The organism is Caballeronia sp. LZ035, assembly GCF_031451175.1.
Classification (GTDB): Bacteria; Pseudomonadota; Gammaproteobacteria; order Burkholderiales; family Burkholderiaceae; genus Caballeronia.
This window is the reverse complement of the sequence record NZ_JARUXS010000004.1, coordinates 427,520-483,359: the sequence shown is the minus strand read 5'-3', so window position 1 is coordinate 483,359 and position 55,840 is coordinate 427,520. Positions and strand designations below refer to the sequence as shown.

At 65.2% G+C, this 55,840-nt stretch carries 57 protein-coding genes and 1 pseudogene (2 of these 58 cut by a window edge); 38 read left to right on the top strand and 20 right to left on the bottom strand.

The window, feature by feature from the left end; all coding sequences use genetic code 11:
- The 9 genes from QCE88_RS32570 to QCE88_RS32530 all read left to right on the top strand — a co-directional run.
- Nucleotides 1-1,117 carry the 3' portion of a hypothetical protein gene (locus QCE88_RS32570; protein WP_309909427.1) on the top strand. The gene continues 5 nt to the left of window position 1, outside the view, so 1,117 of the gene's 1,122 nt are visible here — the last part of the coding sequence; the start codon falls outside the window, past its left edge; its stop codon occupies nt 1,115-1,117.
- A gap of 127 nt (nt 1,118-1,244) precedes the next feature.
- The gene (locus QCE88_RS32565; protein ID WP_309909425.1) at nt 1,245-2,288 is read left to right on the top strand and encodes a beta-ribofuranosylaminobenzene 5'-phosphate synthase family protein; all 1,044 of its coding nucleotides are present in this window, start codon (nt 1,245-1,247) and stop codon (nt 2,286-2,288) included.
- 75 nt (nt 2,289-2,363) lie between these two features.
- A complete protein-coding gene (locus QCE88_RS32560) occupies nt 2,364-3,293 on the top strand; it encodes a methylenetetrahydromethanopterin dehydrogenase (protein ID WP_309909424.1) in 930 nt (309 codons plus the stop codon).
- The gene (locus QCE88_RS32555) at nt 3,290-4,519 is read left to right on the top strand and encodes an ATP-grasp domain-containing protein (RefSeq protein ID WP_309909422.1); all 1,230 of its coding nucleotides are present in this window, start codon (nt 3,290-3,292) and stop codon (nt 4,517-4,519) included. Before QCE88_RS32560 ends, QCE88_RS32555 begins: the two co-directional genes overlap by 4 nt.
- Nucleotides 4,516-5,520, top strand: coding sequence for a methenyltetrahydromethanopterin cyclohydrolase (gene mch / locus QCE88_RS32550; RefSeq protein WP_309909421.1), 1,005 nt, complete (start codon nt 4,516-4,518; stop codon nt 5,518-5,520). The genes QCE88_RS32555 and mch overlap by 4 nt, the downstream gene beginning before the upstream one ends.
- Nucleotides 5,517-6,455, top strand: a complete 939-nt coding sequence (locus tag QCE88_RS32545; protein ID WP_309909419.1) for a RimK family alpha-L-glutamate ligase — start codon at nt 5,517-5,519, stop codon at nt 6,453-6,455. The genes mch and QCE88_RS32545 overlap by 4 nt, the downstream gene beginning before the upstream one ends.
- Complete coding sequence (locus tag QCE88_RS32540; protein ID WP_309909418.1) at nt 6,442-7,296, top strand: triphosphoribosyl-dephospho-CoA synthase; 855 nt, start codon at nt 6,442-6,444, stop codon at nt 7,294-7,296. The genes QCE88_RS32545 and QCE88_RS32540 overlap by 14 nt, the downstream gene beginning before the upstream one ends.
- Before the next feature lie 181 nt (nt 7,297-7,477).
- Nucleotides 7,478-7,987, top strand: a complete 510-nt coding sequence (gene fae, locus QCE88_RS32535) for a formaldehyde-activating enzyme (protein ID WP_309837449.1) — start codon at nt 7,478-7,480, stop codon at nt 7,985-7,987.
- An 80-nt stretch (nt 7,988-8,067) separates the two neighbouring features.
- On the top strand, nt 8,068-8,472 hold the full coding sequence (locus tag QCE88_RS32530; RefSeq protein WP_309909417.1) for a hypothetical protein: 405 nt from the start codon (nt 8,068-8,070) through the stop codon (nt 8,470-8,472).
- 13 nt (nt 8,473-8,485) lie between these two features.
- On the opposite strand, the gene QCE88_RS32525 is transcribed toward QCE88_RS32530, so the two are convergent.
- Nucleotides 8,486-8,977, bottom strand: a complete 492-nt coding sequence (locus QCE88_RS32525; RefSeq protein ID WP_309909416.1) for a dihydroneopterin aldolase — start codon at nt 8,975-8,977, stop codon at nt 8,486-8,488.
- 380 nt (nt 8,978-9,357) lie between these two features.
- Here QCE88_RS32525 and QCE88_RS32520 point away from each other — a divergent pair, with 380 nt between their 5' ends.
- From QCE88_RS32520 to QCE88_RS32510, 3 genes are read left to right on the top strand one after another with little or no spacing between them, the layout of a single operon-like run.
- On the top strand, nt 9,358-11,415 hold the full coding sequence (locus QCE88_RS32520; protein WP_309909415.1) for a sigma-54-dependent Fis family transcriptional regulator: 2,058 nt from the start codon (nt 9,358-9,360) through the stop codon (nt 11,413-11,415).
- Nucleotides 11,412-12,011, top strand: coding sequence for a flavoprotein (locus QCE88_RS32515; protein WP_309909413.1), 600 nt, complete (start codon nt 11,412-11,414; stop codon nt 12,009-12,011). The genes QCE88_RS32520 and QCE88_RS32515 overlap by 4 nt, the downstream gene beginning before the upstream one ends.
- Nucleotides 11,990-13,390: a DUF6513 domain-containing protein gene (locus tag QCE88_RS32510; RefSeq protein WP_309909412.1), complete on the top strand. Its 1,401-nt coding sequence runs from the start codon at nt 11,990-11,992 to the stop codon at nt 13,388-13,390. Before QCE88_RS32515 ends, QCE88_RS32510 begins: the two co-directional genes overlap by 22 nt.
- On the opposite strand, the gene QCE88_RS32505 is transcribed toward QCE88_RS32510, so the two are convergent.
- Nucleotides 13,387-13,935, bottom strand: coding sequence for a thioredoxin family protein (locus QCE88_RS32505; protein ID WP_309909411.1), 549 nt, complete (start codon nt 13,933-13,935; stop codon nt 13,387-13,389). The two genes, QCE88_RS32510 and QCE88_RS32505, sit on opposite strands and share 4 nt — an antisense overlap.
- 99 nt (nt 13,936-14,034) lie before the next feature.
- Here QCE88_RS32505 and QCE88_RS32500 point away from each other — a divergent pair, with 99 nt between their 5' ends.
- Nucleotides 14,035-14,349 (top strand): hypothetical protein, encoded by a 315-nt coding sequence (locus QCE88_RS32500; protein WP_309909409.1) that lies wholly within the window; start codon nt 14,035-14,037, stop codon nt 14,347-14,349.
- Nucleotides 14,333-14,755 carry a type II toxin-antitoxin system VapC family toxin gene (locus QCE88_RS32495; protein ID WP_309909407.1) on the top strand — a complete coding sequence of 141 codons (423 nt, stop codon included), beginning with the start codon at nt 14,333-14,335 and terminating at the stop codon, nt 14,753-14,755. Before QCE88_RS32500 ends, QCE88_RS32495 begins: the two co-directional genes overlap by 17 nt.
- On the opposite strand, the gene fba is transcribed toward QCE88_RS32495, so the two are convergent.
- The 7 genes from fba to QCE88_RS32460 are packed head-to-tail and all read right to left on the bottom strand — an operon-like array spanning nt 14,749 to nt 22,805.
- On the bottom strand, nt 14,749-15,786 hold the full coding sequence (gene fba / locus QCE88_RS32490; protein WP_309909406.1) for a class II fructose-bisphosphate aldolase: 1,038 nt from the start codon (nt 15,784-15,786) through the stop codon (nt 14,749-14,751). The genes QCE88_RS32495 and fba overlap by 7 nt on opposite strands.
- A gap of 37 nt (nt 15,787-15,823) precedes the next feature.
- Nucleotides 15,824-17,866 (bottom strand): transketolase, encoded by a 2,043-nt coding sequence (tkt, locus tag QCE88_RS32485; RefSeq protein ID WP_309909405.1) that lies wholly within the window; start codon nt 17,864-17,866, stop codon nt 15,824-15,826.
- A 36-nt stretch (nt 17,867-17,902) separates the two neighbouring features.
- Nucleotides 17,903-18,775: a phosphoribulokinase gene (locus tag QCE88_RS32480; protein WP_309909404.1), complete on the bottom strand. Its 873-nt coding sequence runs from the start codon at nt 18,773-18,775 to the stop codon at nt 17,903-17,905.
- 41 nt (nt 18,776-18,816) lie between these two features.
- Nucleotides 18,817-19,917, bottom strand: coding sequence for a class 1 fructose-bisphosphatase (locus QCE88_RS32475; RefSeq protein ID WP_309909402.1), 1,101 nt, complete (start codon nt 19,915-19,917; stop codon nt 18,817-18,819).
- Nucleotides 19,918-19,936: 19 nt separating this feature from the next.
- On the bottom strand, nt 19,937-20,851 hold the full coding sequence (gene cbbX, locus QCE88_RS32470) for a CbbX protein (protein WP_309909401.1): 915 nt from the start codon (nt 20,849-20,851) through the stop codon (nt 19,937-19,939).
- A 15-nt stretch (nt 20,852-20,866) separates the two neighbouring features.
- Entirely contained in the window at nt 20,867-21,283 is a 417-nt protein-coding gene (locus QCE88_RS32465) for a ribulose bisphosphate carboxylase small subunit (RefSeq protein ID WP_309909399.1), read from the bottom strand.
- Between the two features lie 28 nt (nt 21,284-21,311).
- Nucleotides 21,312-22,805, bottom strand: a complete 1,494-nt coding sequence (locus QCE88_RS32460) for a form I ribulose bisphosphate carboxylase large subunit (protein WP_309909397.1) — start codon at nt 22,803-22,805, stop codon at nt 21,312-21,314.
- A 363-nt stretch (nt 22,806-23,168) separates the two neighbouring features.
- Between QCE88_RS32460 and pqqA the strand changes: the two genes are divergently transcribed.
- From pqqA to QCE88_RS32445, 3 genes are all read left to right on the top strand, one after another.
- Nucleotides 23,169-23,243, top strand: coding sequence for a pyrroloquinoline quinone precursor peptide PqqA (gene pqqA / locus QCE88_RS32455; protein WP_008354335.1), 75 nt, complete (start codon nt 23,169-23,171; stop codon nt 23,241-23,243).
- Nucleotides 23,244-23,321: 78 nt separating this feature from the next.
- A complete protein-coding gene (locus QCE88_RS32450; RefSeq protein WP_309909396.1) occupies nt 23,322-23,888 on the top strand; it encodes a DUF447 domain-containing protein in 567 nt (188 codons plus the stop codon).
- A gap of 35 nt (nt 23,889-23,923) precedes the next feature.
- Nucleotides 23,924-24,622, top strand: coding sequence for a (5-formylfuran-3-yl)methyl phosphate synthase (locus tag QCE88_RS32445; RefSeq protein ID WP_309909395.1), 699 nt, complete (start codon nt 23,924-23,926; stop codon nt 24,620-24,622).
- A 20-nt stretch (nt 24,623-24,642) separates the two neighbouring features.
- On the opposite strand, the gene QCE88_RS32440 is transcribed toward QCE88_RS32445, so the two are convergent.
- The 3 genes from QCE88_RS32440 to QCE88_RS32430 form a co-directional block, all read right to left on the bottom strand.
- Nucleotides 24,643-25,230, bottom strand: a complete 588-nt coding sequence (locus QCE88_RS32440) for an aspartate kinase (protein ID WP_309909394.1) — start codon at nt 25,228-25,230, stop codon at nt 24,643-24,645.
- Nucleotides 25,231-25,315: 85 nt separating this feature from the next.
- Nucleotides 25,316-26,464 carry a hydantoinase/oxoprolinase family protein gene (locus tag QCE88_RS32435; protein ID WP_309909392.1) on the bottom strand — a complete coding sequence of 383 codons (1,149 nt, stop codon included), beginning with the start codon at nt 26,462-26,464 and terminating at the stop codon, nt 25,316-25,318.
- Entirely contained in the window at nt 26,461-27,498 is a 1,038-nt protein-coding gene (locus QCE88_RS32430; RefSeq protein WP_309909391.1) for an ATP-grasp domain-containing protein, read from the bottom strand. The genes QCE88_RS32435 and QCE88_RS32430 overlap by 4 nt, the downstream gene beginning before the upstream one ends.
- 13 nt (nt 27,499-27,511) lie before the next feature.
- Here QCE88_RS32430 and QCE88_RS32425 point away from each other — a divergent pair, with 13 nt between their 5' ends.
- The 11 genes from QCE88_RS32425 to QCE88_RS32375 all read left to right on the top strand — a co-directional run bounded on the left by QCE88_RS32425 (nt 27,512) and on the right by QCE88_RS32375 (nt 38,554).
- Nucleotides 27,512-28,225, top strand: a complete 714-nt coding sequence (locus tag QCE88_RS32425) for a HisA/HisF-related TIM barrel protein (RefSeq protein WP_309909389.1) — start codon at nt 27,512-27,514, stop codon at nt 28,223-28,225.
- Between the two features lie 1,068 nt (nt 28,226-29,293).
- Nucleotides 29,294-30,544 carry a formylmethanofuran dehydrogenase gene (locus QCE88_RS32420; RefSeq protein ID WP_309910982.1) on the top strand — a complete coding sequence of 417 codons (1,251 nt, stop codon included), beginning with the start codon at nt 29,294-29,296 and terminating at the stop codon, nt 30,542-30,544.
- Nucleotides 30,541-32,241 (top strand): formylmethanofuran dehydrogenase subunit A, encoded by a 1,701-nt coding sequence (locus QCE88_RS32415; RefSeq protein ID WP_309909388.1) that lies wholly within the window; start codon nt 30,541-30,543, stop codon nt 32,239-32,241. Before QCE88_RS32420 ends, QCE88_RS32415 begins: the two co-directional genes overlap by 4 nt.
- A gap of 3 nt (nt 32,242-32,244) precedes the next feature.
- The gene (gene fhcD, locus QCE88_RS32410) at nt 32,245-33,186 is read left to right on the top strand and encodes a formylmethanofuran--tetrahydromethanopterin N-formyltransferase (RefSeq protein ID WP_309909386.1); all 942 of its coding nucleotides are present in this window, start codon (nt 32,245-32,247) and stop codon (nt 33,184-33,186) included.
- Nucleotides 33,183-34,049, top strand: coding sequence for a formylmethanofuran dehydrogenase subunit C (locus QCE88_RS32405; protein ID WP_309909384.1), 867 nt, complete (start codon nt 33,183-33,185; stop codon nt 34,047-34,049). Before fhcD ends, QCE88_RS32405 begins: the two co-directional genes overlap by 4 nt.
- Before the next feature lie 30 nt (nt 34,050-34,079).
- Nucleotides 34,080-34,649: a cytochrome b gene (locus tag QCE88_RS32400; RefSeq protein WP_309909383.1), complete on the top strand. Its 570-nt coding sequence runs from the start codon at nt 34,080-34,082 to the stop codon at nt 34,647-34,649.
- On the top strand, nt 34,646-35,566 hold the full coding sequence (gene pqqB, locus QCE88_RS32395) for a pyrroloquinoline quinone biosynthesis protein PqqB (protein ID WP_309909381.1): 921 nt from the start codon (nt 34,646-34,648) through the stop codon (nt 35,564-35,566). Before QCE88_RS32400 ends, pqqB begins: the two co-directional genes overlap by 4 nt.
- Nucleotides 35,567-35,600: 34 nt before the next feature.
- A complete protein-coding gene (gene pqqC / locus QCE88_RS32390) occupies nt 35,601-36,335 on the top strand; it encodes a pyrroloquinoline-quinone synthase PqqC (RefSeq protein ID WP_409018294.1) in 735 nt (244 codons plus the stop codon).
- A complete protein-coding gene (gene pqqD, locus QCE88_RS32385) occupies nt 36,332-36,637 on the top strand; it encodes a pyrroloquinoline quinone biosynthesis peptide chaperone PqqD (RefSeq protein ID WP_309909378.1) in 306 nt (101 codons plus the stop codon). The genes pqqC and pqqD overlap by 4 nt, the downstream gene beginning before the upstream one ends.
- Before the next feature lie 4 nt (nt 36,638-36,641).
- Nucleotides 36,642-37,838: a pyrroloquinoline quinone biosynthesis protein PqqE gene (pqqE, locus tag QCE88_RS32380; RefSeq protein ID WP_309909376.1), complete on the top strand. Its 1,197-nt coding sequence runs from the start codon at nt 36,642-36,644 to the stop codon at nt 37,836-37,838.
- The gene (locus QCE88_RS32375; RefSeq protein ID WP_309909375.1) at nt 37,835-38,554 is read left to right on the top strand and encodes a response regulator transcription factor; all 720 of its coding nucleotides are present in this window, start codon (nt 37,835-37,837) and stop codon (nt 38,552-38,554) included. The genes pqqE and QCE88_RS32375 overlap by 4 nt, the downstream gene beginning before the upstream one ends.
- Here QCE88_RS32375 and QCE88_RS32370 read toward each other — a convergent pair.
- Nucleotides 38,464-39,519 carry a histidine kinase gene (locus QCE88_RS32370; protein ID WP_309909372.1) on the bottom strand — a complete coding sequence of 352 codons (1,056 nt, stop codon included), beginning with the start codon at nt 39,517-39,519 and terminating at the stop codon, nt 38,464-38,466. The genes QCE88_RS32375 and QCE88_RS32370 overlap by 91 nt on opposite strands.
- 181 nt (nt 39,520-39,700) lie before the next feature.
- Between QCE88_RS32370 and QCE88_RS32365 the strand changes: the two are divergent.
- A pseudogene (locus tag QCE88_RS32365) lies at nt 39,701-42,043 on the top strand (TonB-dependent receptor).
- Nucleotides 42,044-42,105: 62 nt separating this feature from the next.
- Here the strand turns inward: QCE88_RS32365 and QCE88_RS32360 are convergent.
- The 3 genes from QCE88_RS32360 to QCE88_RS32350 form a co-directional block, all read right to left on the bottom strand.
- On the bottom strand, nt 42,106-43,170 hold the full coding sequence (locus QCE88_RS32360) for a beta-propeller fold lactonase family protein (protein WP_309909371.1): 1,065 nt from the start codon (nt 43,168-43,170) through the stop codon (nt 42,106-42,108).
- Nucleotides 43,171-43,325: 155 nt separating this feature from the next.
- Entirely contained in the window at nt 43,326-43,853 is a 528-nt protein-coding gene (locus QCE88_RS32355) for a DUF3280 domain-containing protein (RefSeq protein WP_309909370.1), read from the bottom strand.
- A gap of 73 nt (nt 43,854-43,926) precedes the next feature.
- The gene (locus tag QCE88_RS32350) at nt 43,927-46,122 is read right to left on the bottom strand and encodes a SulP family inorganic anion transporter (protein WP_309910980.1); all 2,196 of its coding nucleotides are present in this window, start codon (nt 46,120-46,122) and stop codon (nt 43,927-43,929) included.
- Nucleotides 46,123-46,480: 358 nt separating this feature from the next.
- On the opposite strand from QCE88_RS32350, the gene QCE88_RS32345 reads away from it, so the two are divergent.
- From QCE88_RS32345 to QCE88_RS32330, 4 genes are all read left to right on the top strand, one after another.
- On the top strand, nt 46,481-48,049 hold the full coding sequence (locus QCE88_RS32345) for a hypothetical protein (protein ID WP_309909368.1): 1,569 nt from the start codon (nt 46,481-46,483) through the stop codon (nt 48,047-48,049).
- Nucleotides 48,050-48,137: 88 nt separating this feature from the next.
- Nucleotides 48,138-48,461: a hypothetical protein gene (locus tag QCE88_RS32340; protein WP_309909366.1), complete on the top strand. Its 324-nt coding sequence runs from the start codon at nt 48,138-48,140 to the stop codon at nt 48,459-48,461.
- A gap of 10 nt (nt 48,462-48,471) precedes the next feature.
- Nucleotides 48,472-48,867, top strand: a complete 396-nt coding sequence (locus QCE88_RS32335; protein WP_309909364.1) for a VOC family protein — start codon at nt 48,472-48,474, stop codon at nt 48,865-48,867.
- Between the two features lie 344 nt (nt 48,868-49,211).
- The gene (locus QCE88_RS32330) at nt 49,212-49,460 is read left to right on the top strand and encodes a hypothetical protein (protein WP_309909363.1); all 249 of its coding nucleotides are present in this window, start codon (nt 49,212-49,214) and stop codon (nt 49,458-49,460) included.
- A 10-nt stretch (nt 49,461-49,470) separates the two neighbouring features.
- Here the strand turns inward: QCE88_RS32330 and QCE88_RS32325 are convergent, their stop codons facing one another.
- On the bottom strand, nt 49,471-50,055 hold the full coding sequence (locus tag QCE88_RS32325) for a J domain-containing protein (RefSeq protein ID WP_309909362.1): 585 nt from the start codon (nt 50,053-50,055) through the stop codon (nt 49,471-49,473).
- 76 nt (nt 50,056-50,131) lie between these two features.
- On the bottom strand, nt 50,132-50,440 hold the full coding sequence (locus tag QCE88_RS32320) for a hypothetical protein (protein ID WP_309909360.1): 309 nt from the start codon (nt 50,438-50,440) through the stop codon (nt 50,132-50,134).
- 93 nt (nt 50,441-50,533) lie between these two features.
- On the opposite strand from QCE88_RS32320, the gene QCE88_RS32315 reads away from it, so the two are divergent.
- The 3 genes from QCE88_RS32315 to QCE88_RS32305 all read left to right on the top strand — a co-directional run bounded on the left by QCE88_RS32315 (nt 50,534) and on the right by QCE88_RS32305 (nt 53,305).
- The gene (locus tag QCE88_RS32315; RefSeq protein WP_309909359.1) at nt 50,534-51,088 is read left to right on the top strand and encodes a phosphonate degradation HD-domain oxygenase; all 555 of its coding nucleotides are present in this window, start codon (nt 50,534-50,536) and stop codon (nt 51,086-51,088) included.
- 136 nt (nt 51,089-51,224) lie between these two features.
- The gene (locus QCE88_RS32310) at nt 51,225-52,637 is read left to right on the top strand and encodes a DHA2 family efflux MFS transporter permease subunit (RefSeq protein ID WP_409018293.1); all 1,413 of its coding nucleotides are present in this window, start codon (nt 51,225-51,227) and stop codon (nt 52,635-52,637) included.
- 104 nt (nt 52,638-52,741) lie between these two features.
- Nucleotides 52,742-53,305, top strand: coding sequence for a transglycosylase SLT domain-containing protein (locus QCE88_RS32305; RefSeq protein WP_309909357.1), 564 nt, complete (start codon nt 52,742-52,744; stop codon nt 53,303-53,305).
- 139 nt (nt 53,306-53,444) lie between these two features.
- Here the strand turns inward: QCE88_RS32305 and QCE88_RS32300 are convergent, their stop codons facing one another.
- Nucleotides 53,445-53,852, bottom strand: a complete 408-nt coding sequence (locus tag QCE88_RS32300; protein WP_309909355.1) for a hypothetical protein — start codon at nt 53,850-53,852, stop codon at nt 53,445-53,447.
- Nucleotides 53,853-53,956: 104 nt separating this feature from the next.
- Nucleotides 53,957-54,283 (bottom strand): hypothetical protein, encoded by a 327-nt coding sequence (locus QCE88_RS32295; protein WP_309837377.1) that lies wholly within the window; start codon nt 54,281-54,283, stop codon nt 53,957-53,959.
- Between the two features lie 430 nt (nt 54,284-54,713).
- Between QCE88_RS32295 and QCE88_RS32290 the strand changes: the two genes are divergently transcribed.
- The gene (locus tag QCE88_RS32290; protein WP_309909353.1) at nt 54,714-55,187 is read left to right on the top strand and encodes a hypothetical protein; all 474 of its coding nucleotides are present in this window, start codon (nt 54,714-54,716) and stop codon (nt 55,185-55,187) included.
- 179 nt (nt 55,188-55,366) lie between these two features.
- Nucleotides 55,367-55,840: the 5' portion of an Mpo1-like protein gene (locus QCE88_RS32285; protein ID WP_309909351.1), read on the top strand. Its footprint extends 36 nt past the window's final position; the window shows 474 of its 510 coding nt (coding positions 1-474); its start codon is at nt 55,367-55,369; its stop codon lies off the right edge, out of view.

Here is a 55,840-nt window from a genome sequence, read left to right as displayed (position 1 = left end):
CACATCAATTCCTCGCGTCACAGGACATGAACCCTACTGGGGCACTGTCGCGCTCGATGAAGACGCCATCGACATGATCAACAAGAGTCCCACGCTCCAGCGCGATCTTGCGGACTACGGAGCCGCGGTCAGCAGCGGCGCGACCCAACCCATGCGTGTTGGTCCGATCGTTGAAAACGACAACAGCAAAAACGGCGGCATTACGCTCTTCGATCCCCTCACGGCCTATCCGACACATGTGATCGTCGGCAATCTCGCTCATGAGCTGGGCCACTTCGAAAACTGGGAGGCCGACCGCGCATTCGACCGCTCCCACTCAGTCAACTCTCATGATCCCAACGCCTTCGCTATGTCCGGCATGCGTTTCACCCACCGCGAAGGCGAAGCCATCTTCGAAAACTGGAAGGTGAACAATGAGATCAAGGCCGCGAAAGATGCCCCAGAAACCTGGTTGGCCGGATCCAAGGCTGTGGTTCCGGGTTCCCACACGCCGAGGGACACCGGCATACAGAAAGCACTCGACGACCAGCACGCAGCCGACGTTGCGGGCCACCTGACGGAGGAGGAAGACAGGCAATTGATGATCGCGGCCGCGATGGGTCCGGTCTCTACCGTGCCAAGCATGGGCAGCGACGACGGGACATTCGAAAACTACGGAAGCGAAGACGGACTGAAAAACCCTGAAACCGGACCCTTGACGAAATTTTCCCCGCAGTTCGACAAGAAAGGAGAAATTCAATCGATGTCCGAAACCTGGGCGTCGGGGCGTACCGTCACACAAGCGTTCGAGCACGGCAAGCTTGCATCGTCGTCGATCGTGGACAAGGACGGGAGCGTGGTCTCGAACACCCTTTATCAATATGGCCAGAACGGCGCCTACCAGACCGACACCACGGATGCCGCCGGCAAGCGCATCGGACATGGCGACTACGCTGCCGACGGAACCGCGCAGGTCAGCCAGACAGGCTCCGACGGTACGGCCACGTCAACGAACTATCCGCCGGCGCAGACCCATTCGGAGGCTGAAGCCGCAGCGTCTCCGTCCATCCCGGCACGCGATACAACCGCTGTCGCGATAGAGAGCGACGACGCCGCGGATGCCGGCCTGGATCAATAAGCGCCCTCTGAAACGGCATTGAAGGATGCGTGCATGCCACGCATCCTCATCTTCGCCAACGCGGTTCCCTCATTCTGGTACGGCACTTGCATGTTCGCGGTTCCCCTGGCGACCACCACAGACCGTGATGCCCACTTCTCCCGGACGCTTATCCCCTCCCTCGGCGATCACGGTCGAATCCCCCGCGCGCCTGCATCTCGGCTTCATCGATCCGAACGCTTCGCTCGGACGCGCCTTCGGCAGCGTGGGCTTGGCCATCGACGCACACAACACGTGTCTCACCGTGCGGCACGCTCCAGCAGCGGCGCATCATGGACGAATCGATGGCCGCATCGACGGCGCGGTGAGCAACGCGCAGCGCGAGCGTATCGAGCAGCATCTCGCGGCGCTGCACGCCGCTTTCGGCGCGGGTCCGGCACTCGACATCGAACTGCATGACACGCCGCGCGCGCACACCGGCCTGGGCTCCGGCACACAGCTGGCGCTCGCATTGGGCACGGCCTTCGCGCGCGTGCGCGGCCTTGACACAAGCTCTGCCGACATCGCCCGGGTGCTCGCGCGCGGCCTGCGTTCGGGTATCGGTATTCATGGTTTCGATCATGGCGGTCTGATCGTCGATGGCGGCCGCGCTGCCAGCACGCTCGTGCCGCCGCTGATCGCGCGTCAGGATTTTCCCGAAGCATGGCGCGTGCTGCTCATCGACGACACCTCGCGCGAAGGACTTCACGGCGATGACGAGAAGCGCGGTCTCGCCTCGCTCGCGCCGTTTCCCGCGCACCTCGCCGCGCACCTGAGCCACCTCGTGCTGATGCGGATCCTGCCCGCCGTCGCCGAGCGCGAATTCGCGCCCTTCGCGGACGCGCTGTGCGACTTGCAGCAGACCATCGGCGAATACTTCGCGCCGGTGCAGGGCGGCGTCTTCGCAAGCCCGGCTGTCGCGCGTGCGATGGAGGCCGTCGCGGCCGAGCAGAAAGCCGGCATCGGTCAGACCTCGTGGGGACCGGTGGGCTTCGCGTTCGTCGCGAGCGCGCAGGACGCGGAGCGCGCGCTTGCTGCTGCCCGACGCGCGGCGCCGGGCGCGTCGCTCAATTACACGATCGCCGCCGCGCGCAACCGCGGCGCGACGTGGCGCGCGGCGGCGCCGGGGCAGCGCGGCGCGGATGCGGCCTGAAGGACGCGTCGGCACAGCGATCCGGTTCAATCGATTTCAAGCGATTCCAAGCGACACCCACACGAGTCCATCGCCATGCCCGAAGCCACCGAACGACCCTACGTCCTGCACATGTTCACGAGCACGCCGCAAATGAGCCCGTTCGACGTAAACATGGCCGCCGATGCCGGCTATCAGATCCTCGTGCCGTACTGCAACGTGGACGAAGGCAGCGTCGTGCAACTCACGCAGGACGCGATCTTTTCGCGCGGGCCGAAAGGCGTGTCGCGCACCGGCATCTTCATTGGCGGACGCGACGTGATGCTGGCCGCCGATATGCTCGAAAAAGCCCGTCACGCGATGGTGCCGCCCTTCGAGGTCTCGGTCTTCGCGGACCCGAGCGGCGCCTATACGACCGCCGCCGCACTGGTCGCGCTCGCGGAGAAGCATTTGAAGACCGCGCATTCCGTCGATCTCGGCGGCAAGCGCGTGCTCATTCTCGGCGGCACCGGCGCGGTGGGACGCGTGGCGGCCGCGATGGCGGCCTCGCTCGGCGCCGATGTCGTCGTCGCGAGCCATTCGAGCCAGTCGCGCGCCACGCAGGTCAGCGACGAGATCAACCGGCGTTTCGATATCGCCACGACGGGCGTCGCGACCGGCTCGCCGGAGCAGTTGCACCGCGAACTGGCGCGCGCGGAAGTGGTCTTTGCCACGGCCGTCGCGGGCGTGCAGGTGATGAGCGCCGCCGACCTCGCGCACGCGAAAAACCTGCTGATCGCCGCCGATGTCAACGCCGTGCCGCCCGAAGGCATCGCAGGCGTCAACGTCATGGACGACGGCAAGCCGCTCGCGGGCGCGGCGCGTTCGGACGCGGTGGGCATCGGCGCGCTCGCAATCGGCAACGTCAAGTATCAGGCCGAGCACCGGCTCTTCCTGCGCATGCGCACCGGTGGCAAGCCGGTGTATCTCGGCTTCCCCGAAGCGTTCGACGAAGCCCGCGCGATCGTCGGCGGACAGGGTTCATGATGCCGCTCGACACCTCCCGCGCGCCGCGCGTGGCCGTGGCGGGCTTGTCGGCGCGGCTGCTCGCGCAATCGGCCGCGCGGGCGGGGCTCAGCGTCGTCGCGCTCGACATCTTCGGCGACCGCGATACGCGCGAACATGCCGGCCTGTGGTTCGACATCGGCAAGCCGGACGGCAACGGTCTGTCGATCGACCGTGCGCGGCTCTACGACGCCCTTGAACACGCCGCGCGCCTGCCGCGCATGCTGGGGCTCATCGTGACGAGCGGCCTGGAGCCGCTCGCCAACGAGCTGAGCCGCGCGCCGGGCGTGCCGCGTTTCATCGGCAATGGAGCGCAGGCGCTGGCGGTGCGCGACCCGCGCCGCTTTTTCGCCTTGCTCGACGAAGCCGGCATCCCGCATCCCGACGTCCGCTTCGCGCCGCCTGCCGCGCCTGAGGGACCTGACGGACCTGACGGACCTGACGAACCTGAAGGCTGGCTCGTCAAGCGGCCGGACGGCTGCGGCGGCACGCATGTCGAGTGGGCTGGCGACGTCGATCGCATCGTGCCGCGCGCCTATTTCCAGCGGCTCGCGCCAGGCCGCCCGATGTCCGCGCTGTTCGTGGCCGCGCATCGCGAAGCCGTGGTGATCGGCTTCGCCGAACAGTTGACCGTGGCGGCGGGACGGCTGCCCTTCGTCCACGCAGGTTCGCTGGGACCGGCGCTGTTGCCCGCCGATACGGCAGCGCGCGTCATCGCGGCGATTGAAGCGATCGTCTGGAAGACGGACCTGACGGGACTGAATAGCATCGACTTCCTGCTCGACGGCGAGGACTTCAGCGTGCTCGAAATCAACGCCCGGCCGTCTTCGACGATGGCGCTCTACGAAACCGTCTGGCCCGACGCGTGGCCGCGCGGCCTGATCGGCGCGCATCTGGAAGCTTGCCTGCACGGCGAGTTGCCGCCCGTCGCGCATGGCTGTGCGGCGATGACGCCTCCGCCGCCGCTGTTCGCCGGGCAGCGCGTGGTATTCGCGCCCGAAGGCTTCACCGTGTCGCGCGATTTCAGCGACGCCTGCTTCGACGATCCCGCCTGCCACGACGTGCCCTTGCCTGGCGCGCGCATCGAAGCGGGCATGCCGGTCTGCACGATGACCTTCACCGCGCCCGCGTTCGCCGCACTGCGCGACGCGATGGAGCGCGAACACGCGCGCCTTCTGCAACGTATCGACACCCTCTCCCGTTCATGAGCTCATCCTCCTTCACGCCTCCTGCACTGAGCGTCAATGCATCGAGCGAGCGGCTCGTCGCGCAGCTCGTCGATGACGCCGCACGCCTCGGCGTCCACGTCGCGCGCACGGACGGCGGCACGGTCATCGTCGATGCGGGCGTCGCCGCGCCGGGCAGCGCGGAAGCGGGCCTGCTGATCGCGCGCATCTGCATGGGCGGCCTCGGGCAGGTTTCGCGCCGCGTCGCGTTCGATGGCGCGCCGCTCTGGCCGGCCTTCATCGAAGTGCAGTCGAGCCAGCCGGTGCTCGCCTGTCTCGCCAGTCAATACGCGGGCTGGAGCCTTTCCGCGACCAAGGAGCAGACGGGCGGCAAGAAGTTTTTCTCGCTGGGCTCGGGACCGGCGCGCGCGCTCGCCGGCAAGGAAGCGCTGTTCGACGAACTCGGCTATCGCGACCGGCACACGCGCGGCGCGCTGGTGATGGAAGTGGACCGCGTGCCGCCGCAGGTCGTCATCGACAAGGTGCTCGGCGACTGCGGGCTCGCCCCCGAGGCGCTGGTGATCGCCGTCACGCCGACGCAGTCCATCGCGGGCACGGTGCAGGTCGTCGCGCGGGTCGTGGAAGTTGCGCTGCACAAGACGCACGTGCTGGGCGTGGATCTCGGCGAGATCGTGGAAGGCAGCGGCAGTGCGCCGCTCCCGCCACCCGCGCCCGACGGCATCCAGGCGATGGGCCGCACCAACGACGCCATCCTGTACGGCGGCCGCGTGCATCTGACTGTGAAAAGCGATGCGGCGGCGAAACGGCTCGCGGCCGAATTGCCGTCGTCGAACGCGCGGGATTACGGGCGGCCCTTCGCGGACATCTTCACGGCCTTCAACTACGACTTCTATCAGATCGACGCCGCGCTGTTCGCCCCCGCCGAAGTGTGGGTGTCGAGCCTCGAAAGCGGCAAGACCTGGCACGGCGGCAAGGTCGACAAGGCGCTGCTCGACGCCCAATGGCTCGGAGACGCGTCATGAATCCGGCGACGCCGCGCGTGGCCATCATGACCGACGAAACCGGCTGGCACACCGGCCGGCTCAAGAAAGCGTTCCGCGCGCGCGGCGTGGACGCGCGCTGCGTGGATCTGGCCGAGTGCCGCATCGACACGACGTGGACGCCGCACGGCCTGGCGATCCCCGGCTTCGGCCGCACGCTGCCGGATGCGGTGTTCGTGCGCGGCATCGCGGGCGGCACGTTCGAGCAGGTGACCTTGCGGCTCGGCATCCTGCACGCGCTGCGCGAAAGCGGCGTGCCGGTCTACAACGATGCGCGCGCGATCGAGCGCAGCGTCGACAAGTCGATGACGAGCTTTCTGCTGCATCGCTACGGCGTGCCGACGCCTGCGACCTGGGCCGGCGAATCGGCCGCGCACGCGCAGCGCGTGCTGATGCGCGAAACGGCGGCGGGCCGGCAGGTGGTCATGAAGCCGCTGTTCGGTTCGCAGGGCAAAGGACTGAAGAAGCCCGGCGTGCGGCTGCCGTCGCTCAGGCCGTTCAGCCAGGTCGCCTATCTGCAACGCTTTGTCGATGCAGGCGAGCCGGGCTTCGACTGGCGCGTGCTGGTGATCGGCAAGCAGGCTGTCGCGGCGATGAAGCGCGTCGGCGGCGCGGGATGGATTCACAACTTTGCACGCGGCGCGCACTGCGAGCCCGCCGAACTGACGCCGCCGCTCGCGCAGATCGCCGTGCGCGCCACGCACGCGCTCGGGCTGGATTACGCGGGCGTCGATCTGATGCCGTCGCGGGACGGATCCCCCGTCGTGCTCGAAGTGAACGGCGTGGCGGCATGGCGCGGCTTGCAGAGCGTGACGCCAGTGGATATCGCCGCGCTGCTCGTCGACGATCTCCTCGCGCGCAAGCTGCCCGAGTCGCGCGGCGCACTCCTGCTCGCCAGCGGCGATGGACCGCGTTGAGCCGCCACGCGCCGCGTTCCTGCGCGCGTGCCAACTCGATGTCGAGACGCGCAAGCCGGGGAATGTGAGCGTCGCCAGCGCCGGGCACGGCATGACTGCGGCGCAATTCATCGCGAGCGCGCAGGCCGCTGCGGCGGGGCTGTTCATCGCGCGCGCGTCCGTGGGCGAGCGCATCCTCGACGCCGTGCGCCGCAGCTTCGACAGCGTCAGCTGCAATACCAATCTCGGCATCGTGCTGCTGGCGGCGCCGCTGTGCGCGGCGCTCGAGCTTGTGCCGCAGGACGAGCCGGCAACCGCCGCGCGCTGGCACGAGGCCACTCGTCGCGTGCTCGACGCACTCGACATCGACGATGCGCGCCTCGCCTATCGCGCGATCGCGCTCGCCAATCCGGGGGGACTCGGCGAAGCATCCGAACAATCGGTACACGCACCGCCGACCGTCACACTGCGCGCGGCGATGACGCTCGCTGCCGGGCGCGACAGCATCGCGCGTCAATATGCGGAAGGGTTCGCGGATATCTTCGCCGCCGGCTCCGATCTGGAAAGCGCAATGACACCAGACGCACAGCAACGCGCCATGCTCGACGGATTCCTGATGTTTCTCTCCCACTGGCCCGATTCGCACATTGTGCGCAAGCAAGGCGCGGCACTGGCGCAAAGTGTCACGCGCGATGCCGCTTTGCAGCGCGCCCGCTGGCGCGAGGCGGGTCGCCCCGCGCAATCCGCCGCACTCGATCTCTGGGACGCCGAACTGAAGACGCACGGCATCAACCCGGGCACGAGCGCGGACCTCGCGGTGGCGACGCTATTCGTCGCGCTGACGATCCAGTCCGCGTCGTGAGTCCGCCCGCCAGCACCCGCCGCACCGGACAAAAATTGGCACGGAACCTGTTAGGAGACTCCCGGTTGTGCGGTCGCGTCGAAAGTCCGGTCGAACCGCGAGCCTCGGACGGCTGGAGAATGCCGTCGCGAGTCGAGTGCATGTCGCTAGTCCCAAGAACCACACTCACTGGAGGAACAGCATGGCCAAGATCAACCGCGTCCTGGTTGGAGAGTCGCTCGTCGGCGATGGCAACGAGGTCGCACACATCGACTTGATCATCGGACCGCGAGGTTCCGCTGCCGAGACCGCGTTCTGCAACGCGCTCACGAACAACAAGGATGGCTTCACGTCGCTGCTCGCCGTGGTCGCGCCGAATCTGCTGACCAAGCCGAACACGATTCTCTTCAACAAGGTGACGATCAAGGGTGCCAAGCAAGCCGTGCAGATGTTCGGCCCGGCGCAGCGCGCGGTGGCCATGGCGGTCGCCGACAGCGTGGAAAGCGGCGTGATTCCCGCCGACGAAGCCGACGACGTGTTCATCTGCGTCGGCGTCTTCATCCACTGGGAAGCCGACAACGACCAGAAGATCCACGACTTCAACTATCAGGCGACCAAGGAAGCGCTTGCGCGCGCGGTGGCGGGCGAGCCGTCGGCGAAGGAGGTAGTATCGAAGAAGGGAACGATGTCGCATCCGTTCTCGCCGAGCTGATCCGATCTTCGGCTGGTGCGGGCAGCGCTCCGGCGCGCACCGGCCGAAATGCCCAAAACGATGACTACGAGGCTCTTCGCATGACCCCACGTTGCTGCGCGCTGACGGTGTTCGCCTGCCTCTCGCTGATGTCACCTCTGTCGTTTGCTGCAAGCGGCGACGCGGCAGCGGGGGCGCCGGTCAAGAGTCACAACTATCCGACGGAAGGGCGCGTGGAATACGTGCTCGGCTGCATGGATGACAACGGCCACGACTTCGTCAACGTGTACAAGTGCTCCTGCGCCATCGACAAAATCGCCAAGGTGCTCACCTACGACGACTTCGTCGAGCAGTCCACGTTCTCGAAGTACGCCACGCTGGGCGGCGAAGGCGGGGCTGAATTCCGTGTGGATCGCGCCAAGGCGCAGACCAAGAAATTCCGCGATCTTCAGAAGGACGCGTTCAAGGCGTGCGGGATCGGGAAACAGGCCGCCGCAGCGAAGTAAGGAACGGCCGGCGTCACTGCGGCACGTAGCCCCGTCCGATCCAGGAAAGCGAAACCGACGCGCCCGCCGGGCGTGGGGTCGCCGTGCGCCTGCGCTCGATCACGACGCCGACGGCTTCGACATCGTCGAACTTCGCGGGTTTTTCAAGCGATATGCGCACCCAGTGCGCGCCGAAATCCGCGATCACCATTTGCGCGATGCGTTCCGCCAGCGCTTCCAGCAACTGCACGCCATGCGCAGCGAGCAGGCCGTGGATCGCCTCGCGCACCGCCGCGTAGTTCACCGTGTCCTCGATGCGGTCCGTCTGGCAGGCCCGTACGCAAGGCACGCCGATGGCAAGACTCATGCGCACCGTCTGCGGCTCGTGCAACTCGCTCGAATCGATGCCGATCACCGTCTGCCCCGTCAACCCTTCGATATAGACGACATCCATCACGTCGCGCGCCTCGCCCGCGGCGCGCGGGGCCACGAAATTCGCTTCGCTGACCGGTTCGCTTCGTCCCATGGAGTCCTCGCCGCTCACGCGCTTTTATCGAACGCTTCCGGCGCCCATCGCCGAAAGCATGGATAAGGTGCAAGCAAAAAGCGGGCGCGTTTATCGCCTTCGATGCGACTACTTATTGAATCCATGCGTTATCGGAGGTAAAGTTTTTTCCGAACCGGGCGGGACGGCTTGCCGAACAGCGGCAGAACGCGGTCTTGGCGCTCTCCAACCCGGCCACGAGGCGCGTCTGCGTGCGGAATGCGAAGCACAAGAATCAGAGCAATGACGAATCAGCGCAATTGAGAGCGCCGCAGCGCCAGCGGAGTACACAACAGATTCGGCGCCGGACGGGCCGCGTGCATCGCGCGCACCGGAAACCGGCGTAACGGAGACTTGCCCCCATGTCGTCGCTTGCTGACGTAGACACGCATGTCCGGGAAGTACTGAACATCGTCCATAACCCGCTGGCCGCTCGCCGCGCCAGCGACTCGGTCGCGCAGTCATGGCTGCGCTGTCTCACCGAGTTCCAGCTCGACCCCGGCCGCTTCGTCATGCCGCCCGTGCTCACGCAGCACGAGCTCAACGACCGTCGCGAAGCCGCAAGCGATCTGATCGCGTCGTCGAAGCTCGAAATGACCACGCTCTACCAGCAGCTCGCCGACCCGGAACTGGCCGTCGTGCTCGTGGATGCCGAGGGCGTCATCGTGCATCAGGTCTCGTCGGTGCCGTTCGGCGAGGCCGTCGCCGCCGACGGACTGCGCGTCGGCGCCCTGTGGAGCGAGCGCGAAGCCGGCACCAACGGCATGGGCACGTGCCTGATCGAACGCGATTGCATCGCCGTGTGCCAGCACGAGCATTTCTATCCGCGCTATACGTCGCTCACCTGCTCTGCCGCGCCGATCTTCGACGAACGCGGCGAGATCGCCGGCGTACTCGACGTGACGAGTCGCTCCAAGCTGCTCCAACAGCATTCGCTGGTGCTCGTGGGCATGTCGCGGCAGATGATCGAAAATCGTCTGATCGATGCCCGCTACCAGCACGCCAACCTGATCCACTTTCACAGCCGGCCGGAATTCGTCGGCACGCTGCACGCGGGCAAGCTTGCCGTGAGCGGCGACGGCGTCGTGCTCGCGGCGAGCCGCAGCGCGCTGTTCCAGCTCGATCTGCGCTCGCCCGGCGAACTGTGCGGCAAGCGCATCGAGGAAGCGTTCAACGCGACGCTGGAAGACATGATTGCGCGCAGCATCCGTGGCTCGTTCCATCCGGTGACGGTGTACAGCGCGAAGACCAACACGCGCTTCTTTCTGACCGCGCAGACGCCGCGCGACGGCGCCGCCGGCAGCACCCGCATCCTGATGAGCGAGCCCGCGACACCCGCGCGCGCCCGTCCGCCGAAGAAGGATGCCGTGCGTGAACCGGCAGTCGCGGGCCGGCTCGACAAGCTCTCGCATCTGGAATTCGGCGATCCGCGCATGGCCTCGCAAATTCAGCTCGCGGCGCGCGTGATCCAGCGCAAGATCCCGATCATCCTGCGCGGCCAGACCGGCACCGGCAAGGAAGTGTTTGCCAATGCGCTGCACAGCATCAGCCCGAACGGCACGGGTCCGTTCGTCGCGGTGAACTGCGCGTCCTTGCCGGAGAACCTGATCGAGAGCGAGTTGTTCGGCTATCGCGCGGGCGCCTTCACCGGCGCGCAACGCGAGGGACGGCGCGGCAAGATCGTCCAGGCGAACGGCGGCACGCTGTTCCTCGACGAGATCGGCGACATGCCGCTCGCGCTGCAGGCGCGTCTGCTGCGCGTGCTCGAAGAACACGAAGTCACGCCGCTCGGCGCGGAAACCACGGTCAAGGTGGATTTCCAGCTGATCAGCGCGAGCCACCGCAACCTGATCGAACTGGTGCAGAACGGCCTGTTCCGCGAGGATTTGTATTACCGGCTGAACGGCATCGAGATCAATCTGCCGCCGCTGCGCGAACGCGCCGACGCGCTCGCGTTGATCGGCCACATTCTTGAAACCGAATCCGACGATCCGCCGAGGCTCTCGGCCGAAGCGCGCCATGCGCTGCTGAAGTACCCGTGGCCCGGCAACATTCGCCAGTTGCGCCATGTGCTGCAAATGGCGATCGCCTTGTGCGACGGTCCCGAGATCCTGTGCGCGCATCTTCCCGCCGAGATCGCCAGCGGTGCGAGCCCGGCCGTGTCCGTGCGTGCGCCGGCTCCGGCGGCGAGCGCACCGCCCGCGCATCTCGCGGAAGATGCCGATGTTTCTTCGCTCAACGCGATCCAGGCGAAGGAGCGCGAGACCGTACTGCTCCTGCTCGACGAACATCGCTGGAACGTGAGCAATGTCGCGAAAGTGCTTGGCATCAGCCGCAACACGCTGTACCGGAAGATGCATCGGCTGCATATTCGCCTTTCGCACGATTCGCCCGCCGACAACGCCGCCGCCGACGCATGACGCCACCCACGCCCGCCCGCCGGCTCGACGAGTTCAAGCCCGACGCGCGCTTCGCGTGGTGCGTGACCGGCTCCGGTCACATGATCGAAGAGTCGATCGCGCTCGCGCTGCGCCTGCCGGGCGTCGATCTGTTCCTGTCGTCGGCCGGAGAAGAAGTGCTGCCGCTGTATGGCTGGCCCATCGCGAAACTGCGCGAACGCTTCAAGGTGTTCCGCGACAACAGCGCGAGCAGCGTGCCCGTCGGGATGCTCTACAACCGCGACTATCACACCGTGGTGATCGCGCCGGCGACCAGCAACACCGTCGCCAAATGCGCGTTCGGCATCTCCGACACGCTGCCCACCAATCTCTACGCCCAGGCCGGCAAGCAATGCGTGCCGGGCATCGTGTTCGCCTGCGACACCCAGCCGTCCGTCATCACCCAGGCGCCGAAGGAATGGGTCGAAGTGCGGCCGCGCGCGATCGAGTTCGAGAATGTCGAGCGGCTCGCACGCTTCGCGCATACCACCGTGCCGCGCTCGCTCGACGAACTCGAAGCCGCGCTCGATCAACGCCTGTCGGCCCTGAAGCTTGCATGGAACACATCGTCTTCCTGACCGGCCGGCTTGCGCAACTCAGCCTTCAGCAGGTGCTCGAAAGCATCGCCCCGACGGCGCAGCGCACGCCTTTTACCTGGGAAGTGCGCGAGATCGGATTGCAGGTCGCGGGGCTGATGACCGCTGACATGATCCGCCGGCGCGTCGCCGTGCCGTTGACCGAAGGGACGAGCCGCATGATCGTGCCTGGCCGGTGCCGCGGCGATCTCGACACCCTCGCCGCCCACTATGGCGTGAAAGTGGAACGCGGGCCGGAAGAGGTCAAGGACCTGCCGCAGTTTTTTGGACGCGAGGCGCGGCAGGTGGATTTGTCCCGCTATGAAACCGAGATTTTTGCGGAGATCGTCGATGCGCCGCGCCTCGGCCTCGACGGCATCGCGGCCCGCGCGCATGACTATCGGCGGCAGGGCGCGGATGTGATCGACATCGGCTGCCTGCCCGAGACGCCGTTTCCGCATCTCGAAGAAGCGGTTGCGATGCTGAAGGAGCAGGGCTTCCGCGTGAGCGTCGATTCGATGCGCGAGGACGAACTCCTGCGCGGCGGACGCGCGGGCGCGGACTATGTGATGAGCCTCAACGTGGATACCGCATGGATTGCGGACGAGATCGCATCGACACCGGTTCTGGTGCCGCGCGAGCCTGCGGACGTGGCTTCGCTGGACCGCGCAATCGACGTCATGACGAAGCGCGGCCGCGCCTTTCTCGCCGATCCGATTCTCGACCCGATTCCCTTCGGTCTTGCTGCGTCCATCGCGCGGTATGTGGCGCTGCGCGAACGCTATCCCGAGGTGTCGATCATGATGGGCGTCGGCAATGTCACCGAGCTGACCGAAGCCGACACGAGCGGTATCAATGCGGTGCTGTTCGGCATGGCGGCGGAGTTGCGCGTCGCGGCCGTGCTGACGACTTCGGTCAGTCTGCATGCGCGGCGGGCCGTGCGCGAAGCCGATGTCGCGCGTCGTGTCATGCATGCCGCACGCGAAACGCAGACCTTGCCCAAGGGCATTTCCAGCGATCTATCCGCACTGCATGCGAAGCGGCCGTTCCCGTATGACGCCGGCGAGATCGACGCGATCGCCGCCGCCGTGCGCGATCCGAATTTTCGCGTGCAGGTGTCGTCGCAGGGCATTCATGTCTACAACCGCGACGGTCATCATGTGTCCGTCGATCCATTCGCGCTCTATCCTGAACTCAAGGTGGAAAGCGACGGCGGCCATGCGTTCTATCTCGGCGTGCAGCTGGCACGCGCGGAGATTGCGTGGCAACTGGGCAAGCGTTTCGATCAGGACCAGCCGCTCGACTGGGGATGCGAAGTGGAGCGGCCGGAAGAGGATCTAAGCGCGTGGCATGCGCCGGGAAGCACTCGGCGCAAAGGCTAGCGCTTCCATTTGATTGAACAGCCCAGTGCGGGGTATTGCGGGTCGTCAGATTCGGCATCGTGCGCGACGGCGAGCATGGCCTCGAAAAGGTCACGCCGTGCCAGAGGCAATGCTTCCTTGCGCGACGCATCGATTCGTCCGCGATATCTCAACCTGAGTTCCCGGTCGAAACCGAACGCTTCCGGCGTGCAGACTGCGCCATAGTCGCGCGCGGCCTGCTGGTTTTCATCGTGCAGATAGGGAAACGGCAGCCGCCATTCGTGCGTCAACGCGATCATGCGGTCGAAGGCGTCGTCGGTGTAGACGCTGGCATCGTTCGAATTGATACCCGCGAGGTTCACGCCGTGCGATTGCAGTTCGTGCGCGTCGCGTATCAGGTTCGGCAGTACGGCTTTGACGTAGGGGCAGTGGTTGCACATGAAGACGATTACGAGGCCGTTCGGGCCTTTGAGCGAATACAATGTGTAGAGCTGGCCGTTGGTTGCCGGCAAGACGAAAGCCGCTGCCTGAGCGCCAAGATCGACAGCCGGGGATTCGGTGGGCATTGAGATAGCTCCTATTTGATATCGGTTGGCCGAATGGTGTATTGGCGGGTTGAAGGCGCTCGGATAGCATGGTATTTCAATCAGTCATCCGGAGCATTCATGAAAATCCTCAGTATCGAATCAGCGCAGAAAGATCTCGAGAAGGTTCTCGAGAGTGTGGCACACGGAGACGACGTCGCTATCGGTGGGAAGTACCCTACCCTTCTGCTCAAAGTACGCAACGTCGGCAATATCGTGGACAAACACGGCAACAAGACGGGCGGCTCCATCATCATCATGGACATTGACAAAGAGCTGCTGGAAGACGAACTCGTGAAACCGCTGCCTGACGACATCATCGAATCGTTCTACGGCCCTATCTATCCGGACGAGCCGGACCAGCAGCCGAGAGTCGAAGATGCGCGTGCTGCTTGACACTCATATCTATGTCTGGCGGGTATCGCGGGACCGTCGTCTGTCCGCGCGCTTTCGCGAGGCGATAGAAGAAGCGCAGCAGGTCTATGTCAGCACGGCCAGCATCTGGGAAATGTCCATCAAGGCCGCGCGAGGCAGACTGGAACCGGATGCTGAACGTGCCATCGACGCGCTCGAGCAGCATCCGTTCATCGTGCTGCCGGTGCGGCTTGTGCATGCGCGCGCCGTGCGCTATCTGCGCCATCTTCATCGCGATCCGTTTGACCGCGTGCTGTTGGCGCAGGCCATCACCGAAGAACTTCATTTCCTGACCGCAGACAGCGAACTGTCCAACTACCTCGACGAAGCCCTCCCCGCCGGAAGGCAGTCGGTAAATCGTCGAGTGGCCTCGCTTCAGCTTCAGTGATACTTCCTCGCCATGACCTCCAGCCCCACCGGCCTGATCCTTTGCCCATGCCCCGCGCACCCGAACGCCTCGAAGCGTTCGATGCACAACTCCCGCGCCGCCGCCGTCGCTGCCTTCAGCGCGTGCCTCGGATCGAACTCCGACTTCGCCGCCGCCATCGCCCGGCGCATGGCGCCTGTCATCGCGAGCCGGATGTCGGTGTCGATGTTCACCTTGCGCACGCCGTTCGCAATCCCGCGTCGGATTTCCCCAACCGGCACGCCGAAGGTCGCGGGAATCTCGCCACCGTGTTCGCGAATGATCGCGAGCCATTCCTGCGGCACCGATGACGAACCATGCATCACCAGATGCGTATCGGGAATGCGCGCATGGATCTCGGCAATCCGGTCGATCGCGAGAATATCGCCGGTGGGCTGGCGGCTGAACTTGTACGCACCGTGCGACGTGCCGATGGCGATCGCGAGCGCATCGATGCCTGTTGCCTCGACGAACGCGCGCGCCTCATCCGGGTCGGTCAGCAGACGATCGCGGCTCAGTGCGCCTTCCGCGCCCACGCCATCCTCCTCGCCCGCGAGCCCCGTCTCCAGCGAGCCGAGACAGCCGAGCTCGCCCTCCACCGAGACGCCCACCGAATGCGCGGCCTCCACGACGCGCCGGCTCACCTCGACGTTATAGCCATACTCCGCCGGCGTCTTCTGGTCCGGCATCAGCGAACCGTCCATCATCACCGACGTGAAGCCGGAACGGATCGCCTGCTGGCACACCGAGGGACTCGCGCCATGATCCTGATGCAGCACCACCGGAATGTCCGGATGCGCCTCCACGGCCGCGAGCACCAGATGCCGCAGGTACGGCTCGCCCGCGTACTTGCGCGCCCCCGCCGACGCCTGCAGGATCACCGGGCTTCCGGTTGCCTCGGCCGCTGCCATGATCGCCTGCACCTGCTCCATGTTGTTGACGTTGAACGCGGGCACACCGTAGTCGTGCTCCGCGGCGTGATCCAGCAACTGCCTCAATGCAATGAAAGCCATGTCGAACTCCCTTTCAATGATCGTTGGCGATGACAGCTCAAGCCGCCACGCGACGCGCTTCCTGAACGAGCGCATCCGTGGTCACGCCGAAGTGCGCGAACAGTTCGCTTGCCGGTGCGGATTCCCCGAACCGGTCAATGCCGACCACGCCGCCATTCAACCCCACGTACTGCCGCCAGAATGCGGTCACGCCGGCTTCGATCGCGACGCGCGGCACGCCTTCGGGCAACACGCGTTCGCGCCACGCATTGCACTGGCGGTCGAAGACGGTGGTCGAAGGCATCGACACGACGCGCGCGAGAATGCTCTCCTTCCTGAGCGGCTCGACCGCTTCCAGCGCCAGCGCCACTTCCGAGCCCGTGGCGATAAGCACGACCCGCCGCGCATCGCGTTCACTGGTCGCTGGCCAGTCGACCAGCACGTAGCCGCCGCGCTCGATGCCGTCTATCTGCGCCTCGTCGCGCGGCACGAACGGCAGGTTCTGCCGAGACAGCAGCAGACACGACGGCCGGTCGCGTTCGACCGCGCTGATCCACGCCTGCATCGTCTCGACGGTATCGCACGGACGCCACACGTCGAGCCCCGGAATCATGCGCAGCGTCGCCGCATGCTCGACGGGCTGATGGGTCGGACCATCCTCGCCGAGCCCGATTGAATCGTGCGTGAAGACGAACACCGCGCGCGTCTTCATCAGCGCGGCCATGCGCAGCGCATTGCGCGCGTAATCCGAAAACGTCAGGAACGTGCCACCGAACGGCAGATGTCCGCGATGCAACGCCACGCCGTTCAACACTGCGCTCATGCCGAACTCGCGCACGCCGAAGTGTATGTAGTTGGCCTGGCCGGACGCCGCTGTCATATCGACCGCGCCCTTCCAGCGCGTGAGATTCGAGCCGGTGAGGTCAGCCGAGCCGCCGAGCAACTCGGGCAATGCGCGCGCCAGACCGTCGATGGCCAGTTGCGACGCCTTGCGGGTCGCCACGTTCTGGCGCGCGCGGTCCGCCTCGCGCACCAGCGCATGCGCCGTATCGCGCCAGTTCGCGGGCAGCGCACCGCGCGCCCGCCGCTCGAACTCGGCGGCTTCGTCCGGAAACGCCCGGCGATAGCCCTCGAAGCGCCGCTTCCAGTCGTCCTGCGCCGCCGCGCCCGCCTCGCGCGCGTCCCACAGCGCGCGCACCGCCGACGGAATCTCGAACGGCCCATGCGCCCAGCCGAGCGCGCGACGCGTGGCTTCGGCCTCTTCCGCGCCGAGCGGCGCGCCATGTACCTCATGCGTGCCGGCCATCGTCGGCGCGCCCCGTCCGATCACGGTCTTGCAGCAGATCAGCGTCGGCCGGTCCGACTCGCGCGCATCCTGCAACGCCTGCGCGACCGCGTCGGCATCGTGCCCGTCCACACGCCTCACAACGTTCCAGCCATACGCCTCGAAGCGCTTCGGCGTGTCGTCGGCGAACCAGCCTTCCACATGGCCGTCGATGGAAATGCCGTTGTCGTCATACAGCACGGTGAGTTTCGAAAGCCGCAGCGTGCCCGCCAGCGATGCCGCCTCGTGCGACACGCCTTCCATCAGGCAGCCATCGCCGACGAATACATACGTACGATGATCGACGATCTCGTGTCCCGGCCGGTTGAACTCGCGCGCGAGCAAGGTTTCGGCGAGCGCCATGCCGACCGCGTTTCCCAATCCCTGCCCGAGCGGTCCGGTCGTCGTTTCCACGCCGGGCGTCACGCCCACTTCCGGATGGCCGGGCGTCTTGCTGCCCAGTTGCCGGAAGCGCCGGATGTCGTCGATGGACACGTCATAGCCGCTCAGATGCAGCAGGCCGTAGAGCAGCATCGAGCCATGTCCGTTCGAGAGCACGAAACGATCGCGGTCGGCCCAGTCCGGATCCAGCGGATTGTGTTTCAGATGCCGCGTCCACAGCGCGACCGCGATCTCGGCCATGCCCATCGGCATGCCGGGATGACCGGAGTTCGCCTGCTGTACCGCATCGACGGCGAGCATGCGCAACGCGTTGGCCATCTGGCGGACTTCGGGCGAGCGCTGGCGAATGGGCAAAGCTTCAGCAACGGCATTCATGGATGCCTCCTTCATGCAATGGGAAAACTTGGCTGCTCAGGCGCGCGCGCGACGGTCACGCAGTTGCAGGATCATCGGCGTGAAAATCAGCTGCATCGCGAGTCCCATCTTGCCGCCGGGCACGACGATCACATTCGGCCGCGACATGAACGAGTCGTGCAGCATGGTCAGCAAATAAGGAAAGTCGATGCCGCGTGGCTTCGCGAAGCGGATCACGACAAAGCTCTCGTCGGGCTGCGGGATCTCGCGCGCGGTGAACGGATTCGATGTGTCCACGGTCGGGACGCGCTGAAAATTCACATGCGTATGCGAGAACTGCGGGCAGATGTAGTTCACATAGTCGGGCATGCGGCGCAGGATGGTATCGACCACGGCTTCGTGCGAATAGCCGCGCATCGTCTGGTCGCGATGCAGCTTCTGGATCCATTCGAGATTGATGATCGGCACCACGCCGACCAGCAGATCCGCATGACGCGCGATGTCCACTTCGTCCGTGACGGCCGCGCCATGCAGGCCTTCGTAGAACATCAGGTCGGTATCGGGCGTCACGTCTTCCCACGGCGTGAATGTGCCCGCATCCTGCCTGAAGCGCGCGGCCTCGGGTTCATCGTGCACGTAGTGGCGGAACTGGCCGCCGCCGCTCTTGCCGTAGGTTTCGAAGAGGCTTTCGAGTTCCCGCAGCAGGTTCGCTTCAGGTCCGAAGTGGCTGAAGTTGAGTTGCCCGTCGCGCTCACTCTGCTTCATCGCCTCGCGCATGCCGAGACGGTCATACCGATGGAACGCGTCCCCTTCCACGATCTGCGCGTTGATTTTCTCGCGCCGGAAAATATGCGTGAAACTCTTCATGACGGTGGTGGTGCCGGCGCCGCTCGAGCCCGTCACCGCGACGATCGGATGCTTGACTGACATGCGCTGTCTCCCTGGATATTGATGTCGTATCGCGCGCTGTTTCAGGCTTCCGTCTCCGGCAAGAACAGCGAGCGTTCGTTGAACAGCGGCGACGTGAAAGGCTTGTCCTCGCCGCGGTCGTATTCGCCGTGATATCGCTGGATGCGCTCCACTTCATGGCGCGAGCCGAGGATCACCGGCACGCGCTGATGCAGCGCGCCCGGCTGTACGTCGAGGAGGCGCTCGCGTCCGGTAATCGACAGGCCGCCCGCCTGCTCGACCAGAAAACTCATCGGGCTCGCCTCGTACAGCAGGCGCAGACGGCCTTCCATCGCGGGCGTCCTGAAGTCGCGCGGATACATGAACACGCCACCGCGCATCAGGATGCGATGCACCTCCGCGACCATCGAGGCAATCCAGCGCATGTTGAAGTCCTGCGCACGGCAGCCGGTGCGGCCGTCCTTGCATTCCTGCACGTAGCGCCGTACCGGCGGTTCCCAGAAGCGTTCGTTCGACGCATTGATCGCGAACTCGCACGAGTCTTCCGGAATGCGGATGTCGGAATGCGTGAGCACGAAGTTGCCGACGTCGCGTTCGAGCGTAAAGCCATGCGTGCCATTGCCCACCGACAGCACCAGCATCGTCGATGGCCCGTAGATCGCATAGCCCGACGCAACCTGTTCACGGCCTGGGCGCATGAACGCGGCTGCATCGGCGGCGCCGCGCGCATCGCCTTCACCATCGCGCCGCAGCACCGAGAAGATGGATCCCACCACGCCGTTGATATCGATGTTCGACGAGCCGTCGAGCGGATCGAAGGCCAACAGATAATCGCCGCGCGGATAGGTTTCCGGAATGGCGTACACCTCGTCCATTTCCTCGGACACCATGCCGGCCAGCAAGCCGTCCCATTCGCAATGCTGGAGGAAGATCTCGTTGGTCACGAGGTCGAGCTTCTTCTGTTCCTCGCCGTGCGTGTTGACCGACTGCGCCGAGCCATGCTGCCCGCCCAGCGCGCCGCGTGTCAGCGCCGCCGCGATCGTCTTGATCGAGGCCGCCACGTCGATCAGCAGCGCCGACAGACCGCTCGCCGCATCCGGGCCCGGCCGGCGATCCAAAGTGTCGATCAGGAACTTCGATAAGGTAGTGCGTCCGTCCAGCATTGCGCAGTCTCCTTGAATGTCACGAATCGGCGAACACGCGGCTCGCGCGGATGTCGCTGGCGTCGAGCTGCATCAGCGCGTTGGCATCGGCATGGCATGCGCCCCGCTCGGCCGCCGCAAACAGACGGTTCGCCTGGCGCAGCCGCGCGCGGTCCAGTGCATTGCGCACCGAACGCGCATTGGCGAAGTTCGGCTGGCGGATGCGGCGCGTGAGATAGTCGTCGAAGGCGCGCCGCGCGTCGTCGTCGAAGCGGTAGTGCATGTCGGCGAGCATGTGCTCCGCAATCTGCAACAACTCGCCCGGCGCGTAATCGGGAAACACGAGGTGATGCGCAATGCGCGACCGAAAGCCTGGATTGCTGTGGAAGAAGGTTTCCATGCGCGACTCGTACCCGGCAAGAATCACGACGAGATCGTCGCGCTGGTTCTCCATCGTCTGGAGCAGGATCTCAATGGCCTCCTGCCCGTAGTCGCGTTCGTTCTCCGGCCGGTACAGGTAGTAAGCCTCGTCGATGAACAGCACGCCGCCCATCGCACGCTTGAGCACTTCGCGCGTTTTGGGCGCGGTATGCCCGATGTACTGGCCGACCAGATCGTCGCGCGTCACCGAGACGAGATGATTGCGCCGGATATAGCCGAGCCGGTGCAGCACCTGCGCCATGCGCAGCGCAACCGTGGTCTTGCCGGTGCCTGGATTGCCCGAGAAGCACATGTGCAGCGTGGGCGCACCCGACGCGATGCCGAGCGTCGCGCGGGCGCGTTCCACGAGCAGGTGCGCGGCGATCTCGCGGATGCGCGTCTTGACCGGCGCCAGCCCGATCAGGTCGCGGTCCAGTTCCGCCAGCACCTCGCCGATGCGCGATTCGCGGTACAGCGCCATCAGGTCGGCATGCGTGGTGGTCGTGGCTTCGTCGAGCGTGGCTTCGGCGCTCATGGTGTCGCCTCCTCATCAGTAACGTTCGCCGGCGGGGCGGTCGGTGGCGTAGGTGCGGATCGCGTAGCGCTGCACGCGGCTGCGGTCGTCCTGACGTTCGAGGCGGAAGCCATGTTCCACCTCCGGACGATTCACCATGAACGAGAGCCGCATCGTCTCGAAGCCGCGCACCGAATCGAACGCATTCACCTTGATGTAGTGGCGCGGATACGTCTTGCGGCAAGCGTTCACTTCCATCAGCACGCCGGCGGCGTCGTGCAGGTCGAACATCGGCATGCCCCACATTTCCCAGTAGGTGTTGCGCGGGTGCGGGTCGTCGGTGTATTCCACCGAGCAGGCCCAGCCCTGATCCAGCGCATAGCCGATCTGCGCGACGATTTCCTCGTCGGTCAGCGGCGGCAGGAATGAAAACGTGCCTTGTGTGATCTTCATGTCGGTTCCTCGATGCGTGTGAGCAGGTTCAGGCTGCGGCGGTCGCCGTCACGGCGAAGTCCGGCGTATCCGTCGATGCATAGTTGAAGGTCACGTCGCGCCACGTATCGAGCGCCTGCTGGAGCGGCGTGCAGGTGCGCGCGGCGGCTTCGAGAATGTCCGGCCCTTCGTTCGCGATGTCGCGCCCTTCGTTGCGGGCCTTGACCATTGCTTCGAGCGCGACGCGGTTCGCCGTCGCGCCTGCCTGGATGCCTTGCGGATGCCCGATCGTGCCGCCACCAAATTGCAGGATGCAGTCGTCGCCGAACAGGTCGAGCAGTTGATGCATCTGCCCGGCGTGAATGCCGCCCGACGCCACCGGCATCACTTTGCGCAAGCCTGCCCAGGGTTGATCGAAGAACACGCCGCGCGCCAGGTCGGGCTCGTTGCGCGCGTCGCGGCACACGTTGTAGTAGCCCTGCACGGACAAGGGATCGCCTTCGAGCTTGCCCACCGCCGTGCCCGCATGCGCGTGATCCACGCCCGCCATGCGCAGCCACTTCGCGATCACGCGGAACGAGATGCCATGATTGCGCTGCCGCGTATACGTGCCATGTCCTGCGCGATGCAGGTGCAGAATCATGTCGTTGCGGCGCGCCCACTTCGACATCGACTGAATCGCGGTCCAGCCGATAACGAGATCGATCATCACGATGCACGAGCCCAGTTCCTTCGCGAACTCGGCGCGCTCGTACATGTCTTCCATCGTGCCGGCCGTCACGTTCAGATAGTGGCCTTTCATCTCGCCAGTTTCGGCCTGGGCGCGGTTCACGGCTTCCATCGCGAACAGATAGCGGTCGCGCCAGTGCATGAACGCCTGCGAATTGATGTTCTCGTCGTCTTTCAGAAAGTCGAGGCCGCCCTTCAGTCCTTCATAGACGACGCGGCCATAGTTCTTGCCCGAGAGCCCGAGCTTCGGCTTGACGGTCGCGCCGAGCAACGGGCGGCCATATTTGTCGAGCCGTTCGCGCTCCACGACGATGCCGGTCGGCGGACCCTGGAAGGTCTTCAGGTACGCCACCGGGATGCGCATGTCTTCGAGACGCAGCGCCTTGAGCGGCTTGAAACCGAACACGTTGCCGATGATCGACGCGGTCAGGTTCGCAACCGAGCCTTCCTCGAACAGGTCGAGGTCATAGGCGATGTACGCGAAGTATTGCGGTTCATCGGCACGCATGCTCGGCACGGGTTCGACGCGATACGCCTTGGCGCGATACATGTCGCACGCGGTGAGACGGTCGGTCCAGACGACGGTCCAGGTCGCCGTCGACGATTCCCCCGCCACTGCCGCCGCCGCTTCCTCGGGCTCGACGCCCGCTTGCGGCGTGATGCGGAACAGCGCGATGACGTCGGTGTCCTTCGGGGTGTAGTCGGGCTGCCAGTAGCCCATCTCGCGATACTTCATGACGCCGGCCGCATAGCGCGAACGCGGATCGGACGGATTGCGCACCGCCTCGACGGCGGCCTTGTTGAAGTCGTTCATTCCGTTTCCTCGACAGTGAGATGAGAGACGTGCGCCTGATGACTGCCCTGCTGTGAATGCAGAGTAAGCACTGGCCGCATGGAAAGGAATTCACGATTTGCTTGCAGGACCTTAAGCAATGCCTTATTGGGTGTTAGCCCTGATGCGCTTCTGAACGGGCGATGGAACACTTTGTTCTGGTTCTGTCACAGTCGCGGTGCGCGTTCACCGAATGGACCGACCGTGCGCCGCGCCGGATCACTGGCATGACGCTTGCAACGTGTCAAAGCCGGCCACCTCCCGGCCGTCGGGCGGATTCGTCCGCACTGGCAATTCATTGAAGCGGTATCCGAGGCTTTCACTCACCCATTTGGAGGAACGCTCATGCAATGGACTACGCCCAGCTTCACCGATATGCGTTTTGGCTTTGAGATCACGATGTACATTGCCACCCGCTAAAGGTGGAAGCACCCGCACGAGACCGTGTCGAAGCGATGCGGTCCCTTCGTGCGGTCCCGAATCTGCACGCCGCCCGTCATGATTTACGAAACCGTCGTCACGACCGCAGACCGCGATGGCCGGCCCCACATTGCGCCGATGGGCGTGCGCTTCGAAGACGGCTTCGCGATCCTCGCGCCGTTCCGTCCTTCCACCACGCTCGACAACGTCATCGCGACGCACAGCGCGGTGCTCAACTTCACGAACGACGTGCGCGTGTTTGCCGGCTGCGTGACCGGCCGCAAGCGCGACTGGCCGACGGTGCCCGCGGACACGGTCCCGAGCGTGCGGCTCGCGACGACGCTTGCTCATACCGAGTTGCGCCTCGCCGCGATGGATGACGACGACACGCGTCCGACGCTGCGCATGGCCTGCGTGCATCGCGTGACGCATGCACCGTTTCCGGGCTTCAACCGCGCACAGGCCGCGGTGGTCGAGGGCGCGATACTCGTTAGCCGGCTCTTCATGCTGCCGGCGGACAAGGTGAACAGCGAGCTTGCGTATCTGCGCATAGCCATCGACAAGACCGCTGGCGACGCCGAGCGCGAAGCATGGCACTGGCTGTTGCTCGCCGTCGATGCGCATCGCGCGAAGGCGTCGAGCTGATCTGTGATCTGTCTTCCCACTGGAGTGTTCAAACGATGACCGCATTGCTCGCGAGCGTCCGCTCGGCGGATGAAGCCTTCGATGCCGCGCACGCCGGCGCCGAACTGATCGACTTGAAGGAACCGCGTGCGGGCGCGCTGGGCGGCGTCGCGACGGGGGATATCGCGCGGATCGTCGTCGCGTTGAGGGCGCGGTATCCGGTGCGGCCGATCAGCGCGACCATCGGCGACTGGCCCAATCACGCGCTCGACGAGATCACCGGATGCGTGCTCGAGGTCGCTGCGGCAGGCGTCGATTATGTGAAGGTGGGCATCTCGCCCGGTGCCGGAGCGGAGCAATGCCTGCGACATCTGGCGAGCCTGCCGGCGGCGGTGGTGCCGGTGCTGCTGTCGGATGACGGTGTGGATCGCGCGCTGGCGGCGCTCGCGGCGCAGTTGGGATTCGTGGGCATCGTCTTCGACACGGCGGGCAAGAATGGCCGCACGCTGTTCGATTGCGTCGACGTGCAGACATTGGCCGCCTGTATCGCCGATGCCCGCGCGCGCGGCACGATGAGCGCCGTGGCGGGTTCTCTCGGCTGGCGCGACCTGGACACCATTCGCCTGCTTGCGCCGGATATCGCGGGCTTTCGCGGCGCACTGTGCGACGAGCGCGACGGCCGGTCCGGCACGCTCGATCCGCGCAGGGTCGAACGCTGGGCGCGCGCGCTGCACGGCGAGACCGTGGCCGTTTGAAAAGCTTCAGCGCTCGCTTCTCACACCGTCACGTTGAGCAAGCGGTCGCGCATCACGGCGAGATCGTCTTTCCCCAGGATCTCGACCACGTAATTGGCATCACGCACATAGGCGGGAAAGCGCCGGTCCACGACGCCGTCGGCGGCCAGCGCCTCCAGCGATACATTCGCCTCCACCTCGCACGACTTCACGATCATCAGGCGCTCCGCATTCAGCGAGGTGGAGAGCCACGCGGCGAGACTGTCGGACGTGACGTCCCAGTTGGTCATCTTGTCGGGCGTCGTGCGCATCAAATCGGTGGGCACCCAGACGGCCACGCGGCCATCGCGCAACGCGCGGCGGATGCGGCTCTCGTTCGACGCCAGCACGAGTTCCGGTACGACGCCCTGCATCAGGATGGCGTACTGCGCCATCGCCAGCAGGCACATGTTATGGGCGGCGAGATCGTCGAACTGCCATTCGCTCTGATATTGCCGCACCGCGTCCGCGAAATCGCCGCCGCCCGGCACGATCACGACGCGCCCGCCGCCTACTTCCCATAGCCGCGTGAGCCATTCGCGCAGCGCCGGGTCGTGACTGAGGCTCCCCCCGATCTTCACCACCCACATAGGTTCCTGTCCTCGTTCGATGATGCCGCCGGGCCACGCACCCGGTTGAATACCGCGTCTTCAACTCGCTATGTTTTGCACGCTATCACGCCGCGCGCGACGACGCATCGCGCGATGGCTCTGTTTCGTTTTCCCGCGCGCCTTCCATGGGCGTCGTCGCCAGCGAGGCAAGCAATGCCACCGCGACGCTCGGCGCACAGGTCGCGACCCATTCGGCGCGCGTTGCGTCGTCATCGGCGACGCCCGCGAGCCGCGCAAAATCCACATAGCCGCGCGCTTCCTGCCGCGCCAGCGCCGCCGCGAGATAGCGCCCGCAACCCGCGCCGATGACGGGCGCCGCCGCCAGTGCCGCATCGCGCGCGACGACTTGCGCGAGACCGGCGGCCAGCGTGCGCAACTGCTCCTGTCGCCAGGTTTGCGCGAAGCGCTTCCATTCGGCATCGGATGCTTCGTCGGCATCGCGGCCGATCATCCGTGCGATGCGCGCGCGGCTGGCGGCCTCGGTCTTCGGCCCGTTGTCGGCGCTCGGATGCTGGTCGTGCGCGGCCCAGAGTTCGCCGGTCAGGCGATAGACATCGGCGGTCGTCGCGAACCATTCGTTCATCACGCCGCTCGTCTCGCCGCGAAACGCGATGCGCTGCGCCACCCCGCACAAGGGCGTGCGCACGACGCCTTGATAGACCAGCTCGCCACTGACGAGCCGTTCGGCGTCATTCGTGCCGCGCGCCCGCACGTCGCCGCCGGTGATCGGAATGATGTCGGTGGTCGTGCTGCCGATATCGATCAGCACCGCATCGTGCATGCGGGTGGCGGCCCAGCGTGCGGTCGCGAGCCAGTTCGCCGATGCCACCTTGCGCCAGCCTTCCGCGCAGGCCGAACGCGCGAGCCATCCGCCGTGCTCGCCGCCGCCCGCGAAGAACAGCGTGCGTGGTCCGAGCCGTTGCGCGAGGGTGCGGCTGAGCGTGCGCACGCCTTCGGCGCGGTTGGCGAACAGATCGACCATTTCGCCGGTCATCGTGACGGCGTGGCGCGCGGACGGATCGCCGGCGGCGGGCCAGCGTTCGAACACGCCGTCGATTGCGCGTTCCAGATGCGCGAGGCCCTGCCACAGCGGGCAGGCCCATTGGGCGACATCGACGAGCACGCCCTTGCGGTTGGCCCGCGACACCTTGACGTGCGCGCCGCCCACGTCCCAGCCGAATACGGGTGCGTCGCCGGATGCGGATGCCCTCATGACGCGCCTCCGACGGCGCGCAGTGCGTGAGCTTCGCCGTCGAAGCCGGGCACGCGATGCGCGGCCAGCAGTTCCGCCGCGAGATTCCTGCCGCCGCGTCGGCTGAGTTCCGCGTAGGCGACGGTCGGCCGCGGATTCACCTCGATGACGACTGGCCCGCGTTCCGGATGCCAAACCACGTCGATGCCGACGAAGCCGCGCAGCCCGGGCAACGCCTCGGCGACGCGCAGCGCGAGCCGTTCGAGCGCGCGTCCCTGGGGGCCGTGGCGGTCGATGCGATCAACATCGACGCCGTCGAACTGCACGATGCGTTCGCGCCGTTCGGGGTTTGCCGGTTCGGACAGGCCGATGCGTTGCCGGTTGATGCTGACGAGCCGCGCGAGCCGGTCGCGACAGATCAGAGAGAGACTGAGTGGCTCGCCGTCGATCCATTCCTGCAACACGGGGGTGCGTCCTGCTGCGGCGCGGGCTTCGTATTCGGCGCGGGCGGCGGCGAGATCGTCATGGACGGAAGTATCGAGGCCGCCGGCGCCGTCGTCGGGCTTGACGACCCAGCGGCGTCCGGGGGCGGGAGCGGCAGTGTCGGGTTCGAGCGCGGGCGTGACGGGCATGCCGCGCGCGGCGAGCCAGGCGGCGGTGGCGCTCTTGCTGGAGGCTGTGCGGATGGCTTCCTTGGCGCAGCCGAGCCAGCGGGCCTGTCCCACGGCGTCATGGAGCTTGAGCAGGAGGCCGTCGCATTCGGGCGCGACGATGCAGGCATAGTCATGCTCGCGGGCCATGCGGGCGACGAAGCGGGTGAGCGGTTCGCCGGGCTGGGCGCGGACGTGGTCGGCGGCGTCGGCGCCGGATTCGAAGCGTGAGCCTGCGACGGTCACCGCGATGCCGGGGAGTGCGTGGAGGTCGGCGGCGAGTGCATCGCGCATGACGCGGCCTTCGACGATGAGTGCGGAGAGATCGGCGAGGCTTGGGGCGCCCGCCACGTCCGGATCGATGCCGCCGCCGGTGAGATACTCGAATACGAAGATCTTGATCAAAGGAAAGCCATCCATGCAGGTGATACCCGTTCTTGATCTGCTCGACGGTCAGGTGGTGCGCGCGGTGCGCGGCGAGCGTTCGCGCTACCGGCCGATCCAGTCCTCCTTGTGCGCGACGAGCGAACCGGTGGCGATTGCTCGTGCGTTGCTTGCGGTTACGGGCGCTGCCGTGCTGTATGTCGCCGATCTCGGCGCGATCATGCAGCGCGGCTCGCATGAAGCGGTGCTGGCCGAACTCTGCGACGCGCTGGGCGGCGAAGTCGAGATCTGGCTCGATGCCGGCTTCACGGCGTGTGGGCCGATGCGGGCGTGCGTCGAGCGGATCGCGGGGCTTTCGCGTGCGTCATCGCGGGCGGCGATCGTGCCGGTGTTCGGCACGGAGACGCTGCTCGACGAGGGCGCACTTGCTGAAGCGTCGGCGTGCGGGTTCGAGCCTGTCCTGTCGCTCGACTATCGCGGCGGGCGAGCGCTTGGGGCGCTCGGTGCTGAGCGAGGCGAGAGCACCTGGTGGCCGGAGCGGGTGATCGTGATGACGCTCGATCACGTGGGCGCGGAGGCCGGGGTGGATCTCGACACGTTCAGCGCCGTGCGTGCGCTTGCTGGGGAGCGCGTTGTGATCGGTGCGGGCGGGGTTCGCCATCGGGACGATCTTGCGCTCGCCGCGCAGTGCGGAGCATCAGGTTGGCTCGTGGCCTCCGCCCTTCACGATGGGACGCTTTCTTTTTAGCGTCTCGATGTGGGGGGTTGGGCTTGGTCGGAGTGCTGTCTCAATTTTTGTGCCAATTGATGGCAGGCCTCGTTTTCGTTGTAATCGTTTGGAAAGCGCTGTTCCAGCGCCGGTCCTTCACGTGACAGTGTGTTGCTTCTTGGAGCACGGTTTTATGTGTCGGTGCCGAGGGCGTTCGCCCAGTGCTCTTATGGAATACCCGTAAGGGTCTTGGGCGCTTCGTTTCGTTTCGTTTGCCTCCGCTTCCATGGACTTCCCGTTTTCGCGTCGGTCTATTTGCACTGCCCCTCCCCGGGGCGGGGTCTTCGCTCTCGGCCTTCGCGTGGTTGCTTGTGGTTGCCATGCGCTTCCATGGACTTCCCGCTTTCACGTCGGTCTATTTGCACTGCCCCTCCCCGGGGCGGGGGTAACTTTCTTTGCGGCTGCAAAGAAAGTCACCAAAGAAAGCAGCTTTCTTACCGCCCAAGGACCACCCAGCGGCGCGACACAGAAATACCTCACTGGCCCTGCACTAGCGAGTGCCCTCATAGGCCAAACCGGGCTTGGATCGCGGACCCACTGGGCCAAACTGCCGTTTAACAAACTGGTGCAGCCATTGAAAGCGCCGGCCCAGCGCTACGCGCTGCCGAAGGGTATGCAAGGGAAACCAACGAGGGGGGCGGGGCGGGCCGGGCCGGGGCGGTGAGACGGATGCGTTAGCAACGAAGCACCAGCCGACCCGAATGACCGGACGGCGGCGCGTAGCGCAGCGCCGGAGCTTTGAGGGGCTGTACCAGTCAGTTCAATGGTGCGATGTCACAGTGGGTCCGCGATCCAAGCCCGGTGTGGCCTATGAGGGCACTCGCTACTGCCGGGCCAAAAACATGGTTCTGTGTCGTGCCGTTGGTGAACCTTGGGCGGTAAGAAAGCTGCTTTCTTTGGTGACTTTCTTTGCAGCGGCAAAGAAAGTTACCCCCGCCCCGGGGAGGGGCAGTGCTAATAGACCGACGTGAAAGCGGGAAGTCCATAGAAGCACAAGAGCAGGAACAAGCCGCCAAACCGGCATAAAGCTTGCTCGAAGGCTCGACCATGCCTCAAACACCAGAACCTGAAAGCCGACCCGCCGAGGCCATCGGCGAAGACCTCCCCTGGACGTGTCCGTTCTGCTCATTGCTATGCGACGACTTCACGCTGGCCACCCTCACCGCCCGTTGCCGGCGACTGACCCAATCTCTCGCCCATATCAATCCGCAGCACACAACCCGCCCCGCAGAAATCAACGGTCAACCCGCCGATCCCGAAGCAGCGCTTCAACAAGCCACCGAGATCCTCTCGAACGCAAATCGTCCGCTATTCAGCGGACTCGCAACCGACATTGCCGGCACCCGCGCGATCTATAACCTCGCCGCCCACTCCGGCGCCATCCTCGATCACCTCCACGGCGATACCCTCGCCGACACCAACCGTGCACTCCAGGATCGCGGCGCCTTCTTCACCACGCTCTCCGAAATTCGCTCGCGCGCCGATCTGATCGTCGTGTTCGCCTGCGAGCCGTCGCTGCACTATCCACGCTTCTACGAACGCATCGCCGAAGCCAATCGCGACGTCCCCATCGTATTCGTCGGATGCAATGTCGATCAATCAGCCCTCACCCCGCATACCGAAGCGATCCTCCCGCATCACGATCCCTTCGACCTCCTCGCACTCTGGTCCGCCCACCTCGAATCCAGTCGGCCCATCCCGCACGCCGAACTCGCCGCGCTGACCCAACGCATTCACGCCGCGCACTACACGGCATTCATCTTCGAACCCGCCGTGCTGCCCGCACCCCACGCCGCGCTCGCCATCGAAGCGCTACAACGCATCGTCAAGGCCTTCAATCGCACCACCCGCGCCGGCGCACTCGCCCTCTCCGGCGACGACGGCGCCCTCTCCGTCAATCAAGCCATCACCTGGCTCTCGGGCTTCCCGCTGCGCACTCGCGTCGCCTACGGCATGCCGCTCGATCACGATCCATATCGCTATCGAACACACACACTGCTCAGCCGCGGTGAAGTCGACACGCTGCTCTGGGTCTCCAGCTTCACACCCGAACCCCTCCCCGCCGCCCTCGACGACAACCTCCCCGTCATCGTGCTCGGTCATCCCGCAACCCAACTGCCGCCACGCAAGGGCTCGACCGTGTTCATCCCCGTCGCAACGCCCGGCATCGACAGCGGCGGACATCTGTTCCGCATCGATACCTCCGTCGTCGCCCGCCTCACCGCCGCGCGCGATAGCAGCCTGCCCAGCGTGGCCACCATCGCCGCACACCTCACGCAGGCGAGGAAACACTCATGAGCCTCACGCGACTCCGCGGCGGCACGCTATACGATCCCGTCAACGGCATCGACGGCGAAGCACGCGATATCCTGATCCGCGACGGTCGCATCGTCGGTGATGCAAACGGAGAAAGCATCGCCCCGGAACGCGACTTCGACGCGCGCGGCATGGTCGTGATGGCCGGCGGCATCGACCTGCATTCGCATATCTGCGGCGGCAAGACCAATCTCTCGCGTCTGCTGCTACCCGAAGATCATCGCGACGACCCGCGCGCCGTCCCCGAGCGTCCCAACGAAGGCCGCTATCTGCGGCTGCCCTCGTGCGGCACCTGCACGCCCGGCACGCTCGCGACCGGCTATCGCTATGCGGAAATGGGCTACACCGCCGCCTTCGAGCCGGCCATGATCGCGTCCAACGCGCGCCACGCGCATCTGGAAATGGGCGACACCCCCATCATCGATCACGGCGCCTACGTGATGATGGGCAACGACGAACTGTTCCTCCAGATGCTCGCCGCTCAGGAAGACTTCGGTCATCTGCGCGATTACGTCGGCTGGACAATGCATTCGAGCAAGGCGCTCGGCGTGAAAGTCGTCAATCCAGGCGGCATCTCGGCGTTCAAGTTCAATCAGCGCTCACTCGATGTCGACGAGAAGCACGTCCACTACGGCATCACGCCGCGCGACGTGCTGCGCACCCTCACGCACGCGCTGACCGAGCTGCGCGTGCCGCATCCGCTGCATGTCCACACGAGCAATCTCGGTGTGCCCGGCAACGTGGAATCGACCATCAGGACGATGGACGCCGCCGAAGGCCTGCCCATTCACCTGACCCATATCCAGTTCCACAGCTACGGCGCCGAAGGGCCGCGCAAGTTCTCGTCGGGCGCGCGGGCCATTGCCGAAGCGGTCAATGCGCGTCCCAACGTGACCATCGACGTGGGTCAGGTCATCTTCGGCCAGACCGTCACCGCGTCCGGCGACACGATGATGCAGTTCAGGAACACGCCGATGGCCCGTCCGCGCAAATGGATCCTCGGCGATATCGAATGCGACGCGGGCTGCGGCATCGTGCCGTTCAAGTATCGCGAGCAAAGCTTCGTGAACGCGCTGCAATGGATCATCGGGCTCGAAATCTTTCTGCTCGTGGACGATCCCTGGCGCGTCTCGATGACCACCGATCACCCGAACGGCGGTCCGTTCACGAGCTATCCGCACCTGATTCGGCTGCTGATGGACAAGTCCTTCCGCGATGCCCAGCTCGATACACTGCACGCCGATGCCAAAACGGCCAGCGCACTCGCCGAGATCACGCGTGAGTTTTCGCTGTACGACATCGCGATCATCACGCGCGCAGGCCCGGCGAAGCTGCTCGGGCTGACGGATCGCGGGCATCTCGGCGCCGGCGCGGCGGCGGACATCGCCGTGTACCGCGACGACGCCGACCGCGAGCGCATGTTCACCTCGCCCGCCTACGTGTTCAAGGACGGCGAGCTGATCGCGCGCGACGGCACGCTGCTCGCAACACCCACCGGCGGCATTCATTACGTCAGCCCGGACTACGACCGCTCGATCGAAAAGCGTGTGCGCGACTATGCAGAGGCGCATCTCGCCACGCGCTTCGAAAACATCGCCATCGGCGATGACGAAATCTGCGCCTGCTGCAACGGCGGCCGGTTGCTGCCGGTCGCGTGCCTTTCGGCGGGCGGAGGCTAGCGCATGCAGATCAACGACACGCAGATCGACGACACCTTCGCCGAAGCCTTCCCGATGAAGGCCACGCGCCTCGTCATCACCGCGCATACACCCGTGTGGGCGCGCCACGCGGCGAACTCGCTGACCGGCTTTGCGACCTCCGTGATCGACTGCGGCTGCGAAGCGGGCATCGAGCGTGATCTGTCAGGCGACGACACCCCCGACGGCCGGCCTGGCGTTGCCGTGCTGATCTTCGCGATTTCGTCGAAGGAACTGGCGAAGCAGATTGCACGGCGGGTCGGGCAATGCGTGCTGACGTGTCCGACCACAGCGGTATATGGCGGCATCGATCCCGCGACGAGCCGCGCGCCGCTCTCCGACAACGCACCGCTCGGCGCCGCGCTGCGCTTCTTCGGCGACGGCTGGCAGATCTCCAAGGTGCTCGACGGCACGCGTTACTGGCGTGTGCCGGTGATGGACGGCGAATTCGTCTGCGAGGAATTCACCGCGACCGTGAAAGCGGTCGGCGGCGGCAATCTGCTGTTTCTCGCCCGCGACATGGACAGCGCACTGCATGCCGCGGAAGCCGCTGTCACCGCCATGCACGCGCTGCCGAACATCATCACGCCGTTCCCCGGCGGCGTCGTGCGCTCGGGCTCGAAGATCGGATCGAAATATGCGGGCGCCACGGCGTCCACCAACGACGCCTTTTGTCCGACGCTCGTCGGCCTCTCGCACAAGAGCGAACTGACGCCCGATATCGGCTGCGTGCTGGAGATCGTGATCGACGGCCTCACCGACGCCGACGTCGGCGCCGCCATGACCGCGGGCATCGCGGCCGCGACGCGCATCGGCCGCGCGGGCGGCGTGCTGCGCGTGTCCGCCGGCAACTACGGCGGCAAGCTCGGGCCGTATCACTTCAAGCTGCATGAGCTGGCGCGCGATATCGACGGGAGCGGGACATGAGCGCCATTACTTTGCGTGTCAAAACTGCGCCGGGCTTTCGCGTGGACGCGTCGAATTTACTGCCCGAGACGCTCGCCGCCACCGCGCCCGCTGACTTGCCCCGCATCGTGTTGCAGGGCGCGGGCGAACGCTGCGCGCTGGGCGACCTGTTCGACATCCGCCACGAGCATGCCGACCTGCCTTCTCTGCTGATAGAAGGCGACGTGCCTTGGCTGGACCGTCTCGGCGCAAACATGACCGAAGGCGCGCTGACGGTACACGGCCATGCAGGCGATTACGCGGGCCTGAAGATGTCGGGCGGGACCTTGCGCGTAGCCGGCGACGCGGGGCTCTTTGCAGCGTGCGAGATGCAGGGCGGACGCATCACCATAGAGGGCAATACCGGCGATTGCGCCGCCGCTGCACTGCCCGGCGACATGGAAGGCATGGCGGGCGGCACGCTCGTGATCCTCGGCAACGCAGGCGCGCGGCTCGCGGACCGCATGCGGCGCGGCACCGTGCTCGTCAGCGGCGATGCCGGCGACTTCGCGGCTTCGCGCCTGATTGCGGGGACGGTATGCATCGGCGGGAAGGTCGGCGCGCATCCGGGCTACGGCATGCGGCGCGGCACGATCTTGCTCGCGCACGCGCCCGCAACCATTCCACCTACCTTTACCGAAGGCGGCCACGGTTTCGACGTCTTCTGGCGACTTTTCGTCCGAATGCTCGCGCGCGAAGCGGATCCCGCAAAGGCATCCTTTTCGACATACTCCGGCCATGTGTTGCCGCGACGCTACGCGGGCGACCTTGCCGTGGATGGCCGGGGGGAATTGCTGATCGCCAATTCTTGGCCAGCGGGAAAAAATGAAACTTGTATCCTGTAGAACGAAATCCACTTTCACGGGAGAGACTTCATGAGCACCGCGCGGACCTCCGCAACGCGCAACGGCCGCTACGGCGCGGCCAGCGAGCGTTACGCACGCCCGATCATCGCGCTGCACTGGCTGATCGCCATTGCGATCATCGCCATGCTCTGCATCGGCTTCTATATGGTGGGCCTGCCGCGCGGGCTGCCGTTCAAGTCGGACCTCGTCAACTTCCACAAGTCGCTCGGAATCACGGTTTTCCTGCTGGTGCTGATCCGCATCCTGGTACGCCTGGCCTATGGCCGGCCGCCTCTGCCGCCGATGCGAACGTGGCAACGCGCCGCCGCGAGCATTACGCAGGCTCTTTTATACGTTGGCATGGTGGCGATGCCGCTCACCGGTTATCTCGGCTCGTCCTTCAACAAGTTCGGCACGAAGTTGTGGGGCATCGCGCTGCCACAATGGGGTTCCGACGACAAACACATGCGCGAGATCTTCTTCGGCATTCATGGCTATCTCGCGTGGATCATGGCCGCGCTGGTCATCCTGCATTTCCTCGGCGCGATGAAACATCAGTTGATTGACCGCGACGGTCTCCTGCGGAGGATGTGGCCGTGAAGATTCGTGTCCTCGGCTCATCGGCGGGCGGCGGCTTCCCGCAATGGAACTGCAATTGCCGCAATTGCGACGGCGTGCGGCGCGGCACGATCGCGGCCCGCGCGCGCACTCAGTCCTCGATTGCCGTGACGGATAACGGCGAAGACTGGCTGCTCGTCAACGCGTCTCCGGACATCCTGGCGCAGATCGCCGCGAATCCGGAACTGCAACCGGCGCGACGCGTGCGCGATACCGGCATCGCGGCGGTCATCACGATGGACGCGCAGATCGATCACGTCACCGGCCTGCTGATGCTGCGCGAACGCGGTACGCCATTGCCGCTCTACACCACCGACGCCGTCTGGCAGGACCTCTCGACCGGCTTTCCGCTCACCTCGATCCTCTCGCACTATTGCGGCGTCGAGCACCGGCGCATCGCGCTCGACGGCGCTGCGTTCGCGGTACCCGAACTGCCGCGCGTGAGCATCGACGCGTTGCCGCTCTCGAGCAAGGCGCCGCCTTATTCGCCGCATCGCGACGCGCCTGAAACTGGCGACAACATCGGCCTCATGTTCACGAACAACGTGACCGGCAAGCGCGCCTTCTATGCACCGGGACTGGGCGCGCTCGAGCCGCACATACTCGATGCCATGCGCACGGCGGACTTGTTGCTCGTGGACGGCACCGTCTGGACCGATGACGAAATGATCCGGCTCGGCCTCACGAAGAAGACTGGCCGCGACATGGGCCATCTGTCGCAGAGCGACGCGGGCGGCATGATCGAGGTGCTCGATTCGATTGATCGCCCCGGCGTGCGCAAAGTGCTGATCCACATCAACAACACGAACCCGCTTCTCATCAAGGACGGGCCTGAACGACGCATCCTGTCGGAGCACGGCATCGAAGTCGCGCACGACGGCATGAGCTTCGAGCTATGACATTCGCACTGGAGACCGCCTGATGTTCGATCCGATGCTGAACCCGACCACCGGCCCGCTCTTCACGAAAGTGATCGAGGACGGACCCGCGTGGACCCGCGAGGAGTTCGAGGCGCAACTCCGCGCGAAGGGCACGGCGTATCACATCCATCATCCGTTCAACGTGAAGATGAACGGCGGCGGCTGTTCGAAGGAACAGATACGCGGCTGGGTCGCGAACCGTTTCTACTATCAGATCAACATTCCGCTGAAAGATGCGGCAGTGATGTCGAACTGTCCCGACCGCGACACGCGGCGTCGCTGGGTGCTGCGCATTCTCGATCACGACGGCTATGAAGACCAGCCCGGCGGCATCGAGGCGTGGGCGCGGCTCGGCGATGCAGTCGGCCTCTCGCGCGACGATTTATGGTCGCTCACACTCGTGACGCCGGGCGTGCGCTTCGCCGTGGACGCGTATGTGAACTTCGCGCGGCGCGCACCCTGGCAGGAATCCGTGTGCTCGTCGCTGACCGAGATGTTCGCGCCGCAGATCCACAAGGACCGCCTCGCCACCTGGCCCGCACATTACACGTGGATCGAGCCCGACGGACTTGCGTACTTCCGTTCGCGCGTGTCGCTTGCGCAGCGCGATGTCGAGCACGGGCTCGAAGTGACGCTCGCGCATTTCACGACGCGCCGCGAACAGCAGCGCGCGCTCGACATCCTGCAGTTCAAGCTCGACATCCTCTGGACCATGCTCGATTCCATCGAAAAGGCCTTTCCGCAATGAGCGACAGCCCAACGCAACGCAAGCAGGAAGCCGTCGAAGCGCCGGACGATTCGTTGCATCCGCAACTAAAACGCCTGTTCCGCTTGCAGTGGGAACCGGCGCAGGACGCGCACGTGCTGCTCTATCCCGAGGGCATGGTGAAGCTCAATCAGAGCGCCGCGCAGATTCTTCTGCGTTGCGACGGCACGCGCGACATTCCGGCGCTTGTCGCAGACCTGGAGGCAGCGTTCAACGCAAGCAACCTCGGCGACGACGTGCGCGCGTTCATCGCCGGCGCGCGTGCACGAGGCTGGCTGGAGTAGCATCATGACCGACCTGTCCGAACCCATCACCCGGCCCGAACACGAAGGCACGCCCATCGCGCCGCCCTTGTGGCTGCTCGCCGAGCTCACCTATCGCTGTCCGCTGCACTGCGTGTTTTGCTACAACCCGGTGAACTACGCCGACCACACGCGCGAACTCGACACCGGCCAATGGCTCGACGTGCTGCGCCAGGCGCGCGCGCTGGGCGCGGCGCAACTCGGCTTCTCGGGCGGCGAGCCGCTGTTGCGCGATGACCTCGAAACGCTCGTCGCCGAAGCGCGCAAGCTAGGGTTCTATACGAACCTCATCACGTCGGGCATCGGGCTGACGGAGAAGCGCATCGGCGCGTTGCAGGAGGCCGGGCTCGATCACATCCAGCTGTCGTTCCAGGACTCGTCGCAGGAACTCAACGACTTCCTCTCCAGTACCAAGACCTTCGACTACAAGAAGCGCGTCGCCACCCTCATCAAGGCGCATGGCTTCCCGATGGTGCTCAACTGCGTGCTGCATCGCTATAACCTGCCGCACATCGGACGCATCATCGACATGGCGCTCGCGATGGGCGCCGAATATCTCGAACTCGCGAACACGCAGTACTACGGCTGGGCGCACACGAACCGCGCGCAACTCATGCCGACCAAGGAACAGCTCGACGAAGCCGAAGCCGTGGTGGAACGCTATCGGCAGGAGATCGGCGACCGCTGCAAGATCTTCTTCGTCGTGCCGGACTACTACGAGCGCCGCCCGAAGCGCTGCATGAACGGCTGGGGTTCGGTGTTCCTCGGCATCGCGCCGGACGGCGCGGCGCTGCCGTGCCACACGGCGCGCTCGCTGCCGGGCCTCACATTCCCGAACGTGACCGAGACACCGCTCAAGGACATCTGGTACGAAAGCGACGCCTTCAACCGCTTTCGCGGCTTCGGCTGGATGAAGGAGCCGTGCCGCAGTTGCGACGAGAAGTCCATCGACATGGGCGGGTGCCGCTGTCAGGCCTACCTGCTCACGCAAGACCCCGCCAACGCAGACCCGGTCTGCGACAAGTCTCCGCATCACGAGCGCGTCATCGAAGTGGTGCGCGCAGCATCCGTCAGGCAGGAACCGCAGGAGCAACCCATCGTCTTCCGCAACGATGCGAATTCCCGGCGCATCGCGGCGCAAGCCCGCGCAAATGGTTCAGAAGAAGGAGAAGACACGCCATGACTGCCGATATCTCCGTGCTGCTCGTGGACGACCATGCCGTCGTCCGTGAAGGTTACAAGCGTCTGCTCGAACTCAGCCCCGATGTGAACGTCGCGGGCGAGGCCGCGAACGCCGCCGAGGCTTACCAGAAGTTCTGTGCATTGCAGCCAGATGTCGTCGTGATGGATCTCGCGCTGCCCGGCGCGAGCGGCATCGAGGCGATGCGCCGCATGCTGGCGCGCGAGCCGCACGCGCATGTGCTGATCTTCAGCGTGCATGAGGAAGCGATCTTCGTGCGCCGCGCACTCGATGCCGGCGCGCGCGGCTACGTGACCAAGGCAAGCGCGCCCGACGTGCTCGTGGAAGCCGTGCGTTCGGTGGCGCGGCGCGTGTGCTATCTGAGCCCGGATATCTCGCAGGCGCTGGCCTTGCGCGCCACGATCCAGGACGGGCCGCCGGGACGCCAGTTATCGGCGCGCGAGTTCGAGGTGCTGCGTCTGCTCGTGCAGGGCTATACGCTGACGAGCATCGCGGAGAAGCTCGGGCTGAGCCAGAAGACGGTGGCGAATCATCAATCAGTGATCCGGCAGAAGTTCGGCGTGGACAACGGCGTGCAGCTCGCGCAGATCGCCAACCGGCTGGGGCTTCACTTCGCCGATTTCGCTACGTCGGCGGAAGCGTCGCTGGCTTCGCTTGCTTCGTTCTCACCGGTCACGGGCAACGGCAGACCCGCCTGAGACGGCACGCGCGCGCAGAACAGAAAGCCTGAGCCGGGCTCGCTCGCGATCTGAAATGCACCGCCGAGCGCCTCGACGCGCTCGCGCATGCCAATCAGGCCCAGCCCCTTGCGCGGCTTCGCGAGATCGACGCCGGGGCCGTCGTCGGCCATCGTCACGACAATCTCTTCCGGCGCGCGCGCCAGATAGATCTCCACCCGCGCGCCGCGCGCGAACTTCGACACGTTCGTCAAGCCTTCTTGCACCAGCCGGTACAGCGTGATGTTGAGCGCATCGCTCAGGTTGTCGAAGTCGCCGTCGACGGCCAGCGTGAAGCGCGCCTCCGGCAGACGCTCGCGCCAGCCATCGACGCAATGTTCGAGCGCCGTGGGCAGGCCGAATTCATCCAGTCCGCTCGGCCGCAGCTTGCGGATCATCCCGCCGATCTCGCGGTACACATGCGTCGCGTTCTGCATCAGCGACTGCGCCAGCCGATGGATCTCCACTTCGCGTCCCGCCGATAAATCGCGGATACGCCCTGCATCGAGCGACATGGCATTGAGGTACTGGCCCAGCTCGTCGTGCAGTTCACGCGCGAGGTGACGACGCTCGGTTTCCTGCGCGGCGAGCGCCTGATTGGCCAGCCGACGGTTTTCGGCGAGCAGATGTTCGGCCTCCTCCTCCAGCGCGCGCCGCAGCCGCACTTCCGACTGCGCCTCGCGATAGCGCCGCCACGCGAACCACGCGCAACCGATGGCCAGCACGACGAGCGTCAGCGGCAGCTCGTCGAGCTGGAAGCGCTCGGCGCCGCGCGTCAGGCGGTAGGCATATTCGCTGAAGTCGAAGTGGGCGAACAGCGCGCCGGCCATGCAGGTCAGTGCGAGCACCAGCGCGAGATCGCGACGCACGGAAGAGCGCGACGATGGCAGCGCGCGCTGATCGTCTGCGTCGCGTGTTTGCGAAGAAGGAAGGGATTCGGTCGGCATCACGGAATCCATTCTACGCACGGCGGCGGTGTCGCTTGTGTCATGCGCGACGCGATTGGGAACCCTTCCCTGCGCGATCGGGAAAAGCTCCCGGTCCACGCGCGTGTTCTTATGCGACGCTTTCATTAAGGGAAGCTTCCTTTCGTGTGGTTTCGCGTGGATCGAATAACGACAAGTGGAGATGACGATGAAGAGCATGCCGCGCAGGCGCGCGCCCGCGCATCCGTTCAAACCCCGAGCAGGATTGCGGCTCGTGTTCGGCAGCGCATTCGCCAGCATCACGGTGGCCGCATGGGCGCAGACGCCGCCCGCACCGGACACCGCCGAAGCGCCGGTCGCGGCCGCCAGCGCGCCGCCGACCGTACAGTTGCCCAATGTCGTGGTGGTCGGCACGACACCGCTCGTCGGCGTCGGCACGCCGCTCGAAAAAGTGCCCGCGAACGTGCAGACCATCCGGGGCGCGGACATCGAAGCACAGCATTCGCAAACCACCACGGACTATTTGCAGAAGAACGTCGTGAGCATCGATATCAACGACGCGCAGGGCAATCCCTCGCAGTCCGACATCAACTATCGCGGCTTCACCGCTTCGCCGCTGCTCGGTACGCCGCAGGGACTGTCCGTCTTTCTTGACGGCGTGCGCATCAACGAACCCTTCGGCGATGTCGTCAACTGGGACCTGATTCCGCAGGCCGCCATCCAGACGATGCAGATCATTCCCGGCTCGAACCCGACTTTCGGCCTGAACACGCTGGGCGGCGCCATTGCGGTGCAGACCAAGAACGGCCGCAGCAATCCGGGCGGCAATCTTGATGTCGGCTTCGGTTCGTTCGGGCGCAAGTATGCGCAGATCGAGCAGGGCGGCGTGATCGGCGATCATCTCGACTACTACTTCACCGCCAACATCACGAACGACAACGGCTGGGCCGATCACAATTCGAGCAAGCTGCGCCAGGCCTTCGGCAAGATCCGCTACACGGATGCGGACACGACCATCTCGGTCTCGATGGGCGGCGCCGACAACACGCTGAACGGCTCGCAGACCATCCCGCGCTCGTTCATGGACAACTTCCGCCAGGCCTATACGTTCCCGGATACGAACGAGAACCAGGTCGGCTATATCACGATCAACGCCGAACACTACATCACGCCGAATATCCAGATCAGCGGCAATGTGTATTACCGGCACTCTCGCAACAAGATCGTGAGTTCGAACGTCAACGACGACTTCGACACGGACGGAGACGATGCCTACTAACTCACCCAGGCCTTCAACGACCAGTCCGTGATCGTCACGGACAGCTACGGCGCGAGCCTGCAACTCACGTTGCTGAACAAGCTGTTCGGCCATGACAATCAGCTGATTCTTGGCGCGGCGGGCGACTTCGCCAATTCGCACTTCTCGCAGGCCGAGCAGGCCGCCGAGTTCACCGACAACCGCGCGACCATCGGCACCGGGCCCTTCGTGCCGACCACCGACGCCAAGACGCGCAACGAGAACTGGGGCATCTACTTCGAGAACACCTTCTCGTTCACCGAACAATGGTCGATGACGCTCGCGGGCCGCTATAACTGGTCCAAGGCGACCATCGGCGATGAAAGCGGCGTGCAGCCGCTGCTCGACGGCCGGCACACGTTCTCGCGCTTCAACCCGGCCGTGGGCTTCAACTGGAATCCGACGCCGGCCTTCACCGCCTATGCCACCTACAACGAAGGCATGCGCTCGCCGACGGCCATCGAACTCGCGTGCGCGGACCCGGCCGCGCCCTGCTCGCTGCCGAACGACTTCATCGCCGACCCGGATCTCAAGCCCGTCATCTCGCGCACCTTCGAGATCGGCGCGCGCGGCCGGCTCGGCAATCACACGACCTGGAGCGCGGCGGCCTACCGCACGACGCTGTCCGACGACATCCAGTTCGTCAGCAGCGAGGGCGCGGCCAGCACCCTCGGCTACTTCCAGAACGTGGGAAAGACGCGCCGCCAGGGCTTCGAACTCGCGGGCCGCACGCAATGGGGACCGGTCGGCGTGGCGGCGAGCTACAGCTACGTGAACGCGACCTATCGTTCGACCTGGACAGAAAGCAGCGCGTCCAATTCAAGCGCCGACGAGAACGGCAACATCACCGTGCATTCCGGCGACCGCATTCCGGGCATTCCCGCCAACACGGTGAAGATGCGCGTTGACTACAATCCGTTCGCGCGCTGGAACATCGGCACGAATGTCGCGTACCGCAGCAACATCTTCGCGCGCGGCGACGAGAACAACCAGGATACGAACGGCAGCGTGGCGGGCTATTTCCTGATCGATCTCGATACCACCTACAACATCACCAAGCAGTTGCAGGTGTATGCGACCGTGAAGAACCTGCTCAACAAGCGTTATGCGAACTTCGCGATTCTCGGCGAGAACTTCTTCAACGGGCCGAATCACACCTTCAATGGCGGCGACACGGTGAACGAACAGTTCCTCGGGGTGGGTGCGCCGCGCGGCGTCTGGGTGGGGATGCGCTACGCGTGGAAGTGACTTGATGCTGGAAGCAAAACGGCCGCCCTGGAGGCGGCCGTTTTGCTTTGCGAGTTCAGCGGTCAGCGCCCGACGATCGATCCCGCACTCGGCGGATACGTGACGATGCCCCACGCCAGCGGCAAGTCGCCAATCTGCTTGATCTCCTTGTAGTCCGCGCCGTCGAGCACATAGACGGCGTTCGAGCGTCCGCACGCGAGCAGCAGCTTCGAGCCGTCCGGCGTGAAGCTGAAGTGCCAGCAGCGCTGGCCGACCGGCACGTCCTGTACGTGCTCGTAAGTGGCGCCGTCGAACACCTGCAGCGTCTTGTCGCGCGACGCGGCAACGAGCAGGCGCTTGCCCGACGGATCGAACGACACGCCGTACGGGCCCGTCTTCGTGTCGACGGTCTTCATGACCTTCAGGCTGCCGCCGTCGAGCACGACGAACTTGTTCGCGTTCTCCAGCGTGACGACATAACCCTTGCCGTTTGGCGTCGCCTTGATGCCGCGCGGGCGCGAGCCTTTCGGAAGCTTGACGGTGCGCACCGGCTTGCCCGTGCCCACGCGATACACCGACACCGTATCGTCGCCTTCGTTGGTGACGAGGATCAGCTTGCCGTCCGGCGAAAACTCGACGCCTTCGGTCTCGTGACCGCTCTTCACCGAGTGCGTGACCTTCATGCTCTTCAGATCGACGATAGCGATCTCGGCCGGCGGCGAGTTCGGATCATCGTCGTCTTTTTCCGGCTCGCCGGGCTTCGGCGGACCGCCGCTTTCGCCGGGCTCGTAGGTCACATAGGCATAGCCGCCGAACACGCGCACGAACTCCGGATTCTTGCCGATCTTCACGCGGCGCACGACCTTGCCCGTCGAGGTATCGATTTCCGAGAGATCGCTGGTCGCCTTGTTGGCCACGTAGAGACGCGTGCCGTCCTTGTTCAGCGACAGGCCGCGCGGGCCGTCCTTGCCCACGTCCCAGGTCTTGTCGAGCGACAGCTTGTCCAGATCGATGACGCCGACGCCGGCGTTTTCGGTCGTCACGTAGGCGGTCGGCGCGGCGGCCTGCGCGAGGCCGGCCACGAGGGCCAGCGACGGCGCGATGACCGACGCGCAGGCAAGGCGCGCCGCCCTGATTCTGACTTGCATGTTTGTCTCCAGCGGTTGCGATTCTGGCCGGCACGATGTGTGGGCGGCCTGCTCAGGCCAACTTAGCCCAATCGACGCGGCACTGGCAACGCTCGAGGCCGGGAGAAACTCCCGAATTCCGCACGCCCGGCGGTTTTAGTGCGTCGTGTGCGGCGTCAGCGTGTGGCCGCAGGATCGGCGGCGACGAGATCGGCGAGCGCCTTGGCCGCGCGTTGCCATGAGAGGTCCGTGTTGCCGCGCATGTCCACCGAGCGCTGGAACACCGTCTTGCCGCTGGCGGCGTCTTCGACGCGCAGGTTGATGTTGAGGATCAGATTGCTGATCTTCTGCACCCAACACACGCCCGCGCGCGTGGCGCCGAGCTGCTTCGCCACGCGCAGCTCGCAGCCGTTGCAGGCGCTCATGTCCTGCGCGCCTTGCAGCGACGCAATCAGGTCGCGCGCGCCGGCGTTGTCGGCGACTTGAAACAGGCCGCGCTGATTCAGGTCGTCGCGCAATGCGCCGCTGACCATCGCGAGGCGCGCGGCCTGATCGCGGTTGGTGGCGGCATCGTTATAGGCGGCGTTGTCGTCGATCAGCGTGCAATCGGGAATCGCGATGGTCTGCCGCGCCGTCTGCGCATGCAGCCCCGTAGCGGAAAGCGCCAGGAGCAACACCAGCGGCGCGCGGAATCTGCGGATCATGGTCGGAGTCTCGAGTTGAGCGGCCGCGTTCAACATACCGGTCATCTCCTCGCCGATCAAGTCCGCGGCGCACTCAGGACGCCGCCCGCAGCGCCTCGTCCGCCACCGCCAGCCGCAACGCCATCATCTTCACGACGAAGCGATGCCACTCCTGTGCCGTCAGCGCATCGTCCTGCTCCAGCGCGCGCAGCGCCGCGAGCGTCATGCGCCTCAAGCGGGCGGGCTCGTCGGCGACCACGTCCGCGCTGCGCGGCGCATGCGTGTACACCGCCATCTCGCCGATGATGGTGCCCGGCCCGAACGAGCGCAGCCGCACCGAACGTCCGCCTGCCAACGGCAGCGACACCGTCACGCGTCCCGCCTCGACGATATAGAGCGCATCGCCCGCGTCGCCGCGCCGGAACAGCGCCTCGCCCGCGCCGATCTCGCGCAGGTCCAGCCGGGCGGCCAGTTGCGCCAGCGCGCGCTCGGTGAAGTGCGGCGCGAGCAGCGTGCGGAAGTCGGACGATGCCGCGCAGGCCGCCACGCGCTGCGTCGAGGCGGCGAGCTGTTGCGCCTCGATCCATTCGAGCCCTGCATCGAGCGAGCCGAATTCGCGGATGCCGAGCGCCAGCGCCCCCGTGCGCGCCAGCAGCGCGCGCGAGCCGTCCGGCAACGCCGTGAGCACGAGGTCCGCGCCGATCGAAACACACGCCTGGCGCAGCTTCACGAACGCCAGCGACACCGATGCATCCATGCCGTTGGTCCAGGCGAAGTCGAGCACGACATAGCGGACCGGTCGCGGCGTATGTCCACGAATGCGCTCGCGGATGCGCTGCAACATCGAATTTGCCGAGCCGAAAAAGAGAAAGCCTTGCAGGCAGACACCGCAGATTTCGTCGCCGCGGTCCATCAGCAGCCGCGTTTCCTCGATGCTGCGTTCGACGTTCGACGTCCGCGTGCGGCCGTCGAACTCCATGCGCACGCAGCCGGCCCGGCCATAGAGCAGCGCGAAGGTCACGCACGCAACCACCACGCCCGCCACGACGCCCGCAATTACGCCATAGAACGCGATCACGCCGAGGATCAGCGGCACGAGCAGATACTCGTGCCACGTCAGTCGGCGATACGCGCCGACGAGCCAGTCCATCATCAGGCGCAGGCCCATGTACAACTGCATGCCGACCAGCACCGGCACCGGAAACAGCGAGACGAGATCGGGCGATGCGATCAGCACGAACAGGCAGGCGAGCGCCGCGAACACGCCGGCGACGCGGCTCGTCGCGCCGGCGCGCGCGTTGAGCATGGAGCGGTTGTACGACTGATAGCCGACCATGCCGCCGAACAGCCCGCTTGCGATGTTCGCGAGTCCGGCGGCGCGCATCTCGCGGTTGAGGTCGATGTCCTGTCCGGTCGCTGCGCCCATCGCGGTGGAGTTCATGATGATCGTGATCGCCGATACCGACGTGACGATGAGCGTCTCCGGCAGATGCGCGACGATCGCATGCCAGTCGATCTCGCCGCGCGCGAGCGTCGACGGCAGATGCAGCTCCGGTATGTGCAGCGCATGAACCGGCACGTGCTGGAGCAGCAGGCCCATGCCGCGCGCCTCCTCGGGCGAGATGCCCGCGAGGTGCAGCAGCCCGTAGAAGAGCGCGATGCCGATGGCGAGCGTAATGGGCATCGCGGCCGCATGGCGCCAACGGCGCGCCAGTAGCGTGGCGAGCGCGCCGACGAACAGCGCCGGCACCCACGCGAGCCAGGACAGGCGGGCGAGCATGGGCAGCGTGTGCCAGTCGAGCGTGAGTCCGGTCAGCACGCGAAACGCGCCCGCGATCAGCAGATAACCGGTGCCGGCGAGAAAGCCGCCCATTACCGGATAGGGCAGGAATTGCAGGGAGCGGCTTTTCTTCGACGAGCCGATGGCGAAGAGGATCAGGCCCGTGACGAGCGAACACAGCGCGATGGCAACTAGCACCGTCAGCAGGATCACCGTGGGTGAGCCGCCGTTGGCGCGCACACTGCTCGCGACGCCCGCCGCCACGCCGACGAGAAACGCGGTGGCATTGCTGTCCGGCCCGCCGATGTTCATGCGCATCGAACTCGTGAGCGCGATGACGAAGGCCGTGACGATGCAGCTGACCAGCGCGGTGGGCACGCCGAGTTCGGCATAGCGCGCGAGGTCGGCGCTGAAGATCAGCGTGCCGAGACTCATCGCGTAGCACAGCATGACGAGCGTGGAGACGGTGCCCGCCGTCACGTCGCCGGCGAGGGCGGTGAGGCGCGGCATTGCGCGCATGCGTACGGTGGATTCGGTCGTGCCTGGCTTCAAGGCGCCCTCCCGAGGATGGGCAACGAAACGGCTGACGAATGGGGAACGGATGCGTCGCTTCCTGCAGCAGAAGCGCCTCGGCCTGCTTCAAACGACTGTGAAAATTCGTGCAAAGCCGAAGCGAAAAAAGTATCCATCAGGCACGCGCGCACTGTCAATTTGGCGGCTATCGCGTCTGCTTCAGCTTCTTTAACGGGAGCACCTGTTTTATAGGAACCGGCCGATTGTTTTCCGCCACCGTCCAGCGGACAGTCACGCAGGTCTCGCACCGCACTACCTTCAGTCACGGCCCGCGCGCCGCCTCCACTCCCCAACGATGAAGTCAACCCTATTCAGCAAGTCCAGCCGCGCGCTGGCCGCGTCGCTGCTGTGCGTCGCCGGGTTTGCCGCCGCTCAGTCCACGGGGCAAGCGCCCGCCAATCCGTATCTCGCGGCGCCCCGGCTCGCGATCACGCATTTCGACTCCGCCCAGAGCGACGCGTTTTCCTGGCCGGTCAGGCGCGGCTTCTTCAGCGTCGATCCGCGCGCGTTCCCGCGCGTCGTGGCGGGTCCGGTGAACGTGATGACGCTTGCATCGACATCGCCGGGATACATGTGGGGCGTATCGAGCGAAGGCGTCAGTTATATCGACGTCTCCGGCGGACGCCTGCGCGAAGTGGCGCGCATGCCTGCACAGCACACCCGGCTCATCTCGGCCGCCACGCACGCCAGGGTGCTCGACCAGCCGTTCACTTCGGTCGAACAGATTCGCAAGGCGGTGTCCGACGCCTACGGCGTCGACTGGACGCGTGCGGTCAACGGCGCGTACTCGCTCGTCGATCGCGACAACCACGTCTACTTCAACAGCACGAACGGCAAGATCAGCATGTTCGGGCTGCTCGACGACACGCATCCCGAAGCGGGCATCAGGCTGCTCAAGACCATCGACATGACGCCGATCATCGGCCGGTCATTACTGGTCGGCATGGGCATGACGTACGACGGCAAGTTCGTGGTTGCGTCGACCACCACGCTCAGCGTGCTGGACCGTTCGCTCGAAGGGCAGGCGTACACCGTGCGCTTCGCGCCGGACGAGGTCGTGAGCAATTCGTTCTGCATCGACGCCCACGGCGGCATCTATGTCGCTTCCAGCCGCGCGCTGCACAAGCTTGTGTGGACCGGCACGAAGCTTTCCGAAGACGAAGCCGACGGCGCCTGGAAGGCGTCCTACGAACACGGTGAAGGAACCGGCTCCACGCTCACCCTGATGGGCAACGGTCAGGACGCGGACAAGCTGGTCGTCATCACCGACGGCGCGCCCCGCATGAACCTCGTTGCCTTCTGGCGCGACGCGATTCCCGCCGGGTGGAAGCAGATCCCCGGCACGCCGTCCGTGCGCATTGCCGGGCAGATTCCGGTCACGGCGGGGCTCGCGAAACTTCCCGATGTCATCCAGTCCAGACGATCCGTGGCGGTGAGCGGATACGGCGCGTTCGTGGCGAACAATGCCGCCCGGAAGCGGGACAAGGACAGGCTCGTCGACGTGCTTGCGCTCGGTCCCGTCAATCCGCCGGCGTCGGGCGTCGAACGCTTCGAGTGGGATCCGCGGGCGCATCGCTGGCGCACCGTCTGGGCGCGTGGCGACGTGGTATCGGTCAGCATGGTGCCGAGCATCAGCACGGGGTCCAGCATGGTTTTCGTGAACGGCTACTATCCGCAAAGCGGCTGGGAAATCACTGGCATGGACTGGAATACGGGTGCGACGGTGCATCGCGTCTCGCTCGGGCAGGGCAACCTCGGCAATGGCGCGTATGGCGTGGTCGAATATCTTCCCGATGGCGACCTGCTGTTCAACAGCATCGGCGGACCGATCCGCATCGCGCTGAAGAACGCGCAGGGTGCCTGACGCTTTCGCGAAAGCAAATGCCCGATGGATTCGACGCGTCAACAGGAGTAACGTGGATCGACGAGCGAACCACACCAAGGAGGCGATCATGCCTGACGATCCCGCTCAATGGCAGGTGTTCCAGTACGAGGGTTTCGAGATCCACGTGCTGCCTCAGTTGAAGCCGACGCCCGAGCATGCGCCGCCTCGCGCGGTGGACCGCTTCGTTTATATTGGCCATGTGTGCCGGCCCGGCGCGCATGCCGAAGTGCCGGGAGAAGCGGTCCATTTCCATGCCGACGGCGACGACGCATACCGGAGCGCGCCCGATGCCGTCGATGAGGCGCGGCATATCGGCAAGAGCATCATCGATGGCACGCATCCGGATCTTTCGGTGCTGCCGCTCGTCTCGCACCATTCACACCCGGGATGACTCATCACGCATGACTGACTCGCACGCGCCGGAACCCCTGCATCACGACGACGAAGCATGCGTCGAAAGCCTGAGCGCGATCACGCTCGCCACCGGCGACATGGTGCGCGCCGTGCGCTTCTATGAAGCGCTCGGCCTGCGCCTTCTATACGGCGGCGGGGACGCGACGTTCAGCTCGTTCGCGCTCGGCAGTTCGTATCTGAATCTCACCAGCGAAACCCACGCGCCCGTCCACTTCTGGGGCCGCGTCATCATCCATGTGTCCGACGTGGACGCGTTCTATCGAAGGGCCAAGGCCAACGGCATCGAACCGCAGTTCGAACCGCGCGATGCGCCCTGGCACGAACGCTACTTCCATCTCACCGACCCCGACGGTCATGAACTGAGCTTCGCGCGTCCACTCTGAAAGCACACAGCGCGTTGGGCTCGGGCATGCGGCTCGCTTCATCTTCAATGACGGTTAGCGTACGCATCGGCCATTTGATATGACCGTTCGCGTACATATCCGCGCATCGCGTTGCATGAGCATAGGTCCATCGGCAGTAAGGATTCTTGATGCATGAACGGGGCGAGGCGCTTGAGGCTCTCTGTTGCTATTTTGCAAAAACGGCTCCGCTCAAGGGCGAGGGGCGTAGAGTTAAAGCGCTTTGTGAGGAACGTGATGCGTTGCGGCAAGGGTTTTCGAGTGGTTCAGACCGGTGTGCGTCTCGCCGTAATCCGGATCATGAAGGCCGCATGCTGGAGACTGAAATGAAATGCGCGAACGAGCAGTCCCTTCGTTACCAGGTGGATAAATGGCTGGCGCCCGGAAGCATGCCGGTGCGAGTCAGGCAGTTCAGCCGCACCCGTTCCGATGGCCGGCGTTATGTGTGTGTAGAGGCATCGCAAGGACAGGCGTCGCGAGCGCTGTTCTTTTTCCGTCACGACGACGGGCACTGGTGTGTGTATCCCGCCGCGCCCCGGCAGCGCAACATGCGCGGCGAGATGCTGGCGGCATAAGCGGTAACGTTCAAAGCCGCAGGTTGTTCAGGAACTGAAACCACATCGCGCCGAGCGGATTCACCGGGCCAGCGGCGCTTGTCTCTTTCTCTTCGTTCTTCTCGGCTTCTCCCTCTTCTTCGACGACTTTCGCCTTGCTCTGCTGACGCGACTCGTGCAAGGCAATCGCACTGTCAGCAATCTGCCGCGCTGAAGGTTCATCGCACTCGGCGCCAAGCAAGACGCCGAACACGACATCGCGATTATGTCCAAGCGATGCAAAGCGCATCGCCAGCGACACGCGCTCCGCATACAGCGCTTCCCGCGCCTCGCGTTCCTTGGCTTCGCGTGCCGCGCGCTCCGCTTCTTCCTGGCGCACACGCTCTTCCCAACGACGCATCTCTTCCGCGAACGTACGGTCGTACACCTCGCGCTGGCTGCGATCGGACAGGATTGCGTAGGCTTCCTTGATCTCGTGGAACTGCGCGTGGGCCTGGGCTTCGTTGCCCACGTTGCGATCCGGATGGCAGCGCATCGCAGCCTTGCGATACGCGCGTTTGATTTCTTCGTCAGTGGCGTGCTCGTTCACGCCGAGCGTTTCGTATAGCGTGGCCATAGTGCGTTCGGTGAGTACGGGTCGCCGAGCATCCTAACACGGGCTCGCCCTCGATGCGGCAGCGCAGCACGTCGCTTCATCTCACAGGAAACGCGCTGCCGATACGGTCGAAAACAGCACGCGCGGCCTTCAGATAGCGCGCGATATGCAAGCGGATGTTCGCCACCGCCACGATGAAAAGCACGAGCGTGATCGCCAGATAGTCGGGGCGCTCCGGCACGAAGTGATAGCGCACGTGCAGCAGAACGAAGAGCATCCACACGAAGGCGGGCGCGTGCAGCGTCCAGTGCCGTTGCGCGAAGTGCCACGCAATGCGGCGCACCTCGCGCCGCGAACGCAGATCGAGGCCGGCGAGTTCGGGACGGCGGCGAAAAGAGAGAGGCATTGGGCGGCTCCTTGTCGCATTGCAGCGCGCCATCGTCGTGTCATGAAGCGGCGCGATGATGTCGGGTTTGACGCAACATCGCTCAGCTCAACCATGGCCCTTACGCTCGACGACATCCAGCATCTCTTCGACACGCACGGTTCCATGGCTTATAGCGGCGAGCCTGTCACGCAATTGCAGCACGCCCTGCAAAGCGCGACGCTCGCCGAACAGGCCGGCGCGAGCCCCGAACTGATCGTGGCCGCGTTGCTGCATGACTTGGGCCATCTGCTGAATCAGCAAGGCGAGACGCCGACGGAACGCGGCATCGACGATCTGCACCAGTATTACGCACTGCCCTTTCTGCGGCCGCTGTTTTCGGACGCCGTGCTCGAACCGATCCGGCTGCACGTCGATGCGAAGCGCTGTCTGTGCGCCATCGATGCGTCCTATCATGCGCGGCTCTCCGCCGATTCGGTACGCAGCCTGCAATTGCAGGGCGGCGTCTTCGACGACGACGCCGCGCATGCCTTCCTCGCCCGTCCCTACGCGCAGGATGCGCTCGCGCTGCGTCGCTGGGACGACGAAGCGAAGGATGCCGCGCGCATCACGCCCGGCTTGCCGCACTTCATGACGATGGTGGCCGGCGTGGCGCGTATCGCGGATTAAGGGCGCGCGGCGGTCGGAAACGGCCGTGCGCTTATCACGCTAGACTGTGCGGCATGCGACCCTTTTCCTTAGCGCGTCATACGGACGTCAGGCAGCAAAGCTTGCAGCAAGCCTTCGGCATGCATCCGGACGCGGCATCGTGACCGAGCGCAACTTCCGCTTGACCGCCGCCGTGGTCGCCAGCGCGCTGTTCATGCAGAACATGGACGGCACCATCGTCGCGACGGCCCTGCCGACCATGGCCCGCGACCTGCACGTCGATCCCGTTCATCTCAGCAGCGCCATCACCGCCTATCTCGTCGCGCTGACAGTCTTCATTCCCGCCAGCGGCTGGGTCGCCGACCGCTTCGGCGCGCGCCGTGTGTTCATGTGGGCGATCGCGACGTTCACGCTGGCGTCGGTGGCCTGCGCGGCCGCGCTGAACCTGCCGCAACTGCTGGCCGCCCGCGTCGTCCAGGGCCTCGGCGGCGCGATGATGGTGCCGGTCGGTCGGCTGATCCTGTTTCGCGGCGTCAAGCGAGAGGAACTGCTCCAGGCCACCACCTGGCTCACGATGCCCGCGCTCGTCGGCCCGTTGCTCGGGCCGCCGCTCGGCGGCTTCCTGACCGATGCCCTCAGCTGGCGCAGCATCTTCTGGGTGAACGTGCCGGTGGGCATCGCCGGCATGGTGCTGACGTGGAAGCTGCTGCCGCCATCGCCGCCCGAAAGCCGCACGCCGCCCGACCTGCGCGGCATGCTGTTGTCGGGGGCATCGCTGAGTCTGTTCATGATCGGCATCGAGAGCGCCGGGCGCGGCGTCTTGCCGGACGGCGTGCCCTGGGTCTGCATGGCGGTCGGCCTGCTGCTGTTCCGCGCGACGGTGCTGCATTGCCGCCGGGCGGAAAATCCGGCCATCGACTTCTCGCTGCTGTCCATTCCCACCTTCCACGCCGCGACGGTCGCCGGCAGCCTGTTCCGCGCGGGCGCCGGCGCGCTGCCGTTTCTCGTTCCGCTGACCTTGCAGACCGGCTTTGGCTACAGCGCGACGGCCAGCGGCCTCGTGACCTTCGCGAGCGCCCTCGGCTCGTTCTGCATGCGCCCGATGACCGCGCTCGCGCTGCGGCACTTCTCGGTGCGCACGGTGCTGTGCGCGGGCAGCGTGTGCTTCGCGGCCGTCCTGCTCGCCTGCTCGACGATGTCGCAAGCCTGGCCCGCCGCCGCGATCTTCCTGCTTCTTCTGGTCGGCGGCCTCGGCCGCTCGCTCAGTTTCGCGACGATGGGCGCACTCGCCTTCGCCGACGTGCCCAAGCCGCGCCTCGCCGCCGCCACGTCGTTCCAGGGCACCGCGCAGCAATTGATGAAGGCGCTCGGCGTCACGGTGGCGTCCGGCACGATCCAGGCGACCATGCTGGCTTCCGGCAGTGTCCAGACCGAACGCTGGCAGTTGGCGTGCGGTTTTGTCGTCATCGCGCTGGTGGTGCTCGCGTCCCTGCCAATGTTCCTGCGGCTCTCTTCCGACGCTGGCGAAGGCATTTCGGCCCCGGCCGCCAAGCGCGCGGGGCCGACGTAAATCGTTCCGATATCTGAAACAAACTTCAGATTAAATACAAGTCCATGATCCACAAGGATTTTTTATGTGGCTATAATGCGGCTCCGCTTTGATTCCCCCATCCGATGCGTCGAAACCTTGTCCTCTCCGCTGTCCTTGCCATCGCGCTGAGCTCCGCGTCCGCCGCGTTCGCGCAGCAGACCGTGCCGGCGGCCGGCGATCCCGCCGTGCAGCAGGACCCGAAGGCAGAGCAGGCGAGTCACAAGATTTCGGAATATCTGATTCAGAAGTTTGGCGTGGCGCGCGAGAAGGCGCAGACCATCGCTTCGGCGGTGATGACGTCGGCGTCCAAATATTCGCTCCCGCCCGCCTTGTTGCTCGCGATCATTTCCATCGAATCGCGCTTCAAGGAAACCGCCCGCGGACCGAACCACGCGACCGGACTCATGCAAGTAGTGCCATCGGCCCACAAGTCGCTGGTGCGCAATATTGACCTGACCGATCCGGAAGACAACATCGAGGCAGGTTCAGCGATTCTGCACGGCTACATGACCTCCGCACAGGGCGATCTCGATGCCGCGCTGAAGAGCTACGGCGGATCGCGCGCCTATGCTGAAAAGGTCAGCCTGCGCGCCAGGACGTTCGAGCCGGCGGCATCGGCGGAACCGGCATCCGCTGCCGGAAAATAAAAAAGCGCCTGCTCGGGCGCCTCACGCTTCCATCAATCTTCGTTTCAATCGTGTCAAGCAACGCCGCCAGGCGGATGCCGCAAGCACGTCCTGTCGACGTCGCGGCGATCGCACCCATCGGGGCGTGTTCATCGGTTCATCAATAGCCCTTCTGCGTGCCGCTGCCGTTAGACTTCATGCCGCCCGAATTCATGTTGCCGTTATTCGGGGCGCTGCGCTGCACGGTGCCCTTATCCGTGCCCATGCCGTTGGTCGCGTCGTTGCCCATGCCGCTCTTGGCGCCTGTGCCTGTGCCGGTCGTGCCGTCGGACGAGCCACCCATGCCGGTCCCGCCCATGCCCACGCCGCCACCCTTGCCGGCAGCGCCCGAGCCCGCGCCTGAGGAGCCATTGCCGCCCGCGCCCGCCGAGCCGCCCGCTGCGGCGCCCCCGCCACCCGCACCGCCGCCTGCACCTGCTCCACCTCCGCCTCCCGCCTGGGCATAGACACCGCCCGACAGGCCCAGCACCAACGCCGATATCACCAGCTTTTTCGTAGTCGCGTTCATTTCCGATCTCCAGAGTTCGCATGTCGGCTGCGGCGATGTTCTTGCCGCTGCAGCCGTATTCGCATTAGCGCAAGCGACGTGCCGCGCATCTCCGGTGATCCATCTTAATAACCGCACGGCACATAAGCGCCGCGATAGTTGTCGTAGCAGTAGCCCGGCGGCGGCGCCGGTTGCGCGTACACGGGTTGCGCATAAGCGGGTTGCTGATAGACCGGTTGTTGATACACCGGCTGCGCATACGCCGGCTGTGCATTCGCCACGGACGACACCAGCGCACCCAGCACCGCGCCACCGATCAATGCGCCGACGATCGCGCCGCCATTTCCGCCACCGCCGTGATGACCACCATAGCCGCCGCGTCCATGTGCCGAGGCCTGGCCTGCCATCGTCAGACTGCCGATCATCAGGAACACAAGTGCTGCGCGTTTCATGAGCTTCTCCAGTTCCCGTTTAGCCGGGTTGATGGAAGTCATCTTAAGCAGTTGTCTAAGAAATAACTGATGCAGTTGGTAACCGCGCATTTCAAAAATTACAAGTTGGCCGGCAAGCATTTCTCTAGCAAATTCGTTTGGAAAATTGCTTGGCTGATTCATCTGCTAGGGATCCCAAACTAACGTCGCGGAGTTACAAATGGAATTGAATTTGCCTCATGGATAACAGTTGTGCCCTTAGTACCGGTAAAGCAAAACGCAGAGGCCCCGATGAGCGAATCATGCTTACCTGCGCCGTTTCACTTGCTATCCACTGGTTACCGTTTGTCACGAGAAACACGTCAACTGCGCCGGGCGACCTGGCGTTATGTCCGTCAGCGCGGCGTACTGCGCCACGCGTCAACCAGAAAAGAACAGGGAGTGTCAAACCATGAAGAAGCTCGTCGCTGCTCTCGCATCCGCCATGCTCGTGACTACCGTTTTCGCTCAGACGGCCACTACCGATGCTGGCAAGGCACAACTGAAGGCAAACCACGAAAAGGCCGAAGCTCAGACTACGGCCAATCAGAAGAAGGCGGACGCGCAGCACGATGCCGCGAAGGCTCAGGCATCCGCGAATGAAGATAAGGCATCGGCACAGGCCGATGCCAACAAGGAAGCCGCGAAGGTAGCGCAGGCGACCACGCCGGAGCAGGCTTCCGGTGCGCGCGGCGACGCCGCCAAGGCGCAAGCCAAGGCGAACCAGAAGAAGCATTCCGCACAGTCCAAGGCAGACAAGAAGAAACAGGACGCGGCCAAGGATGCCGACGTAGCACAAGCCAAGGCCGACAAGCAAAAAGTCGAGGCGCAAAGCGACGCAAACAAGGCGGCCGCCGATGCAAAGATCGACGCGGCAAAGAAGTAAGGGAGGTCCGCGTCATCACGGCATCGCGCACCGGAGTGCTGCGTAAGAAAGAATCCGGTGCGTTCGATTCAAGCGAGCCTGCGGGCTCGCTTTTTTTACCTGGCGCATCCGCAAGTTAGAAGCAATGCGTTGTCGCGGCTTATCATGACGGCAACTCAGGGAACCGGGAGCTGAACGTCATGCGCACGCTGACCGAGCATCTGTCGCAGTACGCGGCCTATCATCGCGACACGCGCAATGTCGCGACGCATATCATCGGCATTCCGCTCATCGTTCTGGCTATCGCCGCGTTGTCGAGCCGGCCCGCATGGCCCGTCTTCTCCGGCGCCTTTTCCCTCACGCCTGCCGCCATCCTGTTCGCGCTTGCCACGCTGTTCTATCTCAGGCTCGACCTGCCGCTCGGCTTCGGCATGGCCATCGTAGCGGGGGCAAGCGCGTGGTTCGGACACGGAATCGCGGCGCAGAGCACGATGCTCTGGCTGGCAATCGGCGTCGGCATGTTCGTGACGGGCTGGGTCTTCCAGTTCGTCGGGCATCTGCGCTTCGAACATCGCAAGCCCGCGTTCGTCGATGACGTCATCGGCCTTTTGATCGGACCGCTCTTCATTCTGGTCGAACTGCTGTCGGCGTTGGGACTGCGGCGCGATCTGCAC

Coding starts and splice junctions, on each gene's coding strand:
- QCE88_RS32565 (WP_309909425.1), top strand. CDS start 1,245: ATGCCCACTTCTCCCGGACGCTTATCCCCTCCCTCGGCGATCACGGTC.
- QCE88_RS32560 (WP_309909424.1), top strand. CDS start 2,364: ATGCCCGAAGCCACCGAACGACCCTACGTCCTGCACATGTTCACGAGC.
- QCE88_RS32555 (WP_309909422.1), top strand. CDS start 3,290: ATGATGCCGCTCGACACCTCCCGCGCGCCGCGCGTGGCCGTGGCGGGC.
- mch (WP_309909421.1), top strand. CDS start 4,516: ATGAGCTCATCCTCCTTCACGCCTCCTGCACTGAGCGTCAATGCATCG.
- QCE88_RS32545 (WP_309909419.1), top strand. CDS start 5,517: ATGAATCCGGCGACGCCGCGCGTGGCCATCATGACCGACGAAACCGGC.
- QCE88_RS32540 (WP_309909418.1), top strand. CDS start 6,442: ATGGACCGCGTTGAGCCGCCACGCGCCGCGTTCCTGCGCGCGTGCCAA.
- fae (WP_309837449.1), top strand. CDS start 7,478: ATGGCCAAGATCAACCGCGTCCTGGTTGGAGAGTCGCTCGTCGGCGAT.
- QCE88_RS32530 (WP_309909417.1), top strand. CDS start 8,068: ATGACCCCACGTTGCTGCGCGCTGACGGTGTTCGCCTGCCTCTCGCTG.
- QCE88_RS32525 (WP_309909416.1), bottom strand. CDS start 8,977: ATGGGACGAAGCGAACCGGTCAGCGAAGCGAATTTCGTGGCCCCGCGC.
- QCE88_RS32520 (WP_309909415.1), top strand. CDS start 9,358: ATGTCGTCGCTTGCTGACGTAGACACGCATGTCCGGGAAGTACTGAAC.
- QCE88_RS32515 (WP_309909413.1), top strand. CDS start 11,412: ATGACGCCACCCACGCCCGCCCGCCGGCTCGACGAGTTCAAGCCCGAC.
- QCE88_RS32510 (WP_309909412.1), top strand. CDS start 11,990: ATGGAACACATCGTCTTCCTGACCGGCCGGCTTGCGCAACTCAGCCTT.
- QCE88_RS32505 (WP_309909411.1), bottom strand. CDS start 13,935: ATGCCCACCGAATCCCCGGCTGTCGATCTTGGCGCTCAGGCAGCGGCT.
- QCE88_RS32500 (WP_309909409.1), top strand. CDS start 14,035: ATGAAAATCCTCAGTATCGAATCAGCGCAGAAAGATCTCGAGAAGGTT.
- QCE88_RS32495 (WP_309909407.1), top strand. CDS start 14,333: ATGCGCGTGCTGCTTGACACTCATATCTATGTCTGGCGGGTATCGCGG.
- fba (WP_309909406.1), bottom strand. CDS start 15,786: ATGGCTTTCATTGCATTGAGGCAGTTGCTGGATCACGCCGCGGAGCAC.
- tkt (WP_309909405.1), bottom strand. CDS start 17,866: ATGAATGCCGTTGCTGAAGCTTTGCCCATTCGCCAGCGCTCGCCCGAA.
- QCE88_RS32480 (WP_309909404.1), bottom strand. CDS start 18,775: ATGTCAGTCAAGCATCCGATCGTCGCGGTGACGGGCTCGAGCGGCGCC.
- QCE88_RS32475 (WP_309909402.1), bottom strand. CDS start 19,917: ATGCTGGACGGACGCACTACCTTATCGAAGTTCCTGATCGACACTTTG.
- cbbX (WP_309909401.1), bottom strand. CDS start 20,851: ATGAGCGCCGAAGCCACGCTCGACGAAGCCACGACCACCACGCATGCC.
- QCE88_RS32465 (WP_309909399.1), bottom strand. CDS start 21,283: ATGAAGATCACACAAGGCACGTTTTCATTCCTGCCGCCGCTGACCGAC.
- QCE88_RS32460 (WP_309909397.1), bottom strand. CDS start 22,805: ATGAACGACTTCAACAAGGCCGCCGTCGAGGCGGTGCGCAATCCGTCC.
- QCE88_RS32450 (WP_309909396.1), top strand. CDS start 23,322: ATGATTTACGAAACCGTCGTCACGACCGCAGACCGCGATGGCCGGCCC.
- QCE88_RS32445 (WP_309909395.1), top strand. CDS start 23,924: ATGACCGCATTGCTCGCGAGCGTCCGCTCGGCGGATGAAGCCTTCGAT.
- QCE88_RS32440 (WP_309909394.1), bottom strand. CDS start 25,230: ATGTGGGTGGTGAAGATCGGGGGGAGCCTCAGTCACGACCCGGCGCTG.
- QCE88_RS32435 (WP_309909392.1), bottom strand. CDS start 26,464: ATGAGGGCATCCGCATCCGGCGACGCACCCGTATTCGGCTGGGACGTG.
- QCE88_RS32425 (WP_309909389.1), top strand. CDS start 27,512: ATGCAGGTGATACCCGTTCTTGATCTGCTCGACGGTCAGGTGGTGCGC.
- QCE88_RS32420 (WP_309910982.1), top strand. CDS start 29,294: ATGCCTCAAACACCAGAACCTGAAAGCCGACCCGCCGAGGCCATCGGC.
- QCE88_RS32415 (WP_309909388.1), top strand. CDS start 30,541: ATGAGCCTCACGCGACTCCGCGGCGGCACGCTATACGATCCCGTCAAC.
- fhcD (WP_309909386.1), top strand. CDS start 32,245: ATGCAGATCAACGACACGCAGATCGACGACACCTTCGCCGAAGCCTTC.
- QCE88_RS32405 (WP_309909384.1), top strand. CDS start 33,183: ATGAGCGCCATTACTTTGCGTGTCAAAACTGCGCCGGGCTTTCGCGTG.
- QCE88_RS32400 (WP_309909383.1), top strand. CDS start 34,080: ATGAGCACCGCGCGGACCTCCGCAACGCGCAACGGCCGCTACGGCGCG.
- pqqC (WP_409018294.1), top strand. CDS start 35,601: ATGCTGAACCCGACCACCGGCCCGCTCTTCACGAAAGTGATCGAGGAC.
- pqqD (WP_309909378.1), top strand. CDS start 36,332: ATGAGCGACAGCCCAACGCAACGCAAGCAGGAAGCCGTCGAAGCGCCG.
- pqqE (WP_309909376.1), top strand. CDS start 36,642: ATGACCGACCTGTCCGAACCCATCACCCGGCCCGAACACGAAGGCACG.
- QCE88_RS32375 (WP_309909375.1), top strand. CDS start 37,835: ATGACTGCCGATATCTCCGTGCTGCTCGTGGACGACCATGCCGTCGTC.
- QCE88_RS32370 (WP_309909372.1), bottom strand. CDS start 39,519: ATGCCGACCGAATCCCTTCCTTCTTCGCAAACACGCGACGCAGACGAT.
- QCE88_RS32360 (WP_309909371.1), bottom strand. CDS start 43,170: ATGCAAGTCAGAATCAGGGCGGCGCGCCTTGCCTGCGCGTCGGTCATC.
- QCE88_RS32355 (WP_309909370.1), bottom strand. CDS start 43,853: ATGATCCGCAGATTCCGCGCGCCGCTGGTGTTGCTCCTGGCGCTTTCC.
- QCE88_RS32350 (WP_309910980.1), bottom strand. CDS start 46,122: ATGCCGCGCCTCACCGCCCTCGCCGGCGACGTGACGGCGGGCACCGTC.
- QCE88_RS32345 (WP_309909368.1), top strand. CDS start 46,481: ATGAAGTCAACCCTATTCAGCAAGTCCAGCCGCGCGCTGGCCGCGTCG.
- QCE88_RS32340 (WP_309909366.1), top strand. CDS start 48,138: ATGCCTGACGATCCCGCTCAATGGCAGGTGTTCCAGTACGAGGGTTTC.
- QCE88_RS32335 (WP_309909364.1), top strand. CDS start 48,472: ATGACTGACTCGCACGCGCCGGAACCCCTGCATCACGACGACGAAGCA.
- QCE88_RS32330 (WP_309909363.1), top strand. CDS start 49,212: ATGAAATGCGCGAACGAGCAGTCCCTTCGTTACCAGGTGGATAAATGG.
- QCE88_RS32325 (WP_309909362.1), bottom strand. CDS start 50,055: ATGGCCACGCTATACGAAACGCTCGGCGTGAACGAGCACGCCACTGAC.
- QCE88_RS32320 (WP_309909360.1), bottom strand. CDS start 50,440: ATGCCTCTCTCTTTTCGCCGCCGTCCCGAACTCGCCGGCCTCGATCTG.
- QCE88_RS32315 (WP_309909359.1), top strand. CDS start 50,534: ATGGCCCTTACGCTCGACGACATCCAGCATCTCTTCGACACGCACGGT.
- QCE88_RS32305 (WP_309909357.1), top strand. CDS start 52,742: ATGCGTCGAAACCTTGTCCTCTCCGCTGTCCTTGCCATCGCGCTGAGC.
- QCE88_RS32300 (WP_309909355.1), bottom strand. CDS start 53,852: ATGAACGCGACTACGAAAAAGCTGGTGATATCGGCGTTGGTGCTGGGC.
- QCE88_RS32295 (WP_309837377.1), bottom strand. CDS start 54,283: ATGAAACGCGCAGCACTTGTGTTCCTGATGATCGGCAGTCTGACGATG.
- QCE88_RS32290 (WP_309909353.1), top strand. CDS start 54,714: ATGAAGAAGCTCGTCGCTGCTCTCGCATCCGCCATGCTCGTGACTACC.